The organism is Chromobacterium sp. LK1 (assembly GCF_001043555.1).
Lineage (GTDB): Bacteria > Pseudomonadota > Gammaproteobacteria > Burkholderiales > Chromobacteriaceae > Chromobacterium > Chromobacterium aquaticum.
In genome coordinates, this window is record NZ_LDUI01000003.1 from 173,015 (window position 1) to 215,413 (window position 42,399).

Annotated in this window: 44 protein-coding genes (1 of these 44 running past the window's edge); 22 read left to right on the forward strand and 22 right to left on the reverse strand. The window is 67.4% G+C overall.

All coding sequences use genetic code 11. The features are described 5' to 3' along the window. The 9 genes from VI26_RS02505 to VI26_RS02545 all read left to right on the forward strand — a co-directional run. Positions 1 to 593 carry the 3' portion of a taurine ABC transporter ATP-binding protein gene (locus VI26_RS02505; RefSeq protein WP_048408212.1) on the forward strand. 202 nt of this gene lie to the left of the window's left edge, so the window shows 593 of its 795 coding nt (coding positions 203–795); its start codon lies beyond the left edge, outside the window; the stop codon is at positions 591 to 593. Further along, on the forward strand, positions 580 to 1,452 hold the full coding sequence (tauC, locus tag VI26_RS02510; protein ID WP_082150843.1) for a taurine ABC transporter permease TauC: 873 nt from the start codon (positions 580 to 582) through the stop codon (positions 1,450 to 1,452). Before VI26_RS02505 ends, tauC begins: the two co-directional genes overlap by 14 nt. A gap of 55 nt (positions 1,453 to 1,507) precedes the next feature. After that, positions 1,508 to 2,338, forward strand: a complete 831-nt coding sequence (tauD, locus tag VI26_RS02515) for a taurine dioxygenase (RefSeq protein ID WP_048408145.1) — start codon at positions 1,508 to 1,510, stop codon at positions 2,336 to 2,338. 222 nt (positions 2,339 to 2,560) lie between these two features. Continuing rightward, entirely contained in the window at positions 2,561 to 3,235 is a 675-nt protein-coding gene (locus VI26_RS02520) for a CsgG/HfaB family protein (RefSeq protein WP_048408146.1), read from the forward strand. Positions 3,236 to 3,417: 182 nt separating this feature from the next. Then, complete coding sequence (locus VI26_RS02525; RefSeq protein WP_048408147.1) at positions 3,418 to 3,774, forward strand: DUF4810 domain-containing protein; 357 nt, start codon at positions 3,418 to 3,420, stop codon at positions 3,772 to 3,774. An 11-nt stretch (positions 3,775 to 3,785) separates the two neighbouring features. Further along, a complete protein-coding gene (locus VI26_RS02530) occupies positions 3,786 to 4,445 on the forward strand; it encodes a DUF799 domain-containing protein (RefSeq protein WP_048408214.1) in 660 nt (219 codons plus the stop codon). 183 nt (positions 4,446 to 4,628) lie between these two features. Continuing rightward, the gene (locus VI26_RS02535; RefSeq protein ID WP_053074187.1) at positions 4,629 to 5,453 is read left to right on the forward strand and encodes a S1/P1 nuclease; all 825 of its coding nucleotides are present in this window, start codon (positions 4,629 to 4,631) and stop codon (positions 5,451 to 5,453) included. 49 nt (positions 5,454 to 5,502) lie between these two features. Then, entirely contained in the window at positions 5,503 to 6,600 is a 1,098-nt protein-coding gene (locus VI26_RS02540; RefSeq protein ID WP_048408148.1) for an AAA family ATPase, read from the forward strand. 119 nt (positions 6,601 to 6,719) lie between these two features. After that, positions 6,720 to 7,157, forward strand: coding sequence for a DUF2846 domain-containing protein (locus tag VI26_RS02545; RefSeq protein ID WP_048408149.1), 438 nt, complete (start codon positions 6,720 to 6,722; stop codon positions 7,155 to 7,157). Between the two features lie 94 nt (positions 7,158 to 7,251). Here the strand turns inward: VI26_RS02545 and VI26_RS02550 are convergent, their stop codons facing one another. The 3 genes from VI26_RS02550 to VI26_RS02560 form a co-directional block, all read right to left on the reverse strand. Then, positions 7,252 to 7,686, reverse strand: coding sequence for a lysozyme (locus VI26_RS02550; protein WP_048408150.1), 435 nt, complete (start codon positions 7,684 to 7,686; stop codon positions 7,252 to 7,254). 264 nt (positions 7,687 to 7,950) lie between these two features. Then, the gene (locus tag VI26_RS02555) at positions 7,951 to 8,772 is read right to left on the reverse strand and encodes an SAM-dependent methyltransferase (protein WP_048408151.1); all 822 of its coding nucleotides are present in this window, start codon (positions 8,770 to 8,772) and stop codon (positions 7,951 to 7,953) included. Positions 8,773 to 8,855: 83 nt separating this feature from the next. Continuing rightward, entirely contained in the window at positions 8,856 to 9,782 is a 927-nt protein-coding gene (locus VI26_RS02560) for an alpha/beta hydrolase (RefSeq protein ID WP_048408152.1), read from the reverse strand. Between the two features lie 433 nt (positions 9,783 to 10,215). On the opposite strand from VI26_RS02560, the gene VI26_RS02565 reads away from it, so the two are divergent. Beyond that, positions 10,216 to 10,587 carry a hypothetical protein gene (locus VI26_RS02565; protein ID WP_048408153.1) on the forward strand — a complete coding sequence of 124 codons (372 nt, stop codon included), beginning with the start codon at positions 10,216 to 10,218 and terminating at the stop codon, positions 10,585 to 10,587. A 25-nt stretch (positions 10,588 to 10,612) separates the two neighbouring features. On the opposite strand, the gene VI26_RS02570 is transcribed toward VI26_RS02565, so the two are convergent. The 17 genes from VI26_RS02570 to VI26_RS02650 form a co-directional block, all read right to left on the reverse strand. Further along, positions 10,613 to 11,194: a GNAT family N-acetyltransferase gene (locus VI26_RS02570; RefSeq protein WP_048408154.1), complete on the reverse strand. Its 582-nt coding sequence runs from the start codon at positions 11,192 to 11,194 to the stop codon at positions 10,613 to 10,615. 5 nt (positions 11,195 to 11,199) lie between these two features. Further along, positions 11,200 to 11,745, reverse strand: a complete 546-nt coding sequence (locus tag VI26_RS02575; RefSeq protein WP_048408155.1) for a cysteine hydrolase family protein — start codon at positions 11,743 to 11,745, stop codon at positions 11,200 to 11,202. Positions 11,746 to 12,111: 366 nt separating this feature from the next. Continuing rightward, positions 12,112 to 12,990: a phosphoribosylaminoimidazolesuccinocarboxamide synthase gene (locus tag VI26_RS02580; protein ID WP_048408156.1), complete on the reverse strand. Its 879-nt coding sequence runs from the start codon at positions 12,988 to 12,990 to the stop codon at positions 12,112 to 12,114. After that, on the reverse strand, positions 12,987 to 13,673 hold the full coding sequence (locus VI26_RS02585; protein ID WP_048408157.1) for a DNA alkylation repair protein: 687 nt from the start codon (positions 13,671 to 13,673) through the stop codon (positions 12,987 to 12,989). Before VI26_RS02585 ends, VI26_RS02580 begins: the two co-directional genes overlap by 4 nt. Then, positions 13,670 to 14,089 (reverse strand): fosfomycin resistance glutathione transferase, encoded by a 420-nt coding sequence (locus VI26_RS02590; RefSeq protein WP_048408158.1) that lies wholly within the window; start codon positions 14,087 to 14,089, stop codon positions 13,670 to 13,672. The genes VI26_RS02585 and VI26_RS02590 overlap by 4 nt, the downstream gene beginning before the upstream one ends. Before the next feature lie 39 nt (positions 14,090 to 14,128). Next, positions 14,129 to 15,259, reverse strand: a complete 1,131-nt coding sequence (locus VI26_RS02595; RefSeq protein WP_048408159.1) for a 5-(carboxyamino)imidazole ribonucleotide synthase — start codon at positions 15,257 to 15,259, stop codon at positions 14,129 to 14,131. After that, the gene (gene purE, locus VI26_RS02600) at positions 15,259 to 15,747 is read right to left on the reverse strand and encodes a 5-(carboxyamino)imidazole ribonucleotide mutase (RefSeq protein WP_048408160.1); all 489 of its coding nucleotides are present in this window, start codon (positions 15,745 to 15,747) and stop codon (positions 15,259 to 15,261) included. Before purE ends, VI26_RS02595 begins: the two co-directional genes overlap by 1 nt. 102 nt (positions 15,748 to 15,849) lie before the next feature. Beyond that, the gene (locus VI26_RS02605; protein WP_053074188.1) at positions 15,850 to 16,671 is read right to left on the reverse strand and encodes a CPBP family intramembrane glutamic endopeptidase; all 822 of its coding nucleotides are present in this window, start codon (positions 16,669 to 16,671) and stop codon (positions 15,850 to 15,852) included. A gap of 130 nt (positions 16,672 to 16,801) precedes the next feature. Then, on the reverse strand, positions 16,802 to 18,280 hold the full coding sequence (locus VI26_RS02610) for a S8 family peptidase (protein ID WP_053074189.1): 1,479 nt from the start codon (positions 18,278 to 18,280) through the stop codon (positions 16,802 to 16,804). Between the two features lie 27 nt (positions 18,281 to 18,307). Then, positions 18,308 to 19,975: a hypothetical protein gene (locus VI26_RS02615; RefSeq protein ID WP_197081354.1), complete on the reverse strand. Its 1,668-nt coding sequence runs from the start codon at positions 19,973 to 19,975 to the stop codon at positions 18,308 to 18,310. Between the two features lie 335 nt (positions 19,976 to 20,310). After that, positions 20,311 to 21,054, reverse strand: coding sequence for a tol-pal system protein YbgF (gene ybgF, locus VI26_RS02620; RefSeq protein ID WP_048408163.1), 744 nt, complete (start codon positions 21,052 to 21,054; stop codon positions 20,311 to 20,313). Between the two features lie 169 nt (positions 21,055 to 21,223). After that, positions 21,224 to 21,751: a peptidoglycan-associated lipoprotein Pal gene (pal, locus tag VI26_RS02625; RefSeq protein ID WP_048408164.1), complete on the reverse strand. Its 528-nt coding sequence runs from the start codon at positions 21,749 to 21,751 to the stop codon at positions 21,224 to 21,226. 14 nt (positions 21,752 to 21,765) lie between these two features. Then, a complete protein-coding gene (gene tolB, locus VI26_RS02630; RefSeq protein ID WP_082150845.1) occupies positions 21,766 to 23,055 on the reverse strand; it encodes a Tol-Pal system beta propeller repeat protein TolB in 1,290 nt (429 codons plus the stop codon). A 105-nt stretch (positions 23,056 to 23,160) separates the two neighbouring features. Further along, complete coding sequence (locus tag VI26_RS02635; protein ID WP_048408165.1) at positions 23,161 to 24,033, reverse strand: energy transducer TonB; 873 nt, start codon at positions 24,031 to 24,033, stop codon at positions 23,161 to 23,163. Then, on the reverse strand, positions 24,030 to 24,440 hold the full coding sequence (locus VI26_RS02640) for a biopolymer transporter ExbD (RefSeq protein ID WP_048408166.1): 411 nt from the start codon (positions 24,438 to 24,440) through the stop codon (positions 24,030 to 24,032). Before VI26_RS02640 ends, VI26_RS02635 begins: the two co-directional genes overlap by 4 nt. A gap of 284 nt (positions 24,441 to 24,724) precedes the next feature. Beyond that, positions 24,725 to 25,393, reverse strand: a complete 669-nt coding sequence (locus tag VI26_RS02645; RefSeq protein WP_048408167.1) for a class I SAM-dependent methyltransferase — start codon at positions 25,391 to 25,393, stop codon at positions 24,725 to 24,727. Between the two features lie 72 nt (positions 25,394 to 25,465). After that, the gene (locus VI26_RS02650) at positions 25,466 to 25,645 is read right to left on the reverse strand and encodes a DUF3460 family protein (RefSeq protein ID WP_048408168.1); all 180 of its coding nucleotides are present in this window, start codon (positions 25,643 to 25,645) and stop codon (positions 25,466 to 25,468) included. A gap of 236 nt (positions 25,646 to 25,881) precedes the next feature. Between VI26_RS02650 and VI26_RS02655 the strand changes: the two genes are divergently transcribed. Genes VI26_RS02655 through VI26_RS02710 form a run of 12 tightly spaced genes read left to right on the forward strand, consistent with a single transcriptional unit; the run spans position 25,882 to position 41,042 of the window. Further along, a complete protein-coding gene (locus VI26_RS02655) occupies positions 25,882 to 27,309 on the forward strand; it encodes an undecaprenyl-phosphate glucose phosphotransferase (RefSeq protein ID WP_048408169.1) in 1,428 nt (475 codons plus the stop codon). Between the two features lie 7 nt (positions 27,310 to 27,316). Next, positions 27,317 to 28,780 (forward strand): mannose-1-phosphate guanylyltransferase/mannose-6-phosphate isomerase, encoded by a 1,464-nt coding sequence (locus VI26_RS02660; RefSeq protein ID WP_048408170.1) that lies wholly within the window; start codon positions 27,317 to 27,319, stop codon positions 28,778 to 28,780. Next, complete coding sequence (locus VI26_RS02665; RefSeq protein ID WP_048408171.1) at positions 28,777 to 29,691, forward strand: glycosyltransferase family 2 protein; 915 nt, start codon at positions 28,777 to 28,779, stop codon at positions 29,689 to 29,691. Before VI26_RS02660 ends, VI26_RS02665 begins: the two co-directional genes overlap by 4 nt. Before the next feature lie 13 nt (positions 29,692 to 29,704). Beyond that, on the forward strand, positions 29,705 to 30,511 hold the full coding sequence (locus VI26_RS02670; RefSeq protein WP_048408172.1) for a polysaccharide biosynthesis/export family protein: 807 nt from the start codon (positions 29,705 to 29,707) through the stop codon (positions 30,509 to 30,511). Between the two features lie 14 nt (positions 30,512 to 30,525). Beyond that, the gene (locus VI26_RS02675; RefSeq protein ID WP_048408173.1) at positions 30,526 to 32,520 is read left to right on the forward strand and encodes a lipopolysaccharide biosynthesis protein; all 1,995 of its coding nucleotides are present in this window, start codon (positions 30,526 to 30,528) and stop codon (positions 32,518 to 32,520) included. Then, on the forward strand, positions 32,517 to 33,701 hold the full coding sequence (locus VI26_RS02680; protein WP_048408174.1) for a glycosyltransferase: 1,185 nt from the start codon (positions 32,517 to 32,519) through the stop codon (positions 33,699 to 33,701). Before VI26_RS02675 ends, VI26_RS02680 begins: the two co-directional genes overlap by 4 nt. Continuing rightward, the gene (locus VI26_RS02685; RefSeq protein WP_048408175.1) at positions 33,694 to 35,007 is read left to right on the forward strand and encodes a cellulase family glycosylhydrolase; all 1,314 of its coding nucleotides are present in this window, start codon (positions 33,694 to 33,696) and stop codon (positions 35,005 to 35,007) included. Before VI26_RS02680 ends, VI26_RS02685 begins: the two co-directional genes overlap by 8 nt. Continuing rightward, positions 35,004 to 36,248 carry a glycosyltransferase family 4 protein gene (locus VI26_RS02690; protein WP_197081355.1) on the forward strand — a complete coding sequence of 415 codons (1,245 nt, stop codon included), beginning with the start codon at positions 35,004 to 35,006 and terminating at the stop codon, positions 36,246 to 36,248. Before VI26_RS02685 ends, VI26_RS02690 begins: the two co-directional genes overlap by 4 nt. After that, positions 36,232 to 37,338: a glycosyltransferase family 1 protein gene (locus tag VI26_RS02695; protein ID WP_048408176.1), complete on the forward strand. Its 1,107-nt coding sequence runs from the start codon at positions 36,232 to 36,234 to the stop codon at positions 37,336 to 37,338. The genes VI26_RS02690 and VI26_RS02695 overlap by 17 nt, the downstream gene beginning before the upstream one ends. Continuing rightward, positions 37,335 to 38,765 carry an O-antigen ligase gene (locus VI26_RS02700; RefSeq protein WP_048408177.1) on the forward strand — a complete coding sequence of 477 codons (1,431 nt, stop codon included), beginning with the start codon at positions 37,335 to 37,337 and terminating at the stop codon, positions 38,763 to 38,765. The genes VI26_RS02695 and VI26_RS02700 overlap by 4 nt, the downstream gene beginning before the upstream one ends. Continuing rightward, on the forward strand, positions 38,762 to 39,622 hold the full coding sequence (locus tag VI26_RS02705) for an acyltransferase (RefSeq protein ID WP_197081356.1): 861 nt from the start codon (positions 38,762 to 38,764) through the stop codon (positions 39,620 to 39,622). The genes VI26_RS02700 and VI26_RS02705 overlap by 4 nt, the downstream gene beginning before the upstream one ends. A gap of 13 nt (positions 39,623 to 39,635) precedes the next feature. Further along, entirely contained in the window at positions 39,636 to 41,042 is a 1,407-nt protein-coding gene (locus VI26_RS02710; protein ID WP_048408178.1) for a lipid II flippase MurJ, read from the forward strand. A 352-nt stretch (positions 41,043 to 41,394) separates the two neighbouring features. Here VI26_RS02710 and VI26_RS02715 read toward each other — a convergent pair whose 3' ends face one another. Together VI26_RS02715 and VI26_RS02720 are read right to left on the reverse strand one after the other, a co-directional pair. Further along, positions 41,395 to 41,787 (reverse strand): VOC family protein, encoded by a 393-nt coding sequence (locus tag VI26_RS02715; RefSeq protein WP_048408179.1) that lies wholly within the window; start codon positions 41,785 to 41,787, stop codon positions 41,395 to 41,397. A gap of 21 nt (positions 41,788 to 41,808) precedes the next feature. After that, positions 41,809 to 42,399 (reverse strand): cysteine hydrolase family protein (locus VI26_RS02720; RefSeq protein WP_369799183.1); only part of this gene is annotated, 591 nt, incomplete at its 5' end.

The window sequence follows — 42,399 nt, forward strand, 5'->3', positions numbered from 1 at the left end:
GCCGGCCGGTGCGCGGGCCGGGCGCGGATCGCGGCGTGGTGTTCCAGGACGACGCGCTGATGCCCTGGCTCAACGCCGAGGACAATGTCGCCTTCGGCCTGCGCCTGCGCGGGGTGCCGCGCGAGCAGCGGCGAAGCGAGGCGCGCCGCATGCTGGGCTGGGTGGGGCTGGAAGCCTTCGCCGGCCACGCGCTCAGCCAGATGTCCGGCGGCATGCGCCAGCGCCTGGGCCTGGCGCGCGCGCTGGCGGCCGATCCCGACTTCCTGCTGCTGGACGAGCCCTTGGGCGCGCTGGACGCGCTGACCCGGGAAAAGATGCAGTCGCTGATCCTCAGCCTGTGGCAGCGCAGCGGCAAGGGCATTTTCCTGATCACCCACAGCATCGAGGAAGCGCTGTTCCTCGGCACCGAGCTCTTGGTGCTGACGCCGCGCCCCGGCCGCATCGCGCTGCGGCAGAAACTGGGCTTCGCCCACCGCTACGCCGCCGGCGAATCGGCGCGCTCGATCAAGGCCGATCCCGCCTTCATCGCCATGCGCGAGCATTTGCTGGACTGGATTTTCCGCGCCGAGGAGGCCGACCATGCCGCCGCTTGAACTGACTGAATTGGGCCCGGCCGCGCAGGCCGAGCTGAGCGCGCCGGCGCCGGTCCATCCTTCTAGCCCTAATCCTGGCCGCTTCGCCGCCTGGCGCCGGCGCTGGCCCAGCGCGCTGTCCGTGGGCGGCCTGCTGCTGTTGTGGTGGGCGGCCAGCGCCGGCGGGCTGGTGTCGCCGCTATTCCTGCCCGGCCCGGCCCAAGTGGCGGCGCGGCTGGCGGACCTGGCCGTCAACGGCTTCATGGACGCCAGCCTGTGGCGTCACGCCGCCGCCAGCCTGGGCCGGGTGGGCCTGGCGCTATTGCTGGCCGCGGCGACCGCGGTGCCGCTGGGCATGCTGATGGGCCTGAGCCGGCGCGCGCACGCGGCGCTGGACCCGCTGATCGAGTTTTACCGGCCGGTGCCGCCCTTGGCCTATCTGCCCTTGATCGTGATCTGGTTCGGCATTGGCGAGGCCAGCAAGGTGCTGCTGATCTATCTCGCCATCTTCGCGCCGCTGGCCATCGCCACCGCCGCCGGCGTGCGCCGAGCGGACCCGGCGCGGCTGCAGGCGGCGCGCTCGCTGGGCGCCAGCCGCAGCCAGCTGCTGCGGCTGGTGGTGCTGCCCAGCGCGCTGCCGGAGATCCTGACCGGGCTGCGCATCGGCCTGGGCGTGGGCTGGTCCACCCTGGTGGCGGCGGAGCTAGTGGCCGCCACCCGCGGCCTGGGTTTCATGGTGCAGTCCGCCGCCCAGTTCCTCGTCACCGACGCGGTGATCGCCGGCATCCTGATCATCGCCTGGATCGCGCTGGCGCTGGAATTGGGGCTGCGTTGGGTGGAGCGGCGCTTCGCCGGCTGGGCCGCGCCGGAACGTTTTTGAGCGAGTTTTCGATTTCTTGGATTTGGTTTCCGCCGCGCGGATAAGGAGCACATTCATGAGCCTGCAACTGCAAGCCATCAGCCCGGCCCTGGGGGCCATTGTTTCCGGCGTCGATCTGAGCGCGCCGCTGTCCGGCGCCGAGCGCGACGCGATCGAGGCGGCGCTGCTGCGCCACCAGGTATTGTTCTTCGAGAACCAGCCGCTGACGCCGCGCCAGCAGCGCGATTTCGCCGCCCGCTTTGGCGATCTGCACCTGCATCCGGTCTACCCGACGGTGGCGGAGCAGCCGGAAATCATCGTGCTGGACACCCATGTCGACAATCTGCCGGACAACGACAACTGGCATACCGACGTCACCTTCATCGCCACCCCGCCGCTGGGCGCGGTGCTGGTGGCGCGGCAGTTGCCGGAGGTGGGCGGCGACACGCTGTGGAGCAGCAACAGTGCCGCTTACGAAGCCTTGTCGCCGGCCTTGCGCTCGCTGCTGGACGGACTCAGCGCCGAGCATAGCTTTGTCCACTCCTTCCCGGAAAGCCGCTTCAAGGACACGCCGCAATACGCGCGCTGGCAACAGGCCAGCCGCGACCATCCGCCGGTGGTGCACCCGGTGGTGCGCACCCATCCGGTCACCGGCCGCAAGGGCCTGTTCGTCAATGAAGGCTTCACCACCCGCATCCTGGAACTGGCGCCGCGTGAGAGCGATGCCCTGCTGGCGCTGCTGTTCGCCCATGCCGCGCGGCCGGAATTCACCGTGCGCTGGCGCTGGAAGGAACACGACCTGGCGTTCTGGGACAACCGCGTAACCCAGCATTACGCGGTGGCGGACTACCTGCCGCAGCGGCGGGTGATGCACCGCGCCACCATCCTGGGGGATCGGCCTTATTGAGCCGATATCGGCCCTCCAGCTCCACCCGGCCATGGCCGGGTTTTTTCATGCCCTTGGTCTGGCTGTGTGCCGCAGCGGCGCTGGGGGCCGCTTACAAGCACTGGCTACACTTGGCTCAGCGCACATAAGCCATTGCTGTTTTGGCATAAATTGCGTCGACCCCGCGCGAGACGATAAGTATGATATTTGACTTTCTGTGTTGGATGTATTGAGAGAATAACAATGAAGATCGCAAAGAAATGCCTGGTACTCGCCATGGCGGCGGCCGCGGGGCTGAGCGGCTGCGCGACCGAAAGCTCGCGCGCGCTGACGGTGGCCCAAGTGGAAACCGCCGGCAAACCTTATGCCGGCCCGCGCTCCCCGATCGCGGTGGGCAAGTTCGACAACCGTTCCAGCTATATGCGCGGCATATTCTCCGACGGCGTGGACCGTCTGGGCGGCCAAGCCAAGACCATTCTGATCACCCATTTGCAGCAGACCAACCGCTTCAATGTGTTGGACCGCGACAATCTGGAAGAGATGAAGCAGGAAGCCGCGTTCAGCAAGCAGGCGCAGGCGCTTAAGGGCGCCACCTATGTGGTGACCGGCGACGTGACCGAATTCGGCCGCAAGGAAGTGGGCGACCACCAGCTGTTCGGCATCCTCGGCCGCGGCAAGCAGCAGATCGCTTACGCCAAGGTCAACCTCAACATCGTCAAGGTGGCCACCTCGGAAGTGGTGTACTCCACCCAGGGCGCCGGCGAATACAGCCTGTCCAACCGCGAGATCATCGGCTTCGGCGGCACCGCCAGCTATGACTCCACGCTGAACGGCAAGGTGCTGGACCTGGCGATGCGCGAGGCGGTGAACAAGCTGACCGCGGCGATAGATTCCGGCGCCTGGCAGCCGGGCAAATAAAACTCGCTAACAAAACCCCTGATCCCGCGTTGCGCCTCCGACGGCTACCGCCTGCGTTGGCGCGTGTTGGCTCAGCATCTCCGCGAGGTTTGGTTAGCGGCGCTAAGCGTTAAGCAAGCCTCGCATGATTGCAGGACGGGCCTTGCGGCCCGTCCGCGCTAGCTATTGCAAGATTGAACATCATGACACACAAGATGGCGAAAACGCCGCTATTGGCGCTGGCCCTGCTGGGCGGCGCATTGTTGACTGGCTGCGCCAGCCAAAGCTCGCTGTACCAGTGGGAAAGCTACCAGCCCCAGGTGTACCAGCACTTCAAGGGCGCGGCGGCGGAAGAGCAAGTGACCGCGCTGGAGCGCGACCTGCAGAAGATCCGCTCCAGCGGCAAGACCCCGCCGCCGGGCTACCATGCCCACCTGGGCATGTTGTACGCCAGCCTGGGCAAGGACGATCAGATGGTCCAGCAGTTCCAGACCGAGAAGCAGCTGTTTCCTGAATCCGCCGCCTATATGGACTTCCTGCTGAAGAAGGCCAAGAAGTGAAAGACCGCACCATGATCAAACGCATTGCCCAATGGCTGGCCTGCCTGGCCATCGCGGCGCTGGCCACCGGCTGCGCCACCTCCAAGCCTTACGACTACACCGCTTACAAGCAGAGCCGCCCGCGCTCCATCCTGGTATTGCCGCCGCTGAATGAATCGCCGGAAGTGGCGGCCAGCCACAGCATGCTGTCGCAAGTGACCATGCCGCTGGCCGAAGCCGGCTACTACGTGCTGCCGGTGGCGCTGGTGGACGAAACCTTCAAGCAGAACGGCATGAGCACGGCTTCGGACATCCACGGCGTGGCACCGGCCAAGCTGAAGGAAATCTTCGGCGCCGACGCCGCGCTGTACGTGACGGTGAGCAAGTACGGCACCAGCTACAGCGTGATCAGCAGCGACACCATCGTGTCCGCCAGCGCCAAGATGGTGGACCTGAAGACCGGCGCGGTGTTGTGGACCGGCTTCGCCTCCGCTTCCAACAACGAGGGCAACAACAATAACTCCGGCGGCCTGGTCGGCATCCTGGTGACCGCGGCCCTGAAGCAGATCATCAATACCGCCACCGACGCCAGCCACGATGTGGCCGGCATCACCAGTCAGCGCCTGCTCAGCACCGGCCACGACGGCGGCCTGTTGTACGGGCCCTATTCTCCGAAGTACGGCACCGACTGATAGTCGTTTCTCCGAGACAGCAGCAAGCCCGGCAGCGCCGGGCTTTTTTTATGGGCGCGAGTTTATCTTCAGTTGAAATGATAATGGCATCTTAATTTAATGGATTTCGGGTAATATGCGTTCGCCATATCAGCGGCTGCATTCCGCCGGCCGCGGCCCATCACAATCAGAAGAGAAACCGTCATGAAGAAACTCACGCTTGCCATGCTGCTGTCCGCCTGCGCGCTGCCCAGCACCCAGGCGCTGGCCTGGGGCCAGGAAGGCCACCGCGTCACCGGCTACATCGCCCAACAACTGCTCAGCCCGCAGGCCAAGGCCGTGGTCAATCAATTGATCCCCAATGCCGATTTCGCCCAGCTGGCGCTGTACATGGACCAGCACAAGCAGGATCTGAAGCAGCAACTGCCGGGCTCGGATAAATGGCATTACAACGATGAGCCGGTGTGCAACGGCGTGGAGGAGGACGACTGCCCCAATGGCAATTGCGCGTCCAATCAGATCGAGCGTTACAGCAAGGTGCTGGCCGACAAGAGCGCCGGCAAGGCCGCTCGCGCCCAGGCGCTGACCTTCCTGATCCACATGATCGGCGACATCCACCAGCCGCTGCACGCGGCGGACAACCATGACCGCGGCGGCAACGACGTCCGCGTGCGCCTGGCCGGCAGCAGCAAGGTCAGCAATCTGCATTCGGTATGGGACACCGCGCTGGTGCAGCAGGCCTTGAACGGCGCCAATGAGCAGAGCTGGGCGGCGCAGGACCTCAAGTACTACGCGCGCAACATTCCGGGCTGGCAGAGCGGCAAGGCGATGGACTGGATCAATGAATCCAATCAGTACGCGCGCAGCGAGGTTTACGGCCCGCTGTCCAATTTCAGCTGCGGCCAAGCGCCCAGCGATGTGGCCTATCTGGACCGTACCTACCAGACCGCCGGCGCGCAGCTGATCAAGCAGCAGCTGGCCAAGGCCGGCGCGCGCATCGCCATGGTGATCAACCAGGCGCTGCAGTAAAACGGCGCGCCCGCGCTAGAATGGCGGCTCCGTCGTCACCGGAGCCGCCATGTCCATCCACGAGCTCAGCCTCAAGGGTTTCCGTTCCATCCGCCAACTGCGGCTGGCGCTGGAGCCGCTCAATGTCGTCGTCGGGCCCAATGGCTGCGGCAAATCCAATCTCTACAAAGCGGTGCGCCTGCTGCACGAGGCCGCCTGCGGCCGCCTGTCCGCGGCATTGGCGGAAGAGGGCGGCATCCAGAAGGCGATGTGGGCCGGCGGCTTGCGCCGCGGCGACCGCAAGGGCGAGCCCAAGCGCATGGTGCTGGCGGCGCGGCTGGCCGATTACGACTACGAATTGCAACTGGGCTATCCCGAGCCCAGCCGCAGCCTGTTCTCGCTGGACCCATTGGTGAAGGAGGAGACGCTATGGCTGGCCGGCCAGGGCCGCCGCCCTTCGGCCCAGGTGCTGGAGCGGCGCAATCAGAGCGCCTTTCTCACCAGCGTGGACGGAGTCAGGACCACCTATCCCTTGGGCCTGCAGGCCGAGGAGTCGGTGTTCGGCCAATTGGCCGAGCCGCATCTCTATCCCGAGGTGTCGCAAGTGCGCGAGACGCTGCGGCGCTGGCGCTTCTATCACGAATTCGCGGTCTGGCCCGGCTCGCCGCCGCGCGCGCCGCAAGTGGGCATCCGCTCGCCGGTGCTGGCGCACGACGGCGGCAACCTGGCGGCGGCCTTCCAGACCATTGTGGAGATCGGCGACGTCGAACTGCTGCGCAGCGTGCTGGCCGACGCGTTTCCGGACAGCTGCTTCCAGGTGGAGGCGCTGCATGGCCGTTTCCAGATATTGATGCAGCGCGACGGCATCCTGCGGCCGCTGGAGGCGGCCGAATTGTCCGATGGCACCTTGCGTTTCCTGTGCCTGGCGGTGGCCTTGCTCAGCCCGCGCCCGCCAGCCTTCATGGCCTTGAACGAGCCGGAAAACAGCCTGCATCCGGACCTGTTGCCGGCGCTGGCGCGGCTGATTGCCGAGGCTGGCCGCCACAGCCAGCTATGGGTGACCAGCCATTCGCCGCGCTTGGCGGAGTTGATCGCGCGCCACCGGCCGCTGCGCCGTTTCATGCTGACGCAGCGCGATGGCGAGACGGTGCTGGCGGATGAGGATTGAGCCGGGGCCGCTTGGTCGGTTTGGCATTTGCGGAAATTGAAAACGGATGGATGCGGGGCGGATTATTTGCATGTAGAATTCCCGCCGCCATACCATTTGAATATAAGAAAGAACTTTCCGTGAAGAAATTATTCGCCGCTGCTTCTCTGCTGGCGCTGCTGTCCGGCTGCGCTTCCACTCCGCTGGCCACGCCCGAGGCGGACGCCCAGGCCAAGCAGTTCAACGCCCAGCCCAATAAGGCCCGTGTTTACATCTATCGCAACGAGGCGATGGGCGCCGCAGTGAAAATGAACGTGCTGGCCGACAACAAGGCTCTGGGCGATACCGTGTCCAAGACCTATATCATGGCAGATCTGGAGCCGGGTTCGCACACGTTGGTGGGCAAGGCCGAGAACGATTCCAGCCTGACCATGGACATGGTGGCCGGCAAGATCTACTACGTTTGGCAGGAAGTAAAGATGGGCGTGATGTACGCTCGCAACAAGCTGCAGAGCGTGGACGAGGCCGAAGGCCAGGCAGGGGTGAAGGAGTCCCAGCTAGTGCAGTCGCCGCAATAATAGATGGCTTGAACGCGCTTGAGTCAGCCGCGTTCCGTAAAAAAAGCCCAAGCGTTTTTTAGCTTGGGCTTTTTCCATGGTGCAGACCGCCTGCTCAGACCGGCTGCAGAAACAGCGCCTGCTCCGCCGCGCGGCGGCGGGTGAGGCCGGGCAGGACTTTGCCGCCGGCCTTGTTCCAGCGCGGAAACTGGGCGGCGGCACCGGCGTAGTCGCGCTGATTGAGCAGGCGCAGCAGGGTGGAGTTCTGCAGCGAACCCAGGCCCAGGTTGTAGCTGAAGCTGACCAGCGCATCGAACTGGTTCTGGTTCAGCGGCACCTGGGCCAGCCGGGTGACGCCGGTTTCGAAGCGGTTCAAATCGCGCGCCAGCAGCGCGTCGGCCTGAGCCTGGGTGATGACCAGGCCCGGCGTCACGTCCGGACCGGTGTGGCCGTAGCCTATGGTCCAGACGCCCACCGCGTCCTGGTAGGCCTTGAGGCGCAGGCCTTCGAATTGCTGGATCAGTTTGATGCCGTTGGCGCTGATATTCATGTCGGGCTCCTGTGGAAAGGGCCCCCGGCGGACGCGGAGAGACGCTCGAAAGAATCTGAGGCGGGAGGAGAAGCGGGCGGGGGCGGGACCGGCCGCGCGGGGCGGTCCGGGTGCGTCGTCCCCATTATGCTCAGGGCCCGGAAGCGGGCCGAGGCGACGGGTGTCAGTGGCGGGAAGGGGGACCGACTGGGGCTCCACCCACCCTAGGAGCGGTCGCTCGGCATGGGCAGGCTGGGTGGAGCGCAGCGGACTGTTAAGCGGTTTTTAGTACACAAAGCGCTCGCGCAGGTCTTCCAGGTTCAGTTCTCTCAGAATCGCCTCCTGGCGTTCGCGCGCGCTGTTTTTGCGCTGGCCGGTGTACTTGGCGATGATCAGCTCGTTCTTCATCGAGTGTTCCCAGCCCACCAGCTCGGTGACGGTGAGCTGATAGCCGCGCGCTTCCAGTTGCAGGCAGCGCAGCACATTGGTCAGATGGCTGCCGAACTCGCGGGTGTGGATGGGGTGGCGCCACATCTCGGACAGCGGAGTCAGGCCGAAGCTCTGGTTTTTCTTCTGGCGCAGCACGCCGGCCACTTCCGCCTGGCAGCAGGGCACCAGCACGATGTAGCGCGCGCTCTTGGCCAGCGCGAAGCGGATGGCGTCGTCGGTGGCGGTGTTGCAGGCGTGCAGCGCGGTGATGATGTCCACCTGCTCCGGCAATTGCTCCGAGGTGATCGACTGTTCCACGCTCAGGTTCAAGAAGCCCATGCGTTCGAAGCCGAGGCGGGCGGCCAGCTCTTGCGAGCGGCTGACCAGTTCCGGCCGGGTTTCGATGCCGTAGACGCTGCCGGCGGCCTTGTCCTTCAGGAACAGGTCGTAAAGGATGAAGCCCAGATAGGATTTGCCGGCGCCGTGGTCGGCCAGGCTCATCTCGCCTTTTTCCGCCAGCACGTCGGCCATCAGCGGCTCGATGAACTGGTACAGGTGGTAAACCTGTTTCAGCTTGCGGCGGGTGTCCTGGTTGATCTTGCCGTCGCGGGTCAGGATGTGCAGCTCTTTGAGCAGTTCCAGCGATTGCTGTGGTTTGATCTCGGGAATCAGGCTCATGGCGGCCTCCTGCGAAAAACGAATCGCCGGATTTTAGTCCAATTCGCGCCGGCGTGCTTGGGCGCTGGTTTCAATGCTCCTGTCTAACTGGCCGGCTGCGCGCTGATCCGCTCTAGCCAGCGCAGCATGTCCTGCTCCACTTCCACGCGGTTGGTTTCGTTCAGCATTTCGTGGCGGCCGCCGGGGTAGACCGTGGTCTGCACATCGAGCAGGCCGGCCTCGCGGTAGCGGATTTCCAGCTGGCCCAGGCCCAGCTTGCCCAGGCTGACCGGGTCGCGGCTGCCGGCCAGCAGCCAGACCGGACAGCGGCGCGGCAGGCTGTCGCCGCTCGCCTCGCCGCGCTCCATGGCGATGATGCCGCCGAACAAATCTATCCACAGGCCGGGGCAGGGGTCGAAGCCGCATAGCGGGTCCGCCAGGTATTTGTCCACTTCCGCCGGGTCGCGGCTCAGCCAGTCCATGCCGGTGCGGGCGGGTAGGAAGCCCAGGTTGAAGCTGCCGAAAATCAGCCGCGCCAGCAGCCGGCTGGGACGCTCCGGGCTGCCGCAGCGGGCCACCAGCCGCGCCAGGCCGCGCAGCAGCCAGGCCAGCGGCCGCTGGCGGTAGCCGGTGGCGGACAGGACCAGGCCGGACAGCGCCGCGCCGTGGCGCAGGAAATAGGAGCGGGCGATGAAGGAGCCCATGCTGTGGCCGAACAGCGTCACCGGCAGGCCGGGGTGGGATTCGGCGGCGTGGCGGCGCAGGGTGTCCACGTCGGCCACCACCTTGTCCCAGCCGCCGTCGGCGGCGAAATGGCCGCGCAGCCGCGGCGCGGCGCCGTGGCCGCGGTGGTCGTGGGCATAGACGGCGTAGCCGGCGCCGGTCAGCGTTTGGGCGAAGCGGTGGTAGCGCACCGCGTATTCGCTCATGCCGTGGGAGATCAGCACCACGGCGCGCGGCGCGCCGTCCGGCAACCAGCGGGCGGCGTGCAGGATTTCCCCGTCGTCGGCGTTCAGATGGAAGGTTTGCATGGTGTTGAGCCCTTTTATGGCCTGTTTTGACTGCGCCGCGGCATCAGGGTTGCGGCGAAGCGGCGGCTTCACAGCAGAACATGGCGCAAGGATGCTGGCAAGCGCTATCCAAATGTCCTGGCGCTGGTGCCGTCAGCGGGATGGGGAGCCTGGGTCGGCACGCTGCCGGACCCACCGCGCTTGACCAGACCCGGTGAGGTGGGCACCATGAGCCGCATGCCGTTTCATACAGCGCGGCATCAGGAATGGAAGCCTGAATAGAATCGGGGGATATCATCCCAATGCCACGCTATAGCTACGCCTATCAGGGCAGGTTATGGCAGGGAGGCCTTTGGCCTGCTGGCTCCGATTCGCCTGCCTTCCAACCCTGTCATATGCCTGCCCATCGTGATTGGAAGCGGGATGGCAGGCTCATTTTGGATCGGAGCCCGTCATGCCACTATTGTCAGTTCTGTCCCTGCTTTCCAAACCGCCTCCGTCCAAGGAGGCCGCTGAATCCTCAGCCGCCAGCCCGGCTGTCAGCCGTCTGATCAAGACCGTCAAACATCTGCAAGACCAACGTTCGGAAAATGCCGCGCTTGCCGCCATTGATCCGGCTTTGCTTCATTTAGCCCGCTGCTGCCAGCATTACGACGATATCGCCGAAGAGCTGCGCCAATGCCATGAGGCCTTGGGCGCGCTGCTGTTGATGCTGCGTCACACCGAAAACGCGCAAGTGCGCGGCAAGGCGTTGTGGGCTTTGCTGGAGCCTTTGCAGCAGCGTTTGCAGGGGGCAACGGAACATCTGGAGACGGTGACGTCCTGAATCCGTGCGGCCGGATAGCGCGCGCTCAGGCCAGCATGTGTTCCGGGTCGAAGTCCGGATTCAGCCGCGCGCTCAGCACATGGTCGCGCCAGCCGCCGTTCAGATAGAGGTAGTTCTTGGCGTGGCCTTCAATCTCGAAGCCCAGGCGCTTGAGCAGGCCGGCGCTGCGCAGATTGTGCGGCTGGTAGTTGGCCTGGACCCGGTGCAGCCTGAGGGTGTCGAAGGCGCAGCGTATCACCGCTTCCAGCGCTTCGCGCATCAGGCCCTGGCCCTGGCAGTGCTGGTCCAGCCCATAGCCCAGGTGGCAGGACTGAAAGGCGCCGCGGCTGATATTGCTGAGGCCGATGCTGCCGATCACCCGTTCCGGCTCGGCGTGCAGTGCCAGCAGGAAGCGGCCGCCGCGGCCTTCTTCCCAGTCGCGCGCGCGTTGGCGCAGCTGCATGGTCCAGTACAGCTCGGTGAAGAACATGTCGCCGGGCTTGGGGTCCCAGGGTTCGAAGTGCTGGCGGTTACGGACGTGGAAATCCAGCATCGCGCGCGCCTGCGCCGGCTGGGCCGGCAACAGCAGCAGGCGCGGCGTGCTGAGAGTGGGTTGGGCGATGGGCATGCGGATCAGGTGTTGGCGGGAAAGGCGATCTCGGCCGCCGCGCGCGTCAGGATGGGCACGCCGAAGCTGCCCAGCTTGGGTAGGGTGGCGTTTTCATGGGCGCGAATCTGGGCGGCGCTGGCGTGGTCCTTGTCGTGGGTGGTGTGCGCGTCGCTGGCCAGGATGATGGCGTAGCCGTGGGCGGCCGCGCTGCGGGTGGTGGTGTCGATGCAGAATTCGCTGGCGTAGCCGGCGATGACCAGTTGGCCGACGCCCCATTGTTGCAGTTGCTGATGCAGGCCGGTGCGCAGGAAGGAGTCCGGCGCGGTCTTGCGCAGGTAGTGGTCGTCCGGCTGGGCGTCCAGGCCGCGGGCCAATTGCCATTCCGCCGAGCCGTGGGTCAGCGGCGCGCTGGCGCGTTCGTGTTGAACCCACACCACCGGCGTTCCGGCCGCGCGCGCGGCGGCGGCCAGTTGATTGAGGCGGGCGATGACGGCGTCGGCCTGGTCGGCGCGGGGTTCGTGGTCGAACATGCCGCTTTGCACGTCGATGATCAGCAGGGCGGTTTTCATCGGGGTTTCCTGTCGCGGGATTGAGTCGCCAATGTCATATGAAACGCGGCAAAAAGCAAGCCCCGCCGGGGCGGGGCTTGGAGCTTGTTCAAAGTCTAGCGAGCTAGAGCGAGACAAGGCGACAACAGCTGAAGAAGCGGAATGTACATGTGGTACATGAGCATTCTGAAGCTGTACTCACCGCGCTACGTGTCACGACGCGCAGCAGACTTTCAACAGGCGCTTAGAACGTGTTTACGATCTCGCGAGCTAAGGCGAGACAAGGCGAAAACCGCTGAAGAAGCGGAATGTACAAGTAGTACATGAGCATTCTGAAGCGGTTTTCAACGCCGTATCGCCGACGCGTAGCAGATCGTAAGCAGGTTCTCAGGCGGTCAGCCTGTCCAGCGCTTCCCTATACTTGGCCGCGGTCTTCTCGCGCACCTCCAGCGGCACCGTCGGTGCCGGCGCCTGCTTGTTCCAGCCGGAGGCTTCCAGCCAGTCGCGCACGAACTGCTTGTCGAAGGACGGCGGGTTGCCGCCCGGCGCGTAGCTGTCCGCCGGCCAGAAGCGGCTGGAGTCCGGGGTCAGCGCCTCGTCCATCAGCGTCAGTACGCCGTTTTCGTCCAGGCCGAACTCGAACTTGGTGTCGCAGATGATGATGCCGCGGCTGGCGGCGAATTCGGCGGCGGCGCGGTAGAGCTTGATCGCGGTGTCGCGCACCTGGGCGGCCAGTTCGGCGCCGACGATTTCTTCGCAGCGCTGGTAGCTGATGTTTTCGTCGTGGTCGCCCACCGCCGCCTTGGTGGACGGGGTGAAGATGGGTTCGGGCAGCTTGTCGGCCTCGCGCAGGCCGGCCGGCAGCGCCAGGCCGCAGACGGTGCCGCTCTGGCGGTATTCCTTCCAGCCGGAGCCGGCCAGGTAGCCGCGTACCACGGCTTCGATCGGCACCGGTTTCAGGCGCTTGGCCACCACGGCGCGGCCGGTCACTTGCGGCAGGTCGGCGGCGGAGACCACGTCTTCCGGCGCGTCGCCGGTCAGGTGGCAGGGCACCAGCTCTTTGAGCTTGTCGAACCAGAAGTTGGAGATGGCGGTGAGGATCTGGCCCTTGCCGGGGATGGGGTCGTCCAGGATCACGTCGAAGGCGGACAGCCGGTCGGTGGCGATCATCAGCATGCGCTGGTCGTCGATCTCGTACAGGTCGCGGACCTTGCCGGAGTAGATTTTCTTCAAGCTGGTCAGTTGGGTGGTGTTGAGTCCGGTCATCGGAAATCCTCGGTGGAGCGGGCAATGTGTTTCAAGGCTTCGCGCCGGCTGAGCCCGGATAGCGGCGTGGCCGCGACAAAGGCGCGCACGGCGTCGGCGTCGGTGTAAGCGTATTCGCGCAAGGCCCAGCCTATGGCCTTGCGAATGAAGAATTCGGCGTCGCCGGCATTGGCGGCGCAGTAGCGGAACAGGCGTTCGGCGTCGGTATCGGTTTTCCAGTACAGCTGGTGCAGGATGGCGACGCGGCGCAGCCAGAAGTCGGCGTCGCCGCTGAGCGCGTCCATATCGTGTTGCAAGTCCCGGTGTTGGCGTACCAGTGTGCCGACCACCCAGGCGGCCAAGCCGTCCACGCAGTCCCACCAGGGCTTGGCGGCGGCCAGCGTCAGCAGCCGCGGCAGGCTGGCGGCGGGCAGTGTCTCGGCGCGCGCGCTCAGCAGGTCCACCGCCGCGTATTGGAATTCGCGTTCCGGTTGCCGCCACAGTTGTTCGGCCAGGTCCAGGCAGTATTCCGCGGTTTGGGTCTTCAGCGCGCGGATCCAGGGCGTGGACACCTTGCGGCGCGCCGGCGTGGGCACGCCGAGAAAGTCGAACTGTTCGCGCATATAGGCGCGCATCGGCGCGGCCTGTTCCGGGACGGCGACGGCGCTCAGTCCGGCGCGCAGCGCGGCGATGTCGGCGTTCATGCGGACGCCTCGTCGAAGAAGCGCATGCCGGCGTAAGGCCGGGCGCGGCAGGCGGCCAGCCGCGAGGCCAGGCTGCCGACGTGCAGCTCGAGCTGATGGCCGTCCGGGTCCAGGAAGTAGAGCGAGTCGCCTTCGCTGCGGTTGTCCCGCCATTGGCGGACGCCGGCGGCGGCCAGGCGTTCGCGCCAGGCCGGGAAGTCGGCGGCGTCCACGCCGAAGGCGTAATGGGTGTAGCCGGGGGCTGGCGCGGCGGCCGGGTCCAAGGACAGGCACAGCCACAGGCCGTCCAGGCTCAGATAGCCGCCGCCGTCCCAGCGCGCGTGGGGCTGGCAGCCCAGGGTGAGGGTGTAGAAGTCCCAGGCGCGCTCCAGATCGCGCACCGCCAGGGTCAGGTGATTCAGTCCGTTCAGCTTCATGGCGAAAAAATGGCGAAGCCGGAAAGCTTCGCCATGTGCTTACAAGGTATCCTTCAAGGCCCGGGCCTGATCCAAGGCTTCGTCGGCCGTGGCCGCCATCACATTGAAGTGGCCCATCTTGCGGCCGGGGCGCGCGCTTTTCTTGCCGTACAGATGCAGTTGGGCGTTGGGCGCTTCCGCCAGCACGTCCCAATTGGGCTGGGCGCCGTTGTCCTTCCACACATCGCCCAGCAGATTGACCATCACCACCGGGCTGAGCAGGTCGGTGCGGCCCGGCAGCAGGCCGCACATCGCGCGCACCTGTTGCTGGAACTGGTCGGTCAGACAGGCGGTGAGCGTGTAATGGCCGGAGTTGTGCGGCCGCGGCGCGATTTCGTTGACCACCAGGCTGTCGTCGGCCAGCACGAAGAATTCCACCGCCAGCACGCCAACGTAGTCCAGCGCCTCGGCCAGCCGCAGCGCCATCGCTTGCGCTTCGGCCGCCAGCGCCGGCTTGATGCGCGCCGGCACGATGGATTCGTCCAGGATGCCGTCGGCGTGGAGGTTCTCGGCCACCGGGAACACCGCGCTCTGGGTGGCGCTGACCCGGGTGACGATGGCGGACACTTCCAGTTGCAGGTCCAGCATCTTTTCCAGCACGCAGGGCTGGCCGCCCAGGTTGGCGTAGGCGGCGCGCGCTTCGGCGGCGGTGCTCACCCGCGCCTGGCCTTTGCCGTCGTAGCCCAGGCGCGCGGTTTTCAGGATGCCGGGCAGATAGGGCGCGAGTTCGACCTGGATGTCTTCCACGCTCTGGATGGCCAGATAGGGCGCGGTGGGCAGGCCGGCCTTGGCGATCCAGGCCTTTTCCACGATGCGGTCCTGGGCGATGGCGACGCAGTCGCCGGACGGGGACACGCGGGTGGTCTTGGCCAGCAGGCGCATCGCGTCGGCGTTGACGTTCTCGAATTCAGTGGTGACGGCGGCGCAGCTCTTGGCCAGGTCTTCCAGCGCGGCCGGATCGTTGAACGGCGCGCACAGGTGGCGGTCGGCGAACTCGGCCGCCGGCGCGGCTTCGTCCGGGTCCAGCACGGTGACGCGGTAGCCCATGGTCTTGGCGGCCACGGCGAACATGCGGCCCAGTTGGCCGCCGCCCAGGATGCCCAGCATTGCCGGGGGCAGGATGGCGGCCATTATTCGATCTCCGGCAGGGTCATCGCCAGCACGGTTTCTTCTTGCTTGCGGCGGAAGGCGACCAGTTGTTCCGCCAGTTCCGGGCGGGTGGTGGCCAGCATGGCCACGGCGAACAGCGCGGCGTTGGCGGCGCCGGCCTCGCCGATGGCGAAGGTGGCCACCGGGATGCCCTTGGGCATTTGCACGATGGAGAGCAGCGAATCCTCGCCGCGCAGGTATTTGGACGGCACCGGCACGCCCAGCACCGGCACATGGGTCTTGGCGGCCAGCATGCCCGGTAGGTGGGCGGCGCCGCCGGCGCCGGCGATGATGGCCTTCAGGCCGCGCTCGGCAGCGGTTTCTGCGTATTGGAACAGCAGGTCGGGAGTACGGTGGGCGGAGACGACGCGGGTTTCACAGACGATGCCGAAGTCCTTGAGCACGCGGGCGGCGTTCTGCATGACTTCCCAATCGCTGTTGCTACCCATCACGATGCCGACTTCAATCATGGCGGAGAAGCTCGCTGGTTGAGGCTAAAGCCGGGATTTTACCCGATTGGGGCCTGCTGCCGTTATGGTTTTTTATTTTGACATCAAGGTACTTAGGGCATATCACATCAGCCGCGGATAAGTGAACAGAATCAGGTGCACAGCGTTGAAGGCGACATGGGCCAGCGTCGCCCACAAGACCTGGCGGGTGGCGGCGTAGACCAGGCCGTAACCCAGGCCGGCCAGGGTGGCGAGACCCACCCAGACCCAGCCGCCGGCGACGTGGACCAGGCCGAAGGCCACCGCGGCCGCCATCAGGGCGGGAAAGGGTTCGGTGCGCAGTTCCAGCCAGCGTTGCAGGCCGGCGCGGAAGAAGGCTTCCTCGGCCAGCGAGACCAGGAAGAAGTTGGCGAACAGCCAGGGCAGCAGCCAATGCGGCCACTTTGGCGCCCAGGCGATGACGCCGGCCACGCTGGCCAGGCCCAGCACGACCAGCAACAGCAGCGCGCCGACGCCGGCGGCGGCCACGCCCCAGCGCCGCTGCGGCTGCGGGCTGGCGGCCAGTACCATCAGCAGCAGCCAGCCGGCGGCGCCCTTGTCATAGCTCCAGTACAGCCGGTAGGGCGCGCTGTCCGGCGTGCTCAGCCCTTGCCACAGCAGCGGGTTGTTGAAGCCGGGCAGCGCGTGCAGCGCCAGCGCCAGCAGCAGCGCGATCCAGACCAGCCACAGTTCCGGCCGCCGATAGTGGCGCGCGGCCAGGCTGACGCCGAGGGCGGCGGCGAGCGCGACCGCGCCCAAGGGCTGCACCAGGCCGCTGGCGACGGCGACGCCGACGCTGGACAGCGCGGCCAGCCGCGAAGGCCAGCTCAGGCGCAGGCTTTCCGCCAGCAGCGCCAGCGCCAGCAGGGCGAAGGCGGCCAGGGTGAGGGTGTCGGGCAGGGGCATGGCGGGCTCGCGGGGGATAGGGGGAAAGGCAATGATACTGAAGCGGGGCGGCGACAAAAAGGCCGCCGGGTGTCCGGCCAGGGCCGGACACGCGACGGCAGAGCGCTCCCGTGCGCAGAGAAAGAGAGTTTTAGTTAGCCTTGGCCGCGCGCACCGCGGCGGCGGCGTCGGTGATGCCGGCGGAGCAACCTTCGCAATCCGCCGCCGGCTGGCGCGCGGTCTTGATCAGCAGATTGCGCACCGCTTTCCAGTTGAGGCCGGGGTTGGCGGACAGCATCAGCGCCACCAGGCCGGAGACATGAGGCGTGGCCATGGAGGTGCCCTGGAAGGCGGCGTAGCTATCCGCGCCCGGCACGGTAGCGCCGCTGTTCAGCGTGGAGTAGATGCCGGGATCGCCGCTGTTGAGGTCGCCGCCCGGCGCGGTGACGGTGGTCATCGCGCCGTAGTTGGAGTAGGAGGCGATGCCGCCGGATTTGCCGTTGGCGGCGACGGTGATCACGCCGGGGCAGCTGGCCGGGTTGGTGTTGCGCGCGTTCTTCATCGCGTTGCCGGCGGCCACCACCACCACGCCGTTGCGGGCGTTGACCTGCTGGATGGCGTCGCGGTAGGTGCGGCTGCACGGCTGGGCGCCGCCCAGCGACATGCTCAGCACCCGCGCCACATTGGCGTTGACCGGCGCGCCGGGCACGGTGGCGCCCACCGCCCACAACATGGCGTCGGCAATGTCCGAGCTGGCGCCGCCGCACTGGCCCAGCACCCGCAGCGGCAGCAGCTTGGACTTGGGCGCCACGCCGGTCAGGCCGTTGCCGTCGCCGGCGGCCGCGGCGATGGTGCCGGCCACGTGAGTGCCGTGCCAGCTGCTATTGCCGGCGCGGCACAGGCTGCCGTCGCTGTAATCGCCCTGGTCCAGGCCGTTGTTGGTGCGCGCGCTTTGCACCGGCTGGCCGTTGCTGTCCAGGAGAGGGCTGCCGTCGGCGTTGGTCTGCGCCACCGCCGGCAGGCGCGCGCGCTTGGCGTCGGAGATGAAGTTGTAGCCCGGCTCCAGCAGATTGGGCTTGATGTCGGCGTGCGGGCGGTAGCCGGTATCCAGCACCGCCACGATGACGCCGGCGCCCTGCGACAGGTCCCAGGCCGCCGGCAGGTTCATCGCGCCCGGTTCGGCGGCGCTGGCCTGCATATCCCATTGCTTGGCCGCGTACAGCGGGCTGCTGGGCAGGTAGTTGGGGCTCATGATGAAGTCCGGCTCGGCGTATTCCACCGCCGGGTCCTGCTGGATCTTGCGCGCCAGCGTTTGCGCCTCGGCCACGCTCAGCGCCTTGCCGCTTTGATAGACATAGGCGCCGGTGCCCATCTGGTGATGGAACTGCAGCGGGCTGCCGCTCAGTTGTTGCACGCGCTGGGTGCGGGCGGCGAAGTCGGCCGGGCGGCTGGACGGGGCGCGGCCGCCGTTGGCGATGCGCGCCTGGGTCAGTTGCACCTGAGAGACGCTGTGGTATTTGACGATGATGCCGGTGATGCCGGCGGCGGAGGGCGCCGCGGCGGCGATGTCGGCGCCGGCGCCGGCCAGCAGCGCGGCGATCAGCAGGGACAGCGAGGTTTTGCGGTTCATGTTCTGTTGCTCCAATGCGGCAATGTCTTAGTTCTTGACGTAGGGGATGGCGGCGAGACCCGCCGGGGCGCTGCCGCCGGCGGACGGGCTGCCCCAGGCGACGAACTTGCCGTCCTTGGCCACGGCGAGGAAGCCGCCGAGCGGGGTGCTGTAGATGGCGCGGATGTTCACCAGGCGCGAGCGGACGGCGGAGCTGTCGCCGCCGTGGGTGGGCGCGCCCCAGGTGACCACGCTGCCGTCGGCCTTCAGCGCGGCGAAGGCGTAGTCGTTGGCGAACACGGCCACCACATCGCGCAGGCGGTGGCGCACCGCGCTGCTGTCGCCGCCGCGCAGTTCATCGCCCCAGGTGACCACGCTGCCATCTTGGCGCAGCGCGGCGAAGGCCAGTTCGGTGGCGGCGATGGAGCTCACGCGGTTGAGCTGGTGTTGCACGCCGCTGGCGTCGTTGCGGGCGCCGTCGCCCCAGGTGACCACGCTGCCGTCCTTGCGCAAGGCGGCGAAGGCGGTCTTGCTGGCGTAGAGCTTGCGGACGCCGGTCAGATTGGCGGCCACCGGGCTGGTGTCGGCGCCGCGGTCGAAGTAGGCGCTGCCTATGGTGGCGACGCTGCCGTCCTGCTTCAGCGCGGCGAAGACGTTGAGGTTGGTCTGCACCGTGCTGACGCCGGCCGGCATCGGTTCGCTGCCGTCGTAGTAGTCGCTGGTCTGGCCATCCCAGTTCAGGCCCCACACCACCACGCTGCCGTCTTTCTTCAGCGCGGCGAAGTTGTAGTCGGTGGCGGCGATGCTGGCCACATTATTGAGCTTGGCCGCCAGCGGCGAGGCGTCGCCGCCGGAATTGGGGTCGCCGAAGGCGAGCACGCTGCCGTCCTTCTTCAGCAGCGCCACCGCGCCCAGATTGTGGCTGACGCTGGCGACATCCTTAAACGCGGCCAGGCGCGCGGCGTCGAAGTAGGAGGAGATGGACTTGGAACCGCCGTTGCCGTCGAAGGTGGTTTCGATATTGCCCCAGCTGCTGGCGCTGCCGTCGCTGTTGAGCGCGACGAAGCCGCGCTTGGTGGGCCACAGCTTGGCGACCTTGCCCAGCGGCGCCACCGGCGAGGTGGCATCGGCGCTGCCTATGCCCACCGGGCCGGCGAAGCTGGCGCCGGAGCCGGCGCGGCCCCAGCCGATGACGGTGCCGTCGGCTTGCAGCGCGGCCATCGCGCGTTCATTGCCGGCCACCGCCACCACGTTTTGCGGTTGGGCGGGCAGGGCCGAGGTATCGCCGCCCAGGCGGCGGCTGCCCCAGACCGCCAGCGTGCGGTCCGCCTTGAGCACGGCGAACACCGACGGCGCGCTGAACACGTTCTGCGGCACCAGGGTCTGGCTGGCGCTGACCCAGCCGCAGCTGACCGAGGCGGTCAGCGGCTGATCCGGCGCGCTGTCATCGGTGCTGAAACCGCGGACGCCATTGCTCCACAGCACTCGGGCTTCGCCCAGGCACAGGCCGCTGGGCACCGCGGTCAGCACGCCGCCGCGGTTGCCGAAGATATCCACCGCCAGGCGGCCGCTGCCGCCATGGTGGCTGGAACCGTCGCCGGGCTGGCTGCCGCTACCGTCGTCTTCGCAGCCGGACAGGCCGCCAATCAGCCCGATACTGATTGCCATCACGCCTAGCCGGAACCAGCGGGTTCCGGCATGTTGTGTGTTTCTCATCACAGATAACTCCTTGATAGACATTATTTATTTATGTTTTTCGCCGAGCGGTATAACCCGGACGGAATATATTGTCATGCAATAAGCATGTTTTGAAGAAAAAACACATGTGGAAGGCGATGCGGCGCGCGATGGAAATCAGGGATGACGACGTAGTATTGCGCCGTTTTGGTGCATGAGAGCGCCAACTATATGGTTATAATTATTTGTGTTTAAATTTTATACTTGAAAATCAGCGGCTTGGGCAGGGCGGGAAATGGCGGGGACGATAAAGCCGGCCACACGGGCCGGCGTCAAAATGGGGCATGGCGGCCGGAGGGAGACCGGCCGGAGTGTTACATTTTTGCCAGTTGCTGGCGGGCTTTCTGCGCGGAGTCGCTCTTGGGATAGAGCTTGATCAGGCGTTTATAGGTGGTCTTGGCCTGATCCATCTGCCCCAGGTCGCGCTGGCAGTTGCCGATATTGCGCAGGGCTTCCGGCGCGAAGTGATGATCGGGGAATTGCTCGACGAAGCGGCGGTGGATGTCGATGGCGGCGTCGTATTGGCGCAGCGCGGTATGGGACACGCCCAACCAGTAAGTGGCTTCCGCCACTTGCGGCGCTTGCGGGTTTTGCTCGATGAAGCTGCGCAGCGCGTCGGCGGCCTTGGCGAAATCGCGGGCGCGCAGCAGGTTCAGCGCCTTGTCGTAATCCGGGCTGGTGGCCGCGCCGCCATCCGCGGCAGCCGAGGCGTCGCCGTGCGGAGCCGCAGCCGGCTTGGCGCCGCTGTTCTCCAGATGGCCGAGCCGGCCATCCAGATCGTTGTACAGATCGTTCTGGCGTTTCTGCGTGGTTTGCAGATTGTAGTTCAGCACTTCCACATCGCCGCGCAGCTTGGCCACTTCGGCCTTCATCGCTTCCAGCTGGCTGACCATTTCCAGCAGCTTTTCATTGGAAAGCTTGCTTTCCACTTCATTGAGCCGGGTGGACGCCTGGCGGTTGACTTGGTCCAGCTGGCGGCGGGTTTCTTCCAGATCGCCGGTGGTGGCGCAGCCGGTAAGAAACAGCAGCAGCGCGCTGCAAAGGGTGAGCCGTTTCATGGTTGTCCCGGGATGTCCCGCCGTCCGGCCCGGAGGCGACGACGCGATGATGGGTGGAAAAGTATTCAGCCGGATATCTTAACGGCAAGCGCGTGAAAGCGCATCCGCCCGATGTCCGGCTGTAAACGCCGGCCCAGAGGGCTGGCGTCGTAAAACAGACCCAGTGCTTTTAGTGGCCTTGGTACACGATGTCGGCGCGACGGTTCTCGGCGAAGTCGGCGTCGGTGTTGCCGGTGGCGCGCGGTTTTTCCTTGCCGAAGCTGACCGCTTCCAGCTGGCTTTCCTTGGCGCCCAGCACTTCCATCGCCTTCTTCACGCTCTCGGCGCGGCGCTGGCCCAGCGCCAGGTTGTATTCGCGGCTGCCGCGGGCGTCGGTGTTGCCCTGGATGATGACTTTCTTGTCCGCGTTCTGCTTCAGGTAGGCGGAGTGGGTTTCCACTACCGGCTTGCCGTTGGCGTCGACGGAGGAGGAGTCGAAGGCGAAGTAGACGCTGCGCTTGGCCAGCGGGCTGTTGGGATCGTTCAAGGGATCCACGGACACCTGGTTCTGGTTGCCGCTGCCGGTGTCCACCGGCGCGGTGGTCTGCGGCGTGGTCGGCTGCTGGGTGCCGGCGGTGGTGTCGGCCGGCTTGGTGCTGGCGCAGGCGGCCAGCAGGGTTACGGTGGCGGTGCCGAGGACGAGTTGTTTCCAGTTCATAGCAATAGCTCCAATTAAGGATGATTAAATGGGCCCCAAGCCGGGTCCTGTACATCGCCGTTGATCACGGCCAATTTCACTTTGCTGCCGCCATCGGTGGTGGCGGCGTACAACACGCTCTTGCCGCCGGCGTCGCTGGCGTATAGCACCATGCGGCCGTTGGGGGCGAAGCTCGGGCGTTCGTTATAGCCGCCGTCCGACAGCGCGCGGCTGTCGTTGGTGGCCAGGTCCTGCGCCATCACGCGGAAGTTGCCTCCCTCGCGACGGATGAAACTCAGCGTCTTGCCGTCCGGCGACACCTTGGGCGACACATTGTAGCGGCCTTCCCAGGTGACGCGCTGGGCGTTGCCGCCATCGGCGGACACGCGGTAGATCTGCGGGCCGCCGGCGCGGTCGGACACGAAATACAGGCTGCCGCCGTCCGGGCTCCAGGTGGGCTCGGTGTCGATGCCGCCGTTGTACATCAGCCGGCGCGCGCCGCCGCCGTTGGCGTTGATCACGTAGATCTGCGAATTGCCGCTGGTGGTCAGCACCACCGCCAGCTTGCTGCCGTCCGGGCTCCAGGCCGGGGCGGAGTTGCTGCCCTTGAAGTTGGCCGCGGCGAAACGCTGGCCGGTGGCCAGGCTCTGCACCCAGACCACCGGTTTCTTGCTTTCAAACGACACATAGGCGATGCGTCCGCCATCCGGGCTCCAGCTTGGGGAGATGATGGGCTCCCTGGAGCGCAGAATGGTCTGGGCGCGGCCGCCGTCCACATCGGCCACTTGCAACAGATAGCTGCCGCCGGTTTTCAACACATAGACGATGCGGGTGTTGAAGAAGCCTTTCTGGCCGGTGATCGCCTCGTAAATCATGTCGGCGATCGCGTGCGCCACCTGGCGTGTGCGGTCCGGGGTGACGGTGAATTCGCCGCCGGTCAGCTGTTTCTTCTGCGCGGCGTCCATCAGCCGGAAACTGATCTTCAGTTGGCCGCCGCCGGCCGCTTCCACCTTGCCGATGGCGACGGACTGCGCGCCGGCCGCCTGCCACAGCGGGTAGCGGATGTCGGCGGGCTCGAACGGCACATTGGCCACGCCGGCGGTGTCCACCATGCGGAAGGCGCCGGAAATCGTCAGGTCGTTCTTGATCACCGGGCTCAGGCCGCCCTGGGCATTGGCTTCATCCTTGAACGGCACCACCGCGATGGCGTGGCGGTTGGCGCCGCCGCCGACGATCTCGATGGTCATTTCCGCCTGCGCGCCGCCGGCGGCCAACAGGCCCAGCGTGACGAGCAGCATATTCAACAGAGTTTTGAAGCTGGACATTAGTTCCCTCAAGTCAATCAAGTGGCATGCTAAGCCGCGGTGCGCGGCGGCAAGGCCCGTCCCGGCTCCGCCTGCGCTCCGCGCGCGCCTGGTCATGCGTTTGTCTTATGATTTGGGACGGAATTCCATCTTGAATTGCCGATAGCCGTCGTTGAAGCTGGCGCCGGGCGGCAAGGCCGGGAAGGTCTTGGCCTCCCAGATCGCCCTTTGCACCGCGTCGTCATAAGCCTTGCTGCCGCTGCTTTGCAGCAACTGTACCCGGTTTACCTCCAGAGAGGGCAGCAGCGAGACCTGCAGCACCACTTTGGGATTGCCGGACAAGTCCGGCGGCACTTGCACCAGCGGGGTGATCTTGGCCTTGACCCGGCTGATCCAGCCGGCCTTGGCAACGGAGGAGCCGTTGGCGGCGCCGCCGGCCACGCCATTGGGCGAGCCGGCCTGGTCGCTGCGCGCATTGGCCTTGCCGCTGGTGCGCGGGCTGTCCAGGCTGGCCAGCAGATCGTCGGCTTCCGGGTTGTAGGTCTTGGACGGCTTGGGCTTGGCCTGTGGCTTGGCGGCCGGCGCGGGCGCCGTCTTGGCTTCCGGCTTTTTCTCGGCCGGCTTGTCCGCTTTTTTCGCTTCGGGCTTTTTCACCGGCTCCGGCTTGGGTTCCGGCTTAGGCTCGGGTTTGGGCTCAGGCTTGAATTTGGGCGGCTCCGGCGGTTTCTTGTTGCGGCCCAGGTTGACGTCGGCCGGCGGCTCCGCCACGGCGGGGCGCGGCGGTTCCACCACCGGCGGCGCGGGCTTGGGCTCGGCCACGACGCTGGGCGGGGGCGGCGGCGGCGCGGTGGTCCACAGCTCCAGCGCCACCGGCGCCTGTTCCTGCAAGGTCTGGGAATGGAAACCGCCCCACAGCAGCAGGCCGACCACGGCGACGTGCAGCAGCACCGATACGATCAGCGACCAGGGGCGCGGCGAGGTGGACACTGCGGCCATCATCCCTGCTTCTGCTGCTTGACCGTCAGCGCCACGCGCTTGACGCCGGCCTGGTGGAGCTTGTCGGCGATTTGCACCACTTCGGCGTACTTGAGGTTGGCGTCGGCGGATATCGCCACCGGGCGCTCGGCCGCGCCCAAGGCCTGGATTTGCACCGCAAGGTCGGCGACGGAGGCGACGTCGGTCTTGCGGTCGTTGTCTATCAGTTGAATCTTGCCCTGGGCGTCCACGGTCACTTCCAGCGGACGGGTGTCGATGCTGGTGGCCTGGGACACGCTGGGCACTTCGATCACGCCGGGCGTGAACATCGGCGCGGTCACCATGAAGATGACCAGCAGCACCAGCATCACGTCGATATAAGGCACGACGTTCATCTGGTTCATCTGGCGGCGGGGACGGCGATTGAGCATGGAGCGTCTGTTAGCGTTGGCAAGCGGTCATGATACACCGGGCTCCGGCCGGGTGTCCGGGGTAAGCGGGTCAGACCGCGGCGGATCATGAAAAGTTCATGGCCGCGCCGGCCTGGGGGCGCTTAGAACGTGTTTACGATCTAGCGAGCTAAGGCGAGACAAGGCGAAAACGGGCGAAAACGGGCGAAAAAGCGGAATGTACTCGTGGTACATGAGCACTGAGCTTGGTTTCAACGCCCATTTCTATCCATCCCGCCGACGCGCAGCAGATCGTAAACAGGTTCTTAGGCCAGCCGCGTGCACAGGGTCAGCCCATCCCCCACCGGCAGCACGCACATGCGGATGCGCGGGTCGTGCTTCAGGCGGGCGTTGAATTCATGCATCAGGTGCACGCCGGGCGGGTCCTCCGGCTTGGGCTCCACCACGCGGCCGGACAGGAAGATATTGTCGATGGCGATCACGCCGCCGGGGCGCACCAGCTGCAGGCAGGCCTCGTAATAGTCGCGATAGGCGGGTTTGTCCGCGTCGATGAAGGCCAGGTCGTACTGGCCGGCCTGGCCCGCGTCCAACTGCTGGCGCAGGGTGGCGAGCGCCGGCTGCAATACCAGTTCGATGCGCTCGGCGACGCCGGCGCGCGCCCAGTAGTCGCGGGCGACGGCGGTGAAGGTCTCGCTGACGTCGCAGGCCAGCGTGCGGCCGTCTTCCGGCATCGCCAGCGTCACCGCTAGCGCGCTGTAGCCGGTGAACACGCCGATTTCCAGGTAGCGGCGCGCGCCTATCAGCTGCGCCAGCCAGGCCATGAACTGGCCCTGTTCCGGCGCGATCTGCATCTTGGCCATGCGATGGGTGGCGGTGAATTCGCGCAAGTCGCGCATCACTGGGTGTTCGCTGAGGCTGATGCTCAGCAGGTAGTCGTGCAAGGCGCCGTCAAGCGCCACGGTGCGGCTGGTCATGTGTGCTGCAATCCGATGCGGTGCAATCAGAAACGCCCGCGGCGCGGGCGTCGGGTCAGGCGGGAGCCGGGCTTATTCCGGCTGGTAAACGTAGGGCTTCTGCGGCACGCGGGATTCGTCCCAGCGGCGGCGGTCATCCAGGTTTGGCTGGCGGTCCCACAGCGTCAGGCGCAGTTCGCGGCGCTCGCTGTCCACTTCCGGGTGCTGATCCAGGAAACCGTTGATGAACTTGGTGAAATCGGACTGATACATCACATCGTTCCCTCTATGGCTGATGCCGTGATTTTAAACGATAAATCGCGGCTTCGTCAGCCTGCCTCGCGTTTTTCGCAACACCTTGCCCGTTTCGGGGCGTCATCGATCAAGTCCTGTTTGCAAGCAGGGTCATTTTGGCGCATATTGCAAGTATTGTTTAAAGACATTAAACACAAATTATAAATTGATCTCATTTAATTGTTTAATAAAATTAAACTAAACGGTTTTTAATCATGCTTATTCGCAATGTCGACAGCTTGGTGCAGGCGCGGGCCGAAACCTTGACCTATATGCGCTTGCTGGTGCGCTTGCTGCACCTGGCGCTGGTATTGGCGCCCGGCGGCGTCTGGCTGGCGCAGTCGGGCGCGCCGCTGCACGGCCTGCTGGCGGCAACGCTGTCTTTCGCCGGCGTGCTGACCTTGCTGGCCTTCCAGGCGCTGGGCCTGTACGGCTCCGGCCTGTTCGGCCGGCAATTGCAACTGCGCAGGCAGGCGACGGCATGGTCGCTGACCTTCATCGCGCTGATGCTGGTGGGAGGCCAACTGCCTCTGCTGGCGGCGGCTTCTATCGAGGCGCTGCTGGGCTGGTACGCGTCGACGCTGGCCTTGCTGCTGCTGGCGCGGCTGGCGCTGCATGGCTGGTGCCGGTGGCTGGCGCGCCGCGGCGTCGGCTTGCTGCCGACGGTGATCCTGGGCTGCACCGCCAGCGGCAACCGGCTGGCCGCTTATTTGACCGAGAACGCCGATATTCGCGCCAGGTTGGTCGGCTATGTCGACGACCGCACCGACAGGCAGGCATTTGGCATGGCCGGCCTGCCTTATCTGGGCGATATGCCGCAGCTGGAGCGCATGGTGCGCGCCGGCCAGGCGCAGCTGGTGCTGGTGGCGCTGCCGTGGTCGGCGGTGGAGCGGATGGGCGATCTGGTCAGCCTACTGCGGCGCTTGCCGGTGACGGTGCTGCTGGCGCCGGACATGGCCGGCCTGCAGCACGCGCATCACCGGGTGACCGCGGTGGCTGGGTTGCCGATGTTCAATATCTCGGAGCTGCCGCTCAAGGGCTGGTCGCCGCTGCTCAAGCGCTGCGAGGACGTGTTGCTCGCCGTCGTCGCGCTGGCGCTGGCCGCGCCGCTGATGCTGCTGCTGGCCTTGCTGATCAAGCTGGATTCACCGGGACCGGTGCTGTTCCGGCAAAAGCGCTACGGCTACAACAACCGCCTGATCGAGGTCTACAAATTCCGCTCCATGTACGTGGAGCAGGCCGATGCCGACGCCGAGGCGCAAACCACGCGCAGCGATCCGCGCGTCACCCGCGTCGGCCGCTTCATCCGCAAGACCAGCCTGGACGAGCTGCCGCAGCTGCTGAATGTGCTGGGCGGCAGCATGTCCATGGTCGGCCCGCGGCCGCACGCCACCGCCACCAAGGCCGCCGGCGTGCTGTTCGAGGACGCGGTGAGCGAATACACCGCCCGCCACCGGGTCAAGCCGGGCATCACTGGCTGGGCCCAGGTCAACGGCTACCGCGGCGAAACCGACACCCTGGCCAAGATAGAACGACGGGTGGAATACGACCTGGAGTACATCGAGAACTGGTCGCTGTGGTTCGACTTTTACATCCTGATCCGCACCCTTCCGGCGGTGCTGTCGGCCGACGCGGCTTATTGAGGCAAACATGCAAAATCCCGTTCCCGAACTCATTCCCTGCATCGTCTGCGGCGGCGCCGGCTCGCGGCTGTGGCCGGTGTCGCGCCAGGCCTTTCCCAAGCCCTTCATCCGCTTGGCCGACGACCAGAGCTTGTTGCAAAAGACCTTTCTGCGCGCGGCGAGCCTGCCCGGCGTCCGCCGGGTGCTGATCGTCGCCAATGAGGAAACCCGCTTCCGCACGCTGGACGAATGCCAGGCGGTCAACGCCGGCGGCCTGGCGCTGGAACTGCTGCTGGAGCCGGAAAGGCGCAATACCGCGCCGGCGTTGGCCGCCGCCGCCGCGGACCTGCTGGCGCGCGATCCGGCGGCCGATCCGCTGCTGCTGGCGCTGCCGGCGGACCATCTGATCCGCGACGAAGCCGCCTTCGCCGCCGCGGTTGAGCGGGCCGCGCGCCTGGCCGGCGCCGGCCGCGTCGTCGCCTTCGGCCTTAAGCCCAGCCGCCCGGAAACCGGCTTCGGCTATATCGAAACCGGCGTCGCCATCGGCGCGGATGGCCTGGAAGTGGCGCGCTTCGTGGAAAAGCCGGACCTCGCCGCCGCCGAGCGCTATCTGGCCGATGGCCGCCATCTGTGGAACAGCGGCATGTTCTGCTTCGCCGCCGCCAGCCTGCGCGCGGCGCTGGCCGAGCATGCGCCGCAAGTGTTGGCCGGCGTGGAAGCCAGCCTGGCGGCAAGCCAGGCCGTGGAGGACGGCGGCGTTCGCCAGCGCGAGCTGGACCGCGCCGGCTTTGCCCGCTGTCCGGATATTTCCATCGATTACGCGGTGATGGAGCGCATCGCGACGGCGGCGGTGGTGCCGTGCGAGCTGGGCTGGAGCGATATCGGCGCCTGGGACAGCCTGGCCGCGCAGTTTCCCGCCGACGCCGACGGCAACCGCGTCAGCGGCGAAGCGCTGCTGCAAGGCAGCCGCGATTGCTTCATCCAGAGCCGCGGCAGGCTGATCGCCGCGCTGGGCGTGGACAATCTGGTGGTGGTCGACACCCCGGACGCGCTGCTGGTGGCGGACCGCTCGCGTTGTCAGGAGGTGCGCGAGCTCAGCGGCCGGCTGCGGCGGCAAGGCCACCCCAGCTGGCGAGAACATCTGAGTTCGCAGCGGCCCTGGGGTCATTACACCGTGCTGGCCGACAGCGAGCGCTACAAGATCAAGCGCATCGTGGTGAAGCCGGGCGCGTCCCTGTCCCTGCAGATGCATCACCACCGCAGCGAGCACTGGATCGTGGTCAGCGGCACCGCGCGGGTGACGCATGGCGACACGGAACGGCTGGTGTACACCAATGAATCCACCTTCATCCCGGCCGGGGAAAAACATAGGCTGAGCAATCCCGGCCTGATCGACCTGGTGTTGATCGAAGTGCAGAGCGGCGAATACCTGGGCGAGGACGACATCGTGCGCTTCGCCGACGACTACGGCCGCACGGAGGCGCGGCCGTGAGCCGCACCGCGCTGATTCTGCCGGTGCGCAACGCCGGCCGCCATCTGGACCGGCTGCTGCCGGCGCTGGCGGCGCAAAGCCTGCGCCCGGACGAATGGCTGGTGTTGGACAGCGAGTCCAGCGACGACAGCAAGGCGCGCCTGCTCGCCGCCGGCGCCAGCGTGGTGTCGGTGCGCGCGGCGGACTTCAACCACGGCGGCACCCGCCGCCTGGCCAGCGAGTTGTGCCGCGCCGAGGTGCTGATCTACCTGACCCAGGACGCGATACCGGCGGACCCGGACGCGCTGCGCCGGCTGCGCGACGCGGTGCTGGCGGAAGACGATATCGGCGTCGCCTACGGCCGCCAGCTGCCGCAGCCGGACGCCGGCCTGCTCGGCGCGCACGCGCGCCGCTTCAACTATCCGCCGCTCAGCCGCACCAAGCGGCTGGCCGATGCCGCCGAGCTGGGCATCAAGACCTGTTTCAGTTCCGATTCCTTCGCCGCTTACCGCCACGCGGCGCTCAAGGCCGTCGGCGGTTTTCCCGCCGACGTGATCGGCACCGAGGACGCCCATGTCGCCGGCCGCATGCTGCTGGCCGGCTGGGCGGTGCGCTACGAGGCAGACGCCCGCGTCCATCACTCCCACGACTACGGCCTGCTGGAAGAAATGCGCCGTTATTTCGACATCGGCGTGTTCTACGGCCGCGAGCGCTGGATCGCCGAACACTTCGGCCGCGCCGGCGGCGAAGGGCGGCGCTTCCTGCGCTCGGAACTGGCCGCGGTGCGCGGCGCCGGCCAGCCGTGGCGGCAGCCGGAAGTGCTGCTGCGCAGCGCGCTCAAGCTGACCGGCTACCGGCTGGGCCACGCCGAACGCTGGCTGCCGCCCGCGCTCAAGCGCCGGCTCAGCCTGTTTCCCGGCTATTGGAAATGAATCTGGACCCGCGATGAAGACACACCGCCTCCCTCTATTCAGCTTGCTCGCCCTTTGCGGCGGGCTGGCCGCCTGTTCCACCCCCAGCACCATCGCCTTGCCGGACGGCAAGACCGTGGAGGCGCGGCAGCTGGCGCTGCGCGACATCAGCCAGCTGCCGCCGCCGGTGACGCGGGTGATGAACGGCGACACCCTGCGCATCGTCCGCGACGCGCAATCGCCGGCGGAAAAGGACGAAATGAGCTTGTTCTTCGTGCGTCCGGACGGCAGCTTCGCCTACCCGCACGCCGGCACCGTGCGCGGCGGCGGCCGCACCCCGGAGGAGATAGGCGCGGAGATCACCGAGCGGCTGTCCACGCTGTATCGCCAGCCGCAAGTCACCGTCAACATCGCCATCGCGCCGGGCAACCGCGTCTTCGTCGGCGGCGCGGTGCGCAATCCCTCGGCCTTCGAACTGAGCGCCGCCGCCAGCATCGAGCAGGCGGTGATAGGCGCCGGCGGCGTGCTGCCGTCGGCGGACAGCGAACACGTGGCGCTGCTGCGCATGGACGAGGCCGGCTTGTACCAGATCTATTTCAGCGATCTGGCGCGCATGCTGGACCCGGCCGCCGGACGGCGCGGCGTGATGCTGCAGCGCGGCGACATCGTGTTCGTGCCCAAGTCCGCCATCGGCAAGGCGGTGGAGGGCGTGGACATGTACGTCAACCAGTTGCTGCCGTTCTCCAAGGCGATAGGCATAGGCCTCAACTACGACCTGGGCGGCAAGGGCAGCAACAACGTCAACATTCAGAACAACCCCACCATCAAGGCCGGCAATTAGCGGGCGACCCAGACATGATAGAAATCCGTTCCTTCCGCGACCTGGCCCGCCTGTTTTTCATCTACCGGCGCGAATTCAAATGGGCGTTCGCCGCCACCGTGCTGGTGGCGGTGCTGGGCGCCTTCCTGCTGCCGGCGCGCTACGAATCCGAGGCGCGGCTGCTGGTCAAGCCGGGCCGCGATACCAGCACCCTGCCCATCGAATACGCCGACCGCCAGACGCTGGTGGCGCCCAGCACCCAGCGCGACCCCATCGTCGACGAGGAAAAGCTGCTGACCGGACGCCCCATCATCCATCAAGTGGCCGAATACTATTTGAGCGAGATGCGCGCGCCGCCGCCGCAGGGCGGCTGGCAAACCCTGAAATTCCATTTGAAGCAGGCGGCGTCCGCCGTGCTGGACTGGGCGCGCGACGCGCTGGCGCTGCTTGGGCTGGTGGAGGCACAGACCCCGGCGGAACGGCTGGCGGCCAAGCTGGAGAAACAATTCAGCGTCAGCCACCAGAGCGGCTCGGCGGTGATGGAAATCGCCTTCAGCTGGGACGACCCGGAGGTGGCGCGGCAAGTGCTGGCCAAATGGCTGGCGCTGTACATCGACGAGCGCAGCCGCGCGCTGGGCCGCAAGAGTCTGTATCAGTTCTACGACGCGGAAAGCGGCAAGCTGGCCGCGCAGATCGCCGGCTACAAGGAGCGGATCGGCCAGCAATTGCGCCAGATCGACGGCATTAGCTCCAAGGAGCGTCTGGACAGCCTCACCGACCAGCTCAACAAGCTGGAGGCGGCGCGCAGCGCCGATCAGGCGGAGTGGACGGCGATGCAGGGCGGCATCGCCAACGCCCAGGCCAGCGGCGGCAAGCTGCCGCGCGAAATCGTCAAGGAGCGCGAACTGAGCCTGAACCCGGCGCGGCAAGACCTCAAGCTCAAGCTCAACGGCCTGGAGCTGGAACGGCTGGACAAGCTCAAGACCTATCTGCCGGACGCGCCGCCCATCCGCGAACTGGATGAAAACATCGCCGCGCTTAAGAACTTGATCGCCCGGGAAAAAGACACGGTGCAGCGCTCGGAAAACCGCGCGCCCAGCGATCTCGTCAATCTGCTGGAGCGCGGCAAGTTGGAGCGCGGCATGCGCGCCGGCGAACTCAAGGCCAAGGTGGCGGCTTACGACAAGGCCATCGCCGCGCTGAAGGACGAACGCGCGCGCATCCTCGGCGTGGAGCCGGAACTGTCGCGGCTGGAGCGCAATCTGGCGGTGGCGGAAAAGAACTACCTGCTCTACCGCGACAGCCTGGAAAAGGCGCGCATAGACCGCGAGCTGGACAACAGCCGCATCAGCAATATCGCGGTGATAGAACAAGCCACCTTCAGTCCGGCTCGGGTGTTTCCCAAGAGCCTGGCCATCTTGCTGGCCGCGCTGCCGGCCGGCGCGGCGGTGGGTTTGTTCGCGCTCTATCTGTGCTACTTGCTGGACCAGCGCATCCACGACGGCGGCGGTGTCGAGCGCCGCTTCCAGGCTCCGTTGTGGAGCACCTTGCCGGAGCTGGAACCGGGCGTGGAGCCACCACCCGCCTTCGAGGCCGGCGTCTACCGCCTCTACGGCCAACTGCCGGCCGACAAGCTGGCGCGCGATGGCCTGGTCATCGGCTTGGTGTCGTCGCGGCGCGGCGAGGGCGTCAGCTTCGTCGCCCGCCACTTCCTGCGGGTGCTGGCCGAACGCGGCGTGCCGGCGCGGCTGGCGGCCGACGACGCCGGCGCCGCACCAGGCAGCGTGACGCTGATCGAGGCGCCGGCGCTGCTCAGCAATCAGCGCGCCTTCGTGCAGCTGAAGCGGGCCGACCTGATCCTGCTGGTGATAGAGGCGCGCGCCACCACCGTGCCGATGGTGGACAACGCCCTGTCCATCCTGCGCACCGCCTTCCGCCAGGTGGACGGCATCATCGTCAACCGCCGCCGCTTTGAGATTCCGTCCGCCTGGCTGCGGCGGATGGCGCGGCTGAAGGGAGAGCGGACATGAGAATCGCATTATTGTCGCCGCTGCCGCCGGAACAGACCGGCATCGCCGATTACGCCGCCGTCTGGCGGCGGGCGCTGGAGGAGCAGGGCGTCAGCGTCGCCGCTCCGCTCAGCGGCCAGCCGCCGGCGGCGAGCGCGCTGGAACTGGGCTGGCAGCTGCAGCGCGTGGACTGGAGCCGTTTCGAACTGGCGCACGCCGAACTGGGCGGCGGCCGCGAGCGCGAATTCATGGCGCTGGAATGGCTGGCGCGCCATCAGCCGTGGCTCAAGCTCACCGCCACCGTCCACGATCCGGAACGGCTGATCTGGCGGCCGCCCGGACTGCCGCGGCAATGGCCGCGCTGGCTGAGCCAGGGCGCGGCGTTGCTGATGGACCCGCTGACGCTGGCGCGCGAGCGCCGGCTGGCCGGGCGCCTGGCGCGGCTGGTGACGTTGACCGACACCGGCGCCGACTGCCTGGCCCGGCGCATGCGGCTGCCAGCCGAACGCGTCGCCCGCATTCCGCACGGCAACCAGGCGCTGCCGGCCGCGCCGCTGCCGCCCTTGCCGCCGGAGGGGCCGCTGCGGCTGCTCTACTTCGGCTTCATCTATCGCGGCAAGGGCATAGAAGACCTGCTCGACGCGCTGGCGCTATTGCAGGAAGAGCCGGACACCCGCGACCGGGTGCGGCTGACCCTGGCCGGCGGCGCGGCGCCCGACATCGCCTTCGGCCGCTCCGGCTCCTATCTGGACAGCCTGCGCCAGCACGCCATCCGCCTGGGCTTGCGCCGCAATATGCTGGACTGGCGGCTGAACCTGCCCCCGGAGCAGATTCCGGCGCTGATCCAGGCTCATCACACCATGGTGCTGCCCTACCGCGAATCGCGGAAGCTGGCCTGGCTGGGTCAGATGCGCGGCACCAGCGGCGCCTTGTCCTGGGCCGCCGCCTGCGGCCGCGGCGTGGTCTGTTCCAATGCGCGCGCCTTTGCCGAAGAAGCCGCCCACGGCAATGGCGAAGTCTATCCACAGGGCGACAGCGCCGCGCTGGCCTGGGCGCTGCGCGGCCTGCTGCTGGAACCGCAGCGGCTGGCGCGGCACAGCGCCAGCGCCGGCGAACTGGGCGCCGAGCGCGCCTGGCCCAGCGTGGCCGCGCAGTTCCGCCGCCTGTTCGAGGCGGTGCTGACGGAGCGCGGTCATGACTAAACTCGCTCGCTGCCTCGTTCTGTTGCTGAGCTGCGTGTTCAGCGCCGTTGCCCCGGCGGAACAAACCCGGCTGACCGCCGCGCGGCCGGTGGTGTGGCGCGACTTCCTCGGCGTCAACGCTCATTTCCTGTGGTTCACGCCGGCGCAATACCAAGGCCAGATCCAGCAGCTCAAGGCGCTGGGCCTGGAATGGGTGCGGGTGGACCTGCATTGGGACCGCCACGAACCCAAGGAAAACCAGTTCGTGTTCGCGCCGCTGGATCAACTGGTGGACACGCTGAAGGGGCAGCGGCTCAAATCAGTGTTCTACCTGGTGGGCTCCGCCCCCTTCGCCAGCAGCGCGCTGCCGCTGCTCGGCCCCAGCGACCAGTTTCCGCCCAAGGACAACAAGGTGTTCGCCAAGCGCATGGCCATGCTGGCCAAGCGCTATCCGGCGGTGGACGCCTGGCAGGTGTGGAACGAGCCCAATCTGCCCGGCTTCTGGCGGCCGCTGCCCAGCCCGGAAGGCTATGGCCGTCTGCTGCAGGCCAGCGCGGAAGCGCTGCGCAGCGCCGCGCCCGGCAAGCCGGTGGTGATGGCCGGCATGGCCTACTACAGCCAGATGCCGGTGCGCGGCGGCCTGATGCTGGAAGAACTGGGCAAGAAGGGCGGGCTGGACCTGGGCGCCATCGTCGCCTACCACCCCTATAGCCAGCAGCCGGAAGGCGACGATCCCAAGGCGCGCGACTTCGTGCTGCGCGCGCAGCAGATCAACGCCCGGCTGCGCCAGGTCAAGGCGCCGGCGATCTGGGCCACCGAATGGGGCTGGTCCAGCTACGCCGGCCCCAAGGAAGAGCAGGAGCTGATCGGCCGCGACGGCCAGGCGGATTATCTGTTGCGCCGGCTGGCGCTGATGAGCGCGCTGGATTACGACCGCATCTTCCTGTTCGCGCTGTCGGACCTGGACCAGCGCGCCAGCGTGCGCGACCGCGGCTACGGTCTATTGGACCTTGCCGGCAAGCCCAAGCCGGCCTACCAGGCACTGGCGCGCTTTCTCGCCGCCACCGGTCCCAGGCTGAACCCGGCGCCGGCGCCGCAGCTGGACGCCGCGCCGGATGATCTCTACAGCGTTGGCTGGCGCAAGCCGGACGGCACGCGGCTGTGGATGTTCTGGAGCGCGAGCGGCGGCGCGGCGCGGCTGCCGGGCATCCCCCGCGCCACGCTGCACCAGCCCTTGAGCGGCGGCCGGCAGGCGCTGCGCGCCGTCGGCGGCCTGCTGAAAGTGACGGTGAAGCCGCAATTGCAAATCCTGGAGTGGCGAGAATGAATGTCCAGCCGATTGCCAGCGTCGCCGGCGGCCCGCCGCTGCGCATTTTGTGGACACTGCCCTATCTGCCCTGGCCCACCACCAGCGGCGGCAAGCTGCGCCAATTCCACTTGCTGCGCGCGCTCAGCGCGCGCGGCCACCGCATCACCGTGCTGGCGCAGAGCAAGGACGCACTTGGCGCCGATAGCCGCCGCCAACTGGAAAGCGTGGTCGAGCGGCTGATCGTGCTGCCGCGCCGGCCGCTCAAACATCCGCTGACCCTGCTGGCCGCCGCCCTGGCGCCCTATCCGCTGCTGGCCAGCGTCAATGGCCTGGCGCCGGCGCTGCGCCGCACCTTCGGCGAACTGCTGGAACAGCCGTGGGACGTGGTGCAGATCGAGCACAGCTACGCCTTGCAGCCCTTTCTGCCGGAACTGCGCCGCCGCCGCCAGCCCTTTCTGCTGACCGAGCACAATGTCGAATCCACGCTGGGCGCGGCCACCTACCAGGGCCTGCCGCGCTGGCTCGCTCCCTTCGTGCTGTGGGACCGCTGGCGCTACCGGCGCTGGGAGGAAACCGCGCTGGGCGCGGCCGAGCGCATCGCCGCCGTCACCTGGGAAGACGCCGCGGAGATGTCCCGGCGCAGCGGCCGGCTGGTGGACGTGGTGATCAATGGTGTGGACGCGGCCGCCTTCGCCACGGTGCGGCCGGCGCTGGACAGCCAGCGCCTGCTCTTCGTCGGCAATTTCGAATACCCGCCCAATCGCGACGCGGTGGAATGGCTGGCCGGCGAGATCATGCCGCGGCTATGGCGGCGGCTGCCGCAGGCAAGGCTGGCGGTGTGCGGCCACGCGATGCCGGAGAGCTGGGCGCGGCGCTGGCCGGACGCGCGGCTGGAATGGCAGGGCTTCGTGCCGGCCTTGCCGCCGCAGCAAGGCCGCGCCGCGGCCTTCATCGCGCCGCTGCGCGAAGGCGGCGGCTCCAAGCTCAAGGTGCTGGAGGCGCTGGCGGCCGGCTTGCCGTTGCTGAGCACGCCGCAGGGCGCGTCCGGGCTGGACCTGCGGCCCGACAGCGATTACCTGAGGGGCGACGACGCCGAGCAGCTGGCCGAGGCCGCCGCCGCGCTGCTGAGCCGGCCGGAGCGCGCCGCCAGCCTGGGCGCGGCTGGGCGGGAATACGTGAGGAGGCGGCACGATTGGGCCATCGCCGCCGACCAGCTGGAAACCTTGTATCGGGAGCTGAGACATGCGCATCGGAATTGATTACCGTCCGGTCACCGCCGCGCCGCGCTCCGGCATCGCGCGGCAAGTGCTGGCGCTGGAAGCCGCGTTGGCGGCGCGGCCGAACGTGGAAGTGCTGCGCTTCACCGCCTGTCCGGCCGACCATCCGCATCGGCAGCTGGCGGAGTGTCCGGCGCGGCCCAGCCCGGCGGACGGCCTGCACCGTCCGCGCGAGCGCTTTCATTTCGAGGTGCGCTTCTTGCCGCGCGCCATCCGCGCCCAGCGGCTGGACCTTTACATCGCCACCGCCAACACCGGCCTGCCGCCCTGCGGCGCGCCGGCCGGCACCCGCTATGCGCTGCTGCTGCACGATGTGTTCCAGCTGACGCTGGATAACTATCATGCCAGCCTGGCGCGCGCGCTGGCCTACCGGCTGATTGACTGGGCCGGCACCGCGCGCTCGCTGCGGCTGGCGGACGCGGTGTGGACGCCGTCGCGCTACACCGCGCAGGCCGCCGCCAAGCTGTTTCCGCGCCAGCGCGCCAAGCTGGCGGTGCTGCCCAACGCCGTGCCCTGGCGTCCGGCGGACCCGGCCACGCCGCTGCCGGCCGGCTTGCCGGCGCGCTATTGGCTGGCGGTGGGCGCGCGCGAGCCGCGCAAGAACATGCCCTGGTTCGTCGAGCAATGGCGGCAGGCGCGCGAGCGCCAGCCGGACCTGCCGGCGCTGGCTCTGGTGGCGCGGCCGCAAGAGCTGCCGGCCGAACTGCGGCGGCTGGATGGCCTGATCTGGCTCAAGGAGCTGGACGACGCCACCCTGCGCGCGGTGTACGCGGCGGCGGAGCGGCTGTGGCAGCCATCCTACGCCGAGGGCTTTGGCCTGCCGGTGATAGAAGCGCTGGCGCAAGGCACCCCGGTGGCGGTGGCCACCGGCTCGGCGCTGGATGAAATCGCCCCGCCGCAGGCGGCGCGCTTCGCCCCCGACGACGCCGGCGCGCTGCAAGCGCTGATGAGCAAGCTGGCCGAGGCCGGGCCGGACGGCAGCGCCACGGCCAACCGCGCCTGGGCGCGGGAATACGATATGCAGGCCTACGCCGCCCGGCTGGGTCCGCTGCTGGACGGCGTGCTGGCATGACGCCGCTGACGCGCGCGCTCGCCGCCGGCTGCGGCCTGTTGTTCGGCGGCCTGCTGATTCTGCTCGGCCCGGCCGTGGCCACGCTGGCGCTGGCCGCCGGCTGCGCGCTGTGCGCGGTGCTGCGCCAGCCGCTGCTGGGCCTGGCTGGCTTCGGCCTGGCGGCCTGCCTGATGCCCTATACCACGGTGCAGCTGGGCGTGCGCATCACCGTGTCCGAAGCGCTGCTGGGCCTGGCCTGGCTGGGGGCGCTGCCGCGGCTGGCGGTCGGCGTTCTGCAATGGCCGCAGGGCCGCGCCGAACAGCGGCTGCTGTGGCTGATGGCTTTCAGCCTGCTGCCCTTCCTGGCGGGCCAGCTGATGGTGCAGGCCGACGGCAACGGGCCGGTCAACTGGGCGCGCTGGCTGCTGAATCTGTCCGCGCTGTTCCTGGCTCCTTTGCTGCTGCCGGACGCGCGCAGCCGCGATCGTCTGATCGTGCTGCTGCTGCTGGGCACGCTGGCGATGTTGCTGCTGTCCATCGGCTATTTCCTCAAGGACCGCGACGCCAACAGCTTTATTCCGGTGCTGGAAAAACTGCGTTACGCCCACCCGGAAGCGGTGCGCGACATTTTCTCCGCCAACTACACCCGCATGGCCTCGCCCTGGGTGCATCCCAATCTCACCGGCGGCGCGCTGGCGCTATTGCTGCCGCTGGCCTTCTTCTACGGCCTGGCGCAACAGGGCTGGCGCCGCGTGCTGGGCATGGCGGTGGCGCTGCTGGGCGCCGCTGGCCTGCTGTTCAGCATTTCGCGCGGAGCCATCGTCAGCCTGGCGCTGGTGTTGTTGTGGCTGAGCTGGCGGCGCGCGCCGCACGCCGGCCGCATCATTGGCCTGGCCGCGGCGCTGGGCCTGGCCCTGGTCTTGTTCTATCCGCCTTTGCAGGAACGCCTGGCCACCACCTTCTCCGCCAGCAACGCCAGCACTGAAGTGCGCATGGACGAATACCGCCGCTTCCCCGACGCGGTGCGCGCCTATCCGCTGGGCCTGGGCTTCAAGGTGGACCCGCCGCCGCCGGACAGCGGCCTGCTCGGCATCTCCAATCTGTGGCTCAACTTCGTCTACAAGCTGGGCGCGCCCGGCATGCTGCTGTTCGTCGCCGTCACCATCGCCTGGTGGCGCGAAGCGCGGCCGCGCGGCCCGTTGTCGGAGCTGGACCCCGAGCGCGCGGTCTGGCTCGGCACCTTGTCCGGCTTGCTGGCGGCGCTGCTGACTGGTTTTTTCGACCACTACTACAGCTTCACCATGGTGCTGATCGGCCTGTTCTGGCTGCTGATGGGCATCAATCTGCAAGCGGCGCGCCGGCTGGCCGGACGCGGCGATCCCCTGCTGCTGGACGGCGCCGCGCCGTCCGGCCCGATAACCGTTGACCCGAAAGCGACACCGCGATGAAAGCGACCGATCTTCCCGCCGTGCAGGCCCTGACGCTGCGCCACCGCATCTACCACAGCAGCGCGCTGCGCGAGCGCCTGGACGGCTACGCCGCGCGCCTTGGCGTTCCGGCGGCGGAACTGGCCGTCGCTTACGACTGGATGCTGGCCAATAATGTGGCCTTCGAAGAGGGCGACGCCGCGGAGCCGCGCGTCTCCATCGTTTCCGTGAATATGGAAAGCCGCATCCCGCATCCGTTGGCGAGCCGCTTCTACGCGCTGCTGCGCGACGAAGTGCCCACCCAACTGGTGCCGCGTTACGGCCTCAACTGGCCCACTTTCAAGGACCGCTGGCTGCGTGCCTGGGAGCAGTGCTACAACATCCTGATCAACAAACTGCCGTCCCACCACCTGCGGCTGGCCTGGCTGCGCCTGGGCGGCGCGCGCATCGGCAAGGGCTCCAGCGTGTGGCGCAACACCGAGGTGCTGGGGGTCAACAATCTGGTGATAGGCGCGGACAGCTGCGTGGCCTGGCATTGCCTGCTGGACGCCCGCGCCGGGCTGATCATCGGCGATCACGTCGCCATTGCCTCCTACGCCAAAATCATCGCCGGCAGCCACGACCTGAGCGCGCCGGAATTCTGGTCGGTGTCTGCGCCGGTGTATATCGACGATTACGCCTGGATCGCCACCGGCGCGCTGATCGGCCACGGCGCGCGCATCGGCCGCGGCGCGGTGGTCACCGCCAACACCGTGGTGGGCAAGGAAGTGGCCCCGTACAAGATCGTCGGCGGCAGCGGCGCCAAGCCCATGGGCGAGCGGCCGCGCGATCTCAACTACAAGGTGGGCGGCAAAGGGCTGTTCACCCTGTTCCACTAATGACACTGAGCCCATGTTCGGTCCCGCCGCCTTATTGACCCTGGCCACGCTGGCCGGCCTGTTGGCCGGTTTCGCCCGCGAGTGGCTGCTGGTGGCCGCCTGGGGAGCCGGCGGGCGCAGCGACGCCTTTCTGGTGGCGATGTTCCTGCCGGAAGCCTTGCGCACTCTGCTGGCCGGCGGCCTGCTGTCCGCCGCGCTGCTGCCCTTGTGGCAAGCGCAGACGCCGGCGCGGCGCGGCGCCTGGTTGGCTGGTCAACTGCGCCACTGGTTGGGCGTTGGCCTGGGGCTGGCCGCGTTGTTGAGCCTGGCCGCGCCGTGGCTGACGCGGGCGCTGGCGCCCGGCGTCGACGCCGCTCACGCGGCGCAGGCAGCCGCCGCGCTGCGCCGGCTGGCCTGGCTGGCGCCTGGCCTGCTGGCCCAGGCGGCGCTGGCGGCGCCGCTGCAAGCCCAGGGCCGTTTCCTGCTGGCCGGGCTGGGTTCGCTGCTGTTCAATCTGCCGGCGGTGTCCTACCTGTATTGGGCCGGGCCGGCCGCGACGGAGACGGCGCTGGCGCAATGTTTTCTGGCCGGCAGCGGACTGATGGCGGCGGCCTTGCTGCCCGGCAACTGGCGGCAGGGCTGGCGGCCCTGGCTGCGCGCCGGCCGCGGCGAGACCGGCCAAGCCTGGCGGCAGCTGTGGCCCTTGCTGGCCAGCGGCGCGGCCAGCCAGGGCTTGGGCTTGCTGGAACGTATGGCCGCCTCGCTGCTGGGGGAGGGGACGATTACCCTGCTCAATCTGGCGCGCAAGCTGATCAACCTGCCGCTGATCGCGCTGATGAGCTTGAACCAGGTGCTGTTGAGCAAGATGAGCGGCGCGCTGGGCGAGGACCGGCGGCGGTTGCTGGACAGCGGCCTGGCCGCCTGCACCCTGCTGACCCTGCCGGCGGCGGCGGGTTTGATCGGAGCCGCGCCGGCGCTGGTGGCCTTGCTGCTGCCGGCCGGGCTGGCGGCGAGCAGCCTGCCGCTGCTGCTGGCGTTGTACGCGCCGGGCATTGTGTTCGGCGCCTGGAACGCCTTGTTGGCGCGCTATTGCTACGCCGGCGGCGATACCCGCGGGCCGATGCTGCTGGAACTGGCGGGCAGCGCGTTGAGCGCGGCGTTGCTGCTGACGCTGCCGCGCTGGCTGGGCTTGCCGGGTCTGGCGCTGGCCACGCTGGTCGGGGTGTGGCTGACCGGCGCGCTGCTCGCCGCCCGGCTGGGCCAGCGCTTGCTGCCAAGGCTGGCGCGTCAGGGCCTGGCGGCATCCGTACCGCTGGCCGCCACCGGCCTGCTGTTGTTTCCGCTGCGCGGCTTTGGCCCGTGGCCGCAACTGGCGCTGGCCGCCTTGGCCGGGGCCGTGCTGTTGTTGGGGCTGGGCTGGCGTTTTAGAGCCGGTTCATGATCTTTTCTGATTTGAAGTATTGGCCAAAGCATTGAATCCGCTGCGCGGATGATGATTTAGGGCCGGTTCCGTCCGGCAAACGGAAAGGGAGATTTGCGCGGCCAAATCTCCCTTTACCCTAAAGGCCGCCCTGCAAGCCTGGCCTACGGCTACCCGCCGGGTCCCGTCAGGCCCGAGGCGCGGCTGAACTCGCAGCGCGCTAACGTCGCGCTGCTCGAACAAGCAGCCGCTTAAAACCTCGGGCCTGCCACCCGTCGGCAGGCTTGAAGGGAGTGAGGGCGCGTCGAATACGAGGTTTCCAATGTATCTACGCAACGCCTCAACGTACTTAACAAAGATCGTGAACAGGTTCTTAGGCGGAAATGGGCGAGCACAACTCCAACAGCAAGCCATCCGGACAACGCAAATGGGATACCGTCTGACCCCAGGGCTTGAGCGAGGGCGCTTGCAGCTCAACGCCGCCGTGGCGCAAGGCCTGGGCGTGGGCGGCTGCTACGTCGTCGGTCGTCAGCGCGATCTCCATGCCCAGCGGCAGCGGCGAGGCGTCCGCCGCCACATAGCCTTCCGGCAGATTCATCCGGCCCAGCGGATGGGCGGCGAAGGCCAGCGTGGTGGCGCCGGTGTCCAGCTCGCCGTAATCGCCGGATTCGTGCAGGAAGCGGCGCTTCATGCCAAAGGCGTTTTCAAAGAAGGCCAGCGAGGCGGCGACGTCGGAGACGTAGAGAATGGTGTAGGCGAATTGCATGGTTGGGCTCCTGATCAGGGTTTATTGCAGCTGCCGCAGAATGTCGGCGCACAGCACGACGCGAGCGTACTCGCCGTCCAGATTGGCCAGCGCCATCGCGTGCACCTCGTCGGCGCTGCGCGGGGTGCCGGCGTAGTCCAGTTTGTCGAAAGCGAAGCAGGCGTCGGCGGCCACCAGGGTGTGGAAGCCGAGGTTGCCGGCGCTGCGGGCGGTGGCTTCCACCGAGTTATTGGTGCTGACGCCGACGATGAGCAGCTGTTCGATGCCGCGCACGCGCAGCCAGCGTTCCAGGCCGCTGTGGGCGAAGGCGTCCGGCACGTTCTTTTCCATCACCTGTTCGCTGGCCAGCGGCGCCAGCGCTGGCTGGAATTCGACGCCGGGCTGGCCGGGCCAGAACGGCGATCCCGGGGTGCGCGAGATGTGGCGCACGTGGACCAGCGGCGCGCTGGCCTGGCGCCAGGCGTGCAGCAGTTGGGCGATATTGGCTTCGGCCTGGGGGTTGTTGCGCGGGCCGGCTTCGGGGCGGCTCATGCCTTGTTGCATGTCGATGATGATGAGGGCGGGGGCGGTGTGCATGGCGGTGATGCTGGGGTCATGGCGGGGGTTTAGTGT

Coding starts and splice junctions, on each gene's coding strand:
- tauC (WP_082150843.1), top strand. CDS start 580: ATGCCGCCGCTTGAACTGACTGAATTGGGCCCGGCCGCGCAGGCCGAG.
- tauD (WP_048408145.1), top strand. CDS start 1,508: ATGAGCCTGCAACTGCAAGCCATCAGCCCGGCCCTGGGGGCCATTGTT.
- VI26_RS02520 (WP_048408146.1), top strand. CDS start 2,561: ATGAAGATCGCAAAGAAATGCCTGGTACTCGCCATGGCGGCGGCCGCG.
- VI26_RS02525 (WP_048408147.1), top strand. CDS start 3,418: ATGACACACAAGATGGCGAAAACGCCGCTATTGGCGCTGGCCCTGCTG.
- VI26_RS02530 (WP_048408214.1), top strand. CDS start 3,786: ATGATCAAACGCATTGCCCAATGGCTGGCCTGCCTGGCCATCGCGGCG.
- VI26_RS02535 (WP_053074187.1), top strand. CDS start 4,629: ATGAAGAAACTCACGCTTGCCATGCTGCTGTCCGCCTGCGCGCTGCCC.
- VI26_RS02540 (WP_048408148.1), top strand. CDS start 5,503: ATGTCCATCCACGAGCTCAGCCTCAAGGGTTTCCGTTCCATCCGCCAA.
- VI26_RS02550 (WP_048408150.1), bottom strand. CDS start 7,686: ATGAATATCAGCGCCAACGGCATCAAACTGATCCAGCAATTCGAAGGC.
- VI26_RS02555 (WP_048408151.1), bottom strand. CDS start 8,772: ATGAGCCTGATTCCCGAGATCAAACCACAGCAATCGCTGGAACTGCTC.
- VI26_RS02560 (WP_048408152.1), bottom strand. CDS start 9,782: ATGCAAACCTTCCATCTGAACGCCGACGACGGGGAAATCCTGCACGCC.
- VI26_RS02565 (WP_048408153.1), top strand. CDS start 10,216: ATGCCACTATTGTCAGTTCTGTCCCTGCTTTCCAAACCGCCTCCGTCC.
- VI26_RS02570 (WP_048408154.1), bottom strand. CDS start 11,194: ATGCCCATCGCCCAACCCACTCTCAGCACGCCGCGCCTGCTGCTGTTG.
- VI26_RS02575 (WP_048408155.1), bottom strand. CDS start 11,745: ATGAAAACCGCCCTGCTGATCATCGACGTGCAAAGCGGCATGTTCGAC.
- VI26_RS02580 (WP_048408156.1), bottom strand. CDS start 12,990: ATGACCGGACTCAACACCACCCAACTGACCAGCTTGAAGAAAATCTAC.
- VI26_RS02585 (WP_048408157.1), bottom strand. CDS start 13,673: ATGAACGCCGACATCGCCGCGCTGCGCGCCGGACTGAGCGCCGTCGCC.
- VI26_RS02590 (WP_048408158.1), bottom strand. CDS start 14,089: ATGAAGCTGAACGGACTGAATCACCTGACCCTGGCGGTGCGCGATCTG.
- VI26_RS02595 (WP_048408159.1), bottom strand. CDS start 15,259: ATGGCCGCCATCCTGCCCCCGGCAATGCTGGGCATCCTGGGCGGCGGC.
- purE (WP_048408160.1), bottom strand. CDS start 15,747: ATGATTGAAGTCGGCATCGTGATGGGTAGCAACAGCGATTGGGAAGTC.
- VI26_RS02605 (WP_053074188.1), bottom strand. CDS start 16,671: ATGCCCCTGCCCGACACCCTCACCCTGGCCGCCTTCGCCCTGCTGGCG.
- VI26_RS02610 (WP_053074189.1), bottom strand. CDS start 18,280: ATGAACCGCAAAACCTCGCTGTCCCTGCTGATCGCCGCGCTGCTGGCC.
- VI26_RS02615 (WP_197081354.1), bottom strand. CDS start 19,975: ATGAGAAACACACAACATGCCGGAACCCGCTGGTTCCGGCTAGGCGTG.
- ybgF (WP_048408163.1), bottom strand. CDS start 21,054: ATGAAACGGCTCACCCTTTGCAGCGCGCTGCTGCTGTTTCTTACCGGC.
- pal (WP_048408164.1), bottom strand. CDS start 21,751: ATGAACTGGAAACAACTCGTCCTCGGCACCGCCACCGTAACCCTGCTG.
- tolB (WP_082150845.1), bottom strand. CDS start 23,055: ATGTCCAGCTTCAAAACTCTGTTGAATATGCTGCTCGTCACGCTGGGC.
- VI26_RS02635 (WP_048408165.1), bottom strand. CDS start 24,033: ATGATGGCCGCAGTGTCCACCTCGCCGCGCCCCTGGTCGCTGATCGTA.
- VI26_RS02640 (WP_048408166.1), bottom strand. CDS start 24,440: ATGCTCAATCGCCGTCCCCGCCGCCAGATGAACCAGATGAACGTCGTG.
- VI26_RS02645 (WP_048408167.1), bottom strand. CDS start 25,393: ATGACCAGCCGCACCGTGGCGCTTGACGGCGCCTTGCACGACTACCTG.
- VI26_RS02650 (WP_048408168.1), bottom strand. CDS start 25,645: ATGTATCAGTCCGATTTCACCAAGTTCATCAACGGTTTCCTGGATCAG.
- VI26_RS02655 (WP_048408169.1), top strand. CDS start 25,882: ATGCTTATTCGCAATGTCGACAGCTTGGTGCAGGCGCGGGCCGAAACC.
- VI26_RS02660 (WP_048408170.1), top strand. CDS start 27,317: ATGCAAAATCCCGTTCCCGAACTCATTCCCTGCATCGTCTGCGGCGGC.
- VI26_RS02670 (WP_048408172.1), top strand. CDS start 29,705: ATGAAGACACACCGCCTCCCTCTATTCAGCTTGCTCGCCCTTTGCGGC.
- VI26_RS02675 (WP_048408173.1), top strand. CDS start 30,526: ATGATAGAAATCCGTTCCTTCCGCGACCTGGCCCGCCTGTTTTTCATC.
- VI26_RS02680 (WP_048408174.1), top strand. CDS start 32,517: ATGAGAATCGCATTATTGTCGCCGCTGCCGCCGGAACAGACCGGCATC.
- VI26_RS02685 (WP_048408175.1), top strand. CDS start 33,694: ATGACTAAACTCGCTCGCTGCCTCGTTCTGTTGCTGAGCTGCGTGTTC.
- VI26_RS02690 (WP_197081355.1), top strand. CDS start 35,004: ATGAATGTCCAGCCGATTGCCAGCGTCGCCGGCGGCCCGCCGCTGCGC.
- VI26_RS02695 (WP_048408176.1), top strand. CDS start 36,232: ATGCGCATCGGAATTGATTACCGTCCGGTCACCGCCGCGCCGCGCTCC.
- VI26_RS02700 (WP_048408177.1), top strand. CDS start 37,335: ATGACGCCGCTGACGCGCGCGCTCGCCGCCGGCTGCGGCCTGTTGTTC.
- VI26_RS02705 (WP_197081356.1), top strand. CDS start 38,762: ATGAAAGCGACCGATCTTCCCGCCGTGCAGGCCCTGACGCTGCGCCAC.
- VI26_RS02710 (WP_048408178.1), top strand. CDS start 39,636: ATGTTCGGTCCCGCCGCCTTATTGACCCTGGCCACGCTGGCCGGCCTG.
- VI26_RS02715 (WP_048408179.1), bottom strand. CDS start 41,787: ATGCAATTCGCCTACACCATTCTCTACGTCTCCGACGTCGCCGCCTCG.